The sequence below is a fragment of the Reinekea blandensis MED297 genome (assembly GCF_000153185.1).
Lineage (GTDB): Bacteria > Pseudomonadota > Gammaproteobacteria > Pseudomonadales > Natronospirillaceae > Reinekea > Reinekea blandensis.
Window position 1 is genome coordinate 160889 of record NZ_CH724155.1, and the last position, 53131, is coordinate 214019.

Annotated in this window: 68 protein-coding genes (2 of these 68 cut by a window edge); 30 read left to right on the top strand and 38 right to left on the bottom strand. The window is 53.9% G+C overall.

What is annotated here, in order from left to right; all coding sequences use genetic code 11:
- On the bottom strand, window positions 1–538 hold the 5' portion of the coding sequence (locus MED297_RS20145; RefSeq protein ID WP_008048330.1) for an alpha/beta fold hydrolase. Its footprint begins 371 nt before the window's first position; the window shows 538 of its 909 coding nt (coding positions 1–538); the start codon lies at window positions 536–538; the stop codon falls past the left edge of the window.
- Window positions 539–669: 131 nt separating this feature from the next.
- On the bottom strand, window positions 670–1290 hold the full coding sequence (gene ribA / locus MED297_RS20150) for a GTP cyclohydrolase II (protein WP_008048331.1): 621 nt from the start codon (window positions 1288–1290) through the stop codon (window positions 670–672).
- A 232-nt stretch (window positions 1291–1522) separates the two neighbouring features.
- Between ribA and MED297_RS20155 the strand changes: the two genes are divergently transcribed.
- Together MED297_RS20155 and MED297_RS20160 are read left to right on the top strand one after the other, a co-directional pair.
- Window positions 1523–2503, top strand: a complete 981-nt coding sequence (locus MED297_RS20155; protein WP_008048332.1) for an NAD(P)/FAD-dependent oxidoreductase — start codon at window positions 1523–1525, stop codon at window positions 2501–2503.
- A 27-nt stretch (window positions 2504–2530) separates the two neighbouring features.
- Window positions 2531–3103, top strand: coding sequence for a rhomboid family intramembrane serine protease (locus MED297_RS20160; RefSeq protein WP_008048333.1), 573 nt, complete (start codon window positions 2531–2533; stop codon window positions 3101–3103).
- Window positions 3104–3113: 10 nt separating this feature from the next.
- On the opposite strand, the gene MED297_RS22675 is transcribed toward MED297_RS20160, so the two are convergent.
- Window positions 3114–3236, bottom strand: coding sequence for a hypothetical protein (locus MED297_RS22675; RefSeq protein WP_272912045.1), 123 nt, complete (start codon window positions 3234–3236; stop codon window positions 3114–3116).
- A gap of 167 nt (window positions 3237–3403) precedes the next feature.
- Here MED297_RS22675 and MED297_RS20165 point away from each other — a divergent pair, with 167 nt between their 5' ends.
- The 5 genes from MED297_RS20165 to MED297_RS20185 are packed head-to-tail and all read left to right on the top strand — an operon-like array spanning window position 3404 to window position 6123.
- The gene (locus MED297_RS20165; protein WP_008048336.1) at window positions 3404–4057 is read left to right on the top strand and encodes a DsbA family oxidoreductase; all 654 of its coding nucleotides are present in this window, start codon (window positions 3404–3406) and stop codon (window positions 4055–4057) included.
- A 51-nt stretch (window positions 4058–4108) separates the two neighbouring features.
- Window positions 4109–4729, top strand: a complete 621-nt coding sequence (locus MED297_RS20170) for a BamJ family beta-barrel-assembly machinery protein (protein WP_008048337.1) — start codon at window positions 4109–4111, stop codon at window positions 4727–4729.
- A 39-nt stretch (window positions 4730–4768) separates the two neighbouring features.
- Window positions 4769–5158, top strand: a complete 390-nt coding sequence (locus tag MED297_RS20175; RefSeq protein WP_008048338.1) for a translation initiation factor Sui1 — start codon at window positions 4769–4771, stop codon at window positions 5156–5158.
- Between the two features lie 30 nt (window positions 5159–5188).
- Entirely contained in the window at window positions 5189–5491 is a 303-nt protein-coding gene (locus MED297_RS20180) for a DUF1244 domain-containing protein (protein ID WP_008048339.1), read from the top strand.
- On the top strand, window positions 5488–6123 hold the full coding sequence (locus MED297_RS20185) for a UPF0149 family protein (RefSeq protein WP_008048341.1): 636 nt from the start codon (window positions 5488–5490) through the stop codon (window positions 6121–6123). The genes MED297_RS20180 and MED297_RS20185 overlap by 4 nt, the downstream gene beginning before the upstream one ends.
- A 28-nt stretch (window positions 6124–6151) precedes the next feature.
- Here MED297_RS20185 and MED297_RS20190 read toward each other — a convergent pair whose 3' ends face one another.
- The gene (locus tag MED297_RS20190; protein WP_008048342.1) at window positions 6152–6766 is read right to left on the bottom strand and encodes a YHYH domain-containing protein; all 615 of its coding nucleotides are present in this window, start codon (window positions 6764–6766) and stop codon (window positions 6152–6154) included.
- The gene (locus tag MED297_RS20195) at window positions 6767–7420 is read right to left on the bottom strand and encodes a hypothetical protein (protein ID WP_008048345.1); all 654 of its coding nucleotides are present in this window, start codon (window positions 7418–7420) and stop codon (window positions 6767–6769) included.
- Here MED297_RS20195 and MED297_RS22230 point away from each other — a divergent pair.
- The 3 genes from MED297_RS22230 to MED297_RS20205 are packed head-to-tail and all read left to right on the top strand — an operon-like array spanning window position 7419 to window position 8754.
- Entirely contained in the window at window positions 7419–7595 is a 177-nt protein-coding gene (locus MED297_RS22230; RefSeq protein WP_154651025.1) for a hypothetical protein, read from the top strand. The genes MED297_RS20195 and MED297_RS22230 overlap by 2 nt on opposite strands.
- Window positions 7567–8232 carry a LysE family translocator gene (locus tag MED297_RS20200; RefSeq protein WP_008048347.1) on the top strand — a complete coding sequence of 222 codons (666 nt, stop codon included), beginning with the start codon at window positions 7567–7569 and terminating at the stop codon, window positions 8230–8232. Before MED297_RS22230 ends, MED297_RS20200 begins: the two co-directional genes overlap by 29 nt.
- A gap of 39 nt (window positions 8233–8271) precedes the next feature.
- The gene (locus MED297_RS20205) at window positions 8272–8754 is read left to right on the top strand and encodes a divergent PAP2 family protein (RefSeq protein ID WP_008048350.1); all 483 of its coding nucleotides are present in this window, start codon (window positions 8272–8274) and stop codon (window positions 8752–8754) included.
- Between the two features lie 19 nt (window positions 8755–8773).
- Here the strand turns inward: MED297_RS20205 and MED297_RS20210 are convergent, their stop codons facing one another.
- The 5 genes from MED297_RS20210 to MED297_RS20230 all read right to left on the bottom strand — a co-directional run bounded on the left by MED297_RS20210 (window position 8774) and on the right by MED297_RS20230 (window position 11846).
- On the bottom strand, window positions 8774–9121 hold the full coding sequence (locus MED297_RS20210) for a hypothetical protein (protein ID WP_040557730.1): 348 nt from the start codon (window positions 9119–9121) through the stop codon (window positions 8774–8776).
- 1 nt (window position 9122) lies between these two features.
- Complete coding sequence (locus MED297_RS20215; RefSeq protein WP_008048358.1) at window positions 9123–10031, bottom strand: DMT family transporter; 909 nt, start codon at window positions 10029–10031, stop codon at window positions 9123–9125.
- 95 nt (window positions 10032–10126) lie between these two features.
- A complete protein-coding gene (locus MED297_RS20220; RefSeq protein ID WP_008048367.1) occupies window positions 10127–10801 on the bottom strand; it encodes a YiaD family glycine zipper/OmpA-like lipoprotein in 675 nt (224 codons plus the stop codon).
- A 96-nt stretch (window positions 10802–10897) separates the two neighbouring features.
- Window positions 10898–11407, bottom strand: coding sequence for an AsnC family transcriptional regulator (locus MED297_RS20225; RefSeq protein WP_008048369.1), 510 nt, complete (start codon window positions 11405–11407; stop codon window positions 10898–10900).
- A gap of 109 nt (window positions 11408–11516) precedes the next feature.
- Window positions 11517–11846, bottom strand: coding sequence for an HU family DNA-binding protein (locus MED297_RS20230; RefSeq protein ID WP_008048371.1), 330 nt, complete (start codon window positions 11844–11846; stop codon window positions 11517–11519).
- A gap of 162 nt (window positions 11847–12008) precedes the next feature.
- Here MED297_RS20230 and MED297_RS21675 point away from each other — a divergent pair, with 162 nt between their 5' ends.
- Complete coding sequence (locus MED297_RS21675) at window positions 12009–13265, top strand: HD-GYP domain-containing protein (RefSeq protein ID WP_008048373.1); 1257 nt, start codon at window positions 12009–12011, stop codon at window positions 13263–13265.
- Window positions 13266–13269: 4 nt separating this feature from the next.
- Here the strand turns inward: MED297_RS21675 and MED297_RS20240 are convergent, their stop codons facing one another.
- The 3 genes from MED297_RS20240 to MED297_RS21680 form a co-directional block, all read right to left on the bottom strand.
- Window positions 13270–15597, bottom strand: a complete 2328-nt coding sequence (locus MED297_RS20240; protein WP_008048378.1) for a Tex family protein — start codon at window positions 15595–15597, stop codon at window positions 13270–13272.
- A gap of 183 nt (window positions 15598–15780) precedes the next feature.
- Complete coding sequence (locus MED297_RS22235; protein WP_008048379.1) at window positions 15781–15954, bottom strand: hypothetical protein; 174 nt, start codon at window positions 15952–15954, stop codon at window positions 15781–15783.
- Between the two features lie 55 nt (window positions 15955–16009).
- Window positions 16010–16606, bottom strand: a complete 597-nt coding sequence (locus MED297_RS21680; RefSeq protein WP_050762972.1) for a histidine phosphatase family protein — start codon at window positions 16604–16606, stop codon at window positions 16010–16012.
- Window positions 16607–16719: 113 nt separating this feature from the next.
- On the opposite strand from MED297_RS21680, the gene MED297_RS21685 reads away from it, so the two are divergent.
- From MED297_RS21685 to MED297_RS20260, 3 genes are all read left to right on the top strand, one after another.
- Complete coding sequence (locus MED297_RS21685) at window positions 16720–17373, top strand: DUF998 domain-containing protein (RefSeq protein ID WP_008048384.1); 654 nt, start codon at window positions 16720–16722, stop codon at window positions 17371–17373.
- Between the two features lie 165 nt (window positions 17374–17538).
- Window positions 17539–18399, top strand: a complete 861-nt coding sequence (locus MED297_RS20255; protein ID WP_008048386.1) for a hypothetical protein — start codon at window positions 17539–17541, stop codon at window positions 18397–18399.
- A gap of 70 nt (window positions 18400–18469) precedes the next feature.
- A complete protein-coding gene (locus MED297_RS20260) occupies window positions 18470–19453 on the top strand; it encodes a prenyltransferase (RefSeq protein ID WP_202594578.1) in 984 nt (327 codons plus the stop codon).
- Between the two features lie 3 nt (window positions 19454–19456).
- On the opposite strand, the gene glpX is transcribed toward MED297_RS20260, so the two are convergent.
- The gene (gene glpX, locus MED297_RS20265; protein ID WP_008048389.1) at window positions 19457–20467 is read right to left on the bottom strand and encodes a class II fructose-bisphosphatase; all 1011 of its coding nucleotides are present in this window, start codon (window positions 20465–20467) and stop codon (window positions 19457–19459) included.
- Window positions 20468–20609: 142 nt separating this feature from the next.
- Here glpX and MED297_RS20270 point away from each other — a divergent pair, with 142 nt between their 5' ends.
- Complete coding sequence (locus tag MED297_RS20270; RefSeq protein WP_008048390.1) at window positions 20610–21410, top strand: TatD family hydrolase; 801 nt, start codon at window positions 20610–20612, stop codon at window positions 21408–21410.
- 5 nt (window positions 21411–21415) lie between these two features.
- On the opposite strand, the gene MED297_RS20275 is transcribed toward MED297_RS20270, so the two are convergent.
- On the bottom strand, window positions 21416–21619 hold the full coding sequence (locus MED297_RS20275) for a YgaP family membrane protein (protein ID WP_008048391.1): 204 nt from the start codon (window positions 21617–21619) through the stop codon (window positions 21416–21418).
- 86 nt (window positions 21620–21705) lie between these two features.
- Between MED297_RS20275 and MED297_RS20280 the strand changes: the two genes are divergently transcribed.
- A complete protein-coding gene (locus tag MED297_RS20280; RefSeq protein WP_008048393.1) occupies window positions 21706–22278 on the top strand; it encodes a gamma-glutamylcyclotransferase in 573 nt (190 codons plus the stop codon).
- A 4-nt stretch (window positions 22279–22282) separates the two neighbouring features.
- Here MED297_RS20280 and pdxH read toward each other — a convergent pair whose 3' ends face one another.
- The 6 genes from pdxH to MED297_RS20310 form a co-directional block, all read right to left on the bottom strand.
- A complete protein-coding gene (pdxH, locus tag MED297_RS20285) occupies window positions 22283–22921 on the bottom strand; it encodes a pyridoxamine 5'-phosphate oxidase (RefSeq protein WP_008048394.1) in 639 nt (212 codons plus the stop codon).
- 137 nt (window positions 22922–23058) lie between these two features.
- Complete coding sequence (locus MED297_RS20290) at window positions 23059–23265, bottom strand: hypothetical protein (RefSeq protein ID WP_008048395.1); 207 nt, start codon at window positions 23263–23265, stop codon at window positions 23059–23061.
- A gap of 102 nt (window positions 23266–23367) precedes the next feature.
- Window positions 23368–24762: a hypothetical protein gene (locus MED297_RS20295; protein WP_008048399.1), complete on the bottom strand. Its 1395-nt coding sequence runs from the start codon at window positions 24760–24762 to the stop codon at window positions 23368–23370.
- A gap of 2 nt (window positions 24763–24764) precedes the next feature.
- Window positions 24765–25550 (bottom strand): outer membrane lipoprotein-sorting protein, encoded by a 786-nt coding sequence (locus MED297_RS20300; RefSeq protein ID WP_008048400.1) that lies wholly within the window; start codon window positions 25548–25550, stop codon window positions 24765–24767.
- A 14-nt stretch (window positions 25551–25564) separates the two neighbouring features.
- Window positions 25565–28024, bottom strand: a complete 2460-nt coding sequence (locus tag MED297_RS20305) for an efflux RND transporter permease subunit (protein WP_008048401.1) — start codon at window positions 28022–28024, stop codon at window positions 25565–25567.
- Between the two features lie 5 nt (window positions 28025–28029).
- On the bottom strand, window positions 28030–28635 hold the full coding sequence (locus MED297_RS20310) for a TetR/AcrR family transcriptional regulator (RefSeq protein WP_008048402.1): 606 nt from the start codon (window positions 28633–28635) through the stop codon (window positions 28030–28032).
- A 228-nt stretch (window positions 28636–28863) separates the two neighbouring features.
- Between MED297_RS20310 and MED297_RS20315 the strand changes: the two genes are divergently transcribed.
- Window positions 28864–29085: a hypothetical protein gene (locus MED297_RS20315; RefSeq protein WP_008048403.1), complete on the top strand. Its 222-nt coding sequence runs from the start codon at window positions 28864–28866 to the stop codon at window positions 29083–29085.
- Between the two features lie 26 nt (window positions 29086–29111).
- On the opposite strand, the gene MED297_RS20320 is transcribed toward MED297_RS20315, so the two are convergent.
- Window positions 29112–29954 carry a CvfB family protein gene (locus tag MED297_RS20320; RefSeq protein WP_008048410.1) on the bottom strand — a complete coding sequence of 281 codons (843 nt, stop codon included), beginning with the start codon at window positions 29952–29954 and terminating at the stop codon, window positions 29112–29114.
- A gap of 195 nt (window positions 29955–30149) precedes the next feature.
- Between MED297_RS20320 and MED297_RS20325 the strand changes: the two genes are divergently transcribed.
- Complete coding sequence (locus tag MED297_RS20325; RefSeq protein ID WP_008048411.1) at window positions 30150–30551, top strand: hypothetical protein; 402 nt, start codon at window positions 30150–30152, stop codon at window positions 30549–30551.
- A gap of 68 nt (window positions 30552–30619) precedes the next feature.
- Here MED297_RS20325 and MED297_RS20330 read toward each other — a convergent pair whose 3' ends face one another.
- From MED297_RS20330 to MED297_RS22240, 4 genes are all read right to left on the bottom strand, one after another.
- Window positions 30620–31111, bottom strand: a complete 492-nt coding sequence (locus MED297_RS20330; RefSeq protein WP_154651026.1) for a hypothetical protein — start codon at window positions 31109–31111, stop codon at window positions 30620–30622.
- Window positions 31112–31429: 318 nt separating this feature from the next.
- Window positions 31430–32152: an SDR family NAD(P)-dependent oxidoreductase gene (locus MED297_RS20335; protein WP_008048413.1), complete on the bottom strand. Its 723-nt coding sequence runs from the start codon at window positions 32150–32152 to the stop codon at window positions 31430–31432.
- On the bottom strand, window positions 32149–32547 hold the full coding sequence (locus tag MED297_RS20340) for a thiol-disulfide oxidoreductase DCC family protein (protein ID WP_083779502.1): 399 nt from the start codon (window positions 32545–32547) through the stop codon (window positions 32149–32151). Before MED297_RS20340 ends, MED297_RS20335 begins: the two co-directional genes overlap by 4 nt.
- Window positions 32522–32698, bottom strand: a complete 177-nt coding sequence (locus tag MED297_RS22240) for a DUF6435 family protein (RefSeq protein WP_154651028.1) — start codon at window positions 32696–32698, stop codon at window positions 32522–32524. The genes MED297_RS20340 and MED297_RS22240 overlap by 26 nt, the downstream gene beginning before the upstream one ends.
- A 196-nt stretch (window positions 32699–32894) precedes the next feature.
- Between MED297_RS22240 and MED297_RS20345 the strand changes: the two genes are divergently transcribed.
- From MED297_RS20345 to MED297_RS20355, 3 genes are all read left to right on the top strand, one after another.
- A complete protein-coding gene (locus MED297_RS20345) occupies window positions 32895–34451 on the top strand; it encodes a glycerol-3-phosphate dehydrogenase/oxidase (RefSeq protein WP_008048418.1) in 1557 nt (518 codons plus the stop codon).
- Between the two features lie 42 nt (window positions 34452–34493).
- Entirely contained in the window at window positions 34494–34817 is a 324-nt protein-coding gene (locus tag MED297_RS20350; RefSeq protein ID WP_008048420.1) for an HP1242/YdcH family protein, read from the top strand.
- 85 nt (window positions 34818–34902) lie between these two features.
- Window positions 34903–35760, top strand: coding sequence for a TraB/GumN family protein (locus MED297_RS20355; protein WP_008048422.1), 858 nt, complete (start codon window positions 34903–34905; stop codon window positions 35758–35760).
- A 9-nt stretch (window positions 35761–35769) separates the two neighbouring features.
- Here the strand turns inward: MED297_RS20355 and MED297_RS20360 are convergent, their stop codons facing one another.
- Window positions 35770–36468 carry a hypothetical protein gene (locus tag MED297_RS20360; protein WP_008048424.1) on the bottom strand — a complete coding sequence of 233 codons (699 nt, stop codon included), beginning with the start codon at window positions 36466–36468 and terminating at the stop codon, window positions 35770–35772.
- A 124-nt stretch (window positions 36469–36592) separates the two neighbouring features.
- Window positions 36593–38995 carry a phosphoenolpyruvate synthase gene (gene ppsA, locus MED297_RS20365; protein WP_008048427.1) on the bottom strand — a complete coding sequence of 801 codons (2403 nt, stop codon included), beginning with the start codon at window positions 38993–38995 and terminating at the stop codon, window positions 36593–36595.
- 378 nt (window positions 38996–39373) lie between these two features.
- Between ppsA and MED297_RS20370 the strand changes: the two genes are divergently transcribed.
- Both MED297_RS20370 and MED297_RS20375 read left to right on the top strand, forming a co-directional pair.
- On the top strand, window positions 39374–39952 hold the full coding sequence (locus MED297_RS20370; protein ID WP_008048429.1) for a transglycosylase SLT domain-containing protein: 579 nt from the start codon (window positions 39374–39376) through the stop codon (window positions 39950–39952).
- Window positions 39952–40176, top strand: a complete 225-nt coding sequence (locus MED297_RS20375; RefSeq protein ID WP_008048430.1) for a DUF350 domain-containing protein — start codon at window positions 39952–39954, stop codon at window positions 40174–40176. The genes MED297_RS20370 and MED297_RS20375 overlap by 1 nt, the downstream gene beginning before the upstream one ends.
- Window positions 40177–40237: 61 nt before the next feature.
- On the opposite strand, the gene MED297_RS20380 is transcribed toward MED297_RS20375, so the two are convergent.
- Entirely contained in the window at window positions 40238–41137 is a 900-nt protein-coding gene (locus tag MED297_RS20380; protein WP_008048431.1) for a LysR family transcriptional regulator, read from the bottom strand.
- A gap of 120 nt (window positions 41138–41257) precedes the next feature.
- Here MED297_RS20380 and MED297_RS20385 point away from each other — a divergent pair, with 120 nt between their 5' ends.
- Entirely contained in the window at window positions 41258–42256 is a 999-nt protein-coding gene (locus MED297_RS20385; protein WP_040557733.1) for an NADP-dependent oxidoreductase, read from the top strand.
- A gap of 43 nt (window positions 42257–42299) precedes the next feature.
- On the opposite strand, the gene MED297_RS20390 is transcribed toward MED297_RS20385, so the two are convergent.
- The 4 genes from MED297_RS20390 to MED297_RS21985 form a co-directional block, all read right to left on the bottom strand.
- Window positions 42300–42908 carry a LysE family translocator gene (locus MED297_RS20390; protein WP_008048433.1) on the bottom strand — a complete coding sequence of 203 codons (609 nt, stop codon included), beginning with the start codon at window positions 42906–42908 and terminating at the stop codon, window positions 42300–42302.
- Between the two features lie 65 nt (window positions 42909–42973).
- Complete coding sequence (locus tag MED297_RS20395) at window positions 42974–43363, bottom strand: nuclear transport factor 2 family protein (RefSeq protein WP_008048439.1); 390 nt, start codon at window positions 43361–43363, stop codon at window positions 42974–42976.
- On the bottom strand, window positions 43311–44003 hold the full coding sequence (locus MED297_RS21690; protein ID WP_008048441.1) for a class I SAM-dependent methyltransferase: 693 nt from the start codon (window positions 44001–44003) through the stop codon (window positions 43311–43313). The genes MED297_RS20395 and MED297_RS21690 overlap by 53 nt, the downstream gene beginning before the upstream one ends.
- Window positions 44004–44020: 17 nt before the next feature.
- Window positions 44021–44827 carry a GNAT family N-acetyltransferase gene (locus MED297_RS21985; protein ID WP_008048442.1) on the bottom strand — a complete coding sequence of 269 codons (807 nt, stop codon included), beginning with the start codon at window positions 44825–44827 and terminating at the stop codon, window positions 44021–44023.
- A 195-nt stretch (window positions 44828–45022) separates the two neighbouring features.
- On the opposite strand from MED297_RS21985, the gene MED297_RS22245 reads away from it, so the two are divergent.
- Window positions 45023–45217, top strand: coding sequence for a hypothetical protein (locus MED297_RS22245; protein WP_154651029.1), 195 nt, complete (start codon window positions 45023–45025; stop codon window positions 45215–45217).
- Here MED297_RS22245 and MED297_RS20410 read toward each other — a convergent pair whose 3' ends face one another.
- Both MED297_RS20410 and MED297_RS20415 read right to left on the bottom strand, forming a co-directional pair.
- Window positions 45218–45655, bottom strand: a complete 438-nt coding sequence (locus MED297_RS20410; RefSeq protein ID WP_008048446.1) for a GNAT family N-acetyltransferase — start codon at window positions 45653–45655, stop codon at window positions 45218–45220.
- Window positions 45656–45730: 75 nt separating this feature from the next.
- Window positions 45731–46660 (bottom strand): DHH family phosphoesterase, encoded by a 930-nt coding sequence (locus MED297_RS20415; protein WP_008048447.1) that lies wholly within the window; start codon window positions 46658–46660, stop codon window positions 45731–45733.
- Between the two features lie 137 nt (window positions 46661–46797).
- Here MED297_RS20415 and MED297_RS20420 point away from each other — a divergent pair, with 137 nt between their 5' ends.
- Genes MED297_RS20420 through MED297_RS21695 form a run of 3 tightly spaced genes read left to right on the top strand, consistent with a single transcriptional unit; the run spans window position 46798 to window position 49406 of the window.
- A complete protein-coding gene (locus MED297_RS20420) occupies window positions 46798–48003 on the top strand; it encodes an MDR family MFS transporter (protein ID WP_008048448.1) in 1206 nt (401 codons plus the stop codon).
- Window positions 48004–48024: 21 nt separating this feature from the next.
- A complete protein-coding gene (locus MED297_RS20425; RefSeq protein ID WP_008048454.1) occupies window positions 48025–48891 on the top strand; it encodes a DUF817 domain-containing protein in 867 nt (288 codons plus the stop codon).
- Entirely contained in the window at window positions 48888–49406 is a 519-nt protein-coding gene (locus MED297_RS21695) for an acyloxyacyl hydrolase (RefSeq protein ID WP_008048456.1), read from the top strand. The genes MED297_RS20425 and MED297_RS21695 overlap by 4 nt, the downstream gene beginning before the upstream one ends.
- A 10-nt stretch (window positions 49407–49416) precedes the next feature.
- Here the strand turns inward: MED297_RS21695 and MED297_RS20435 are convergent, their stop codons facing one another.
- Together MED297_RS20435 and MED297_RS20440 are read right to left on the bottom strand one after the other, a co-directional pair.
- Window positions 49417–50385 carry a sensor domain-containing protein gene (locus tag MED297_RS20435; protein WP_154651031.1) on the bottom strand — a complete coding sequence of 323 codons (969 nt, stop codon included), beginning with the start codon at window positions 50383–50385 and terminating at the stop codon, window positions 49417–49419.
- A gap of 91 nt (window positions 50386–50476) precedes the next feature.
- Window positions 50477–50698 (bottom strand): hypothetical protein, encoded by a 222-nt coding sequence (locus MED297_RS20440; RefSeq protein WP_008048459.1) that lies wholly within the window; start codon window positions 50696–50698, stop codon window positions 50477–50479.
- A gap of 70 nt (window positions 50699–50768) precedes the next feature.
- Between MED297_RS20440 and MED297_RS20445 the strand changes: the two genes are divergently transcribed.
- Window positions 50769–51377: a carboxymuconolactone decarboxylase family protein gene (locus tag MED297_RS20445; RefSeq protein ID WP_008048460.1), complete on the top strand. Its 609-nt coding sequence runs from the start codon at window positions 50769–50771 to the stop codon at window positions 51375–51377.
- A 48-nt stretch (window positions 51378–51425) separates the two neighbouring features.
- Here the strand turns inward: MED297_RS20445 and MED297_RS20450 are convergent, their stop codons facing one another.
- Window positions 51426–52718: an HD-GYP domain-containing protein gene (locus MED297_RS20450; RefSeq protein ID WP_008048461.1), complete on the bottom strand. Its 1293-nt coding sequence runs from the start codon at window positions 52716–52718 to the stop codon at window positions 51426–51428.
- Window positions 52719–52918: 200 nt separating this feature from the next.
- On the opposite strand from MED297_RS20450, the gene MED297_RS20455 reads away from it, so the two are divergent.
- On the top strand, window positions 52919–53131 hold the 5' end (the start) of the coding sequence (locus MED297_RS20455) for a tryptophan 2,3-dioxygenase (protein WP_008048462.1). 573 nt of this gene lie beyond the right edge of the window; 213 of the gene's 786 nt are visible here — the first part of the coding sequence; its start codon is at window positions 52919–52921; the stop codon falls past the right edge of the window.

The following is a 53131-nucleotide window of genomic DNA, read 5'->3' on the forward strand; positions in this document are numbered from 1 at the left end:
ATGCTTTGTTAAAGGACCCGAAACTCAGTGCTTCGATGGTTGGACTGGTGACTCGTGGGCCTCGAACCAACTTGATTCCATTGACCAGCCATTTGGCGGCATTCAGTAACGGACGGTTGATGCGATTGGTGGACATGAGAATCAGCTGTGAAACCGACGTTGGATGCGTTTGCAGATAAGACTGACTGATAAACGATCCCATGCTGTGTCCGAACAGGGTAAGAGGTGCGCCTGGAAGTTGTTGCTTCGCCCAGGTTATGGTCTGGTCCAGGTCACCGATGACTTTTTCCCAGCCACGGCGATCGGCGTAATGGCCCAGGTCCTGATCCGGGCAATCCATCCCGTGACCACGATGGTTTAACGCGACAACGGCAATGTTTGATTCCGCTAACCAATCGGCCAGAGGCGCATATCGTTCACAGTACTCAGCCATACCGTGGGCGATCACCAGAATGTTATCCACACGATTGGGCCGCCACATGCGGACGGGAATGTCGTGATTATCCGGAGCGGTCAGAAACTCTTCAATGTACTGCATCGCGGTATGCTAGTCCTCTTTTTATAATGTTATCCACAACTATGCACAGGTTATTCAGGGTTAATCCCGAGTAAACTCACAGCTTAAGAGGTCTGGTGGTCATTTGCACCTCCTGAATGGCGCCTTATCACCTAAGACTGTGAGTCTTTTAGTTTGATGCGGTGATTCTGTTGCTCAACCTTGGCTTTCAGATATTCAGCGTTGAACTGATTGACATAAACACCGGTTTCAATGCGTTCTGTCACGTCAATGCCAGCGGCCACCAGTTCGTCGGCTTTGTGCGGGTTGTTGGACAACAGCCGGACCCGGGTTAGATCCAGTGCTTTCAGCATATCGATGGCTGGAGTGAAATCCCTTGAGTCGTGGTCGAAGCCCAGCATTTCGTTAGCTTTGTAAGTGTCGATTCCCTGATCCTGTAACGCGTAGGCGTCGAGTTTGTTGTACAAACCGATACCCCGGCCTTCTTGTCGCAGATACAGTAAAACGCCGCCCTCGGCCGCCATGATTCTCTGAGCTTCGTGAAGTTGATCGCCACAATCGCAACGTTGAGAGCCGAATACATCGCCGGTCAGACATTCTGAATGAATTCTCACTAATGGCGCATCCTGATCATTCGGTTGACCGTAGATAATGGCGATGTGTTCTTTATCGTCGTTGAATCCCGAAAAGCTGACAAATCGTGTCTGAATCGCCGCCTCGGTGAGTGGGACCGGGACATTGGCGCGAACTTTGGTCTTGGGATGTGCAGGCATGTTAATTCCGGGCTAACAGATGTGTAAGCATTATAGGGGTGATTTTTACGCATTAAAGGCGCAGAAGCCTGCAATTTTCTGCTTTAATGATAGTCAGAGTAATCGGGTCTCGCATTCCCCAAGACAGTCGCCTCTTTAATCAGCAAACAGGTGTCGACCGTCAAATTGAGACGCGTAACAAAGCAGGGGCAGCGAAACTCAACTTTATATAAGCGCTCCAGGGTGAATCAGTATGGCAACCTTTGCAGTAATCGGCGCTGGCCTGGCCGGTGTCAGTCTCGCTCATCGTCTTCATGAATCAGGACACCATTGTTTTGTCTTTGAAAAAAGCCGGGGACGCGGTGGTCGCTTATCCACCCGGCGGCGAGACGACTGGCAGGTTGATCATGGCACTCAGTATTTCACTGCAAGATCGGAGCAGTTCAAAGCAGAAGTCGATCGTTGGCAACAAAAAGGCTGGATATCCGTTTGGCCGGTAACGCCCTGGAAGCTCGGTCGGGAAACCTTAGTACCCTCCCCGGACGAGCAGATCCGCTATGTTGGATCACCAACGATGAATGCAATGATTCATGGTCTCAGTGACGGTTTGGAGTTTTACACCCGTACCCGTATCGATCGGCTGGAACGGGTCGACGGAGGCTGGCGGCTTTGGGATGAGCATGGTGAACAGTATGGGCAGTTTGATGCGGTATTGATCACGGCGCCACTGGCACAGTCTCTGGCGTTGTTGCCGGAAAACTCGGCGGCCCTGCCGGCGATGAAGCATGCGCGGATGAGCCCGACCTGGGCAACCGCGATCGCTTTAGATCAACCTTCTGGTATTGAAGCGGATGCGTTGTTCGCCAACGATGGCATTGTTACCTGGGCTTGCCGGGATTCGTCCAAGCCAGGCCGACCGGACAGCTATGAGACCTGGATGATTCACTTTTCCCCGTCCTGGACGGCCAACCATCTCAATGCCGATGGCGAGTTGCTGATTCAACAGTCGCAATTTCTATTAGATCGGTTAGCCGGGCATCCACTGTCGATCCATGATTATTTCTCACACCGATGGTTACACGCCCGTGCCAGTCATGATGCGGTTGTCATCCCGCAATGGGATTCGGCTCAGGCTATTGGACTGGCGGGGGATTGGACGCTGGGCAGTCGTCTGGAAGATGCCTGGATCAGTGCGCAAACGCTCGCTGATCAGGTTTGTCAGTCGTTCTCATAGTCTAACGGGTTAACTGTCCAGGTCATTATGCTGATCCCGATTCGCCGTTACCCGGTTCCATTGACGCGCCAGATTCGTCATCTGGGCATGCTGCTGACCTTGATGGTGCTGATCGAGATAGTGAACAGCCTCACCGGTAGGGCGTTGAGTGGGCTGGGTATTTTACCTCGTCATCCGGATAGCCTCTGGCACATACCCTTTGCGCCTTTTCTGCATGCCAATCTATGGCATCTGTTGAGTAATCTGACCATGCTGACGTTGTTTGGGTTATTGTTGTTTCAGCATGGTCTGGCCCGGTTCTGGTTGGTTACCTGGACCGTGACAGTACTGGGCGGCCTGGGAGTCTGGTGGTTTGGGCGACCGGCCTATCACATGGGGTCCAGTTTGTTGATCTTTGGCTATTTCGGATACTTGCTACTGGCTGGGATGCTCAGTCGGGAGTTGAAACTGCTGCTGATTTCCATCGGTATCGGGATCGTATATGGCGGCCTGTTGTTGGGTGTACTGCCACAACAACACTGGGTGTCTTTTGAAGCCCACCTGTTTGGTTTTCTTGCCGGACTGTTCAGTGCCGTGATCATGGGTCGAGCGCGGTCATAAGCGCTGATGTTCAGAGCCCAAACAGCAGTAACAGAAAGATAACCACCGTCAGCATAAACCCCTGTACGAGACCAACAGCTATGTAGGGCAATGCATGAGGTTTGGATTCGGGTCGACCTTCGGGCATGGGCATGAGCGGGTTCCCTATACGACTTTCGTATATAAGACTAAAGTCGATATCGAAACATTTGTCGATTACAGAAAATCACAGTACCGCCCTTGAACCTGCTAAACCTGCCGCCATTGCACCATGAAATGGCTGTTTCAGCTCTCCCCTTTAATTTGTGAAGAAGTGTGTCTATGTCCCGAATATCGATCGAAATTGTCTCTGATGTCATGTGTCCCTGGTGTGTCATCGGCTACAAGAATCTGGAAAAAGCGTTACAGGAACTGCCTGACATTGAAGCCGATGTTGAGTGGCATGCCTTTGAGTTAAATCCGCAGATGCCGCGTGAAGGCCAGAACATGCGCGAACACCTGATGGAGAAATATGGCATTACTGAAGCCCAGAGCGATGAAAACCGTGATCGCATTCGTCAGATGGGCGAAGCCGCCGGTTTTACCTTTCAGTTTGCGGACGATGGCATGATGATCAATTCTTTCGATTGTCACCGGTTACTGACCTGGGCTAAGTCCGAAGGAAAACAGACCGAGCTGAAGCTGGCATTGTTCAAAGCCCACTTTACCGACAATCAACGTCTGAACGATCCGGAGATCTTGCTGGCGGTTGTTGAGTCTGTTGGTTTGGATCGTACGCGCGCACAGGCCATTCTCGACAGCGATGAATACAGTGAAACCGTTCGTGAAGAACAGCAGCGCATGCATCAGATGGGTATTCAATCAGTCCCCACCTTTATTGTGAACCAAAAATACGCCATCACTGGTGGCCAGCCGCCACAAACCTTTGTTCAGGCACTGCGCCAAATCGACAGTGAGTCCTCACAAACACCTTGAGCGCTGTGATAAACTGCGCCGCAATTTTTACCCTTCACTACTGGAATAATTATGTCGAAATACGATACCCCGGAACTTCGCGTCAGCTATGGCATTGGTCGTCAGATGGGCGGGCAACTGCTGGAACAGCCTTTTGAAGGACTGGACATTGATGCCGTTACCGAAGGTGTGCTGGATGCTTTTAATCAGGTAGCCGACCCTATCGCGCCGATCGATATGCAGAGAGCCTATGATGTGATCCGTGAGCAGATGGCCAAAGCTCAGGCCGAAAAGGAAAAAGAACTGGCCGCCGAAGGCCAGGCTTTTCTCGATGAAAACGCGAAGCGCGACAATGTCACCGTCACTGCTTCGGGTCTGCAATACGAAGTTTTATCTTCCGGTGATGCCTCTGGCCAAAAGCCTGCGGTTAACTCAAAAGTGAAGGTTCACTATCACGGGACCCTGGTCAGTGGCGATGTGTTTGACAGCTCCGTTCAGCGTGGCGAACCGATTGAGTTTGCTGTGAACGGTGTCATTCCCGGTTGGACCGAAGCATTGCAGCTGATGGTTCCGGGCGACAAATGGAAGCTGTATGTTCCGCATAACCTGGCTTATGGAGCGCAAGGCGCAGGCAATGTTATCGGCCCTTATCAGGCACTGATTTTCGACGTTGAACTGCTCGATATCGTCTGAGTGTGAACAAACGACCGGACTCGCTATTCAGGAACATTCATGGCTAAAAAGAAAGCGCAATCGCTGTCAGACCTGGACAGTCTGTTCGGGTCGTCACGGGTTTACTCCACCGAAGACGGTCGCATTTGTCCTGATTGCGACCATCCGGTGGACGACTGCCAATGCCAGCGTGATATCGTGCCCGACGGTGATGGCATCGTCCGATTGCGTCGGGAAACCAAAGGACGCAAAGGCAAAGGTGTCACGCTGGTCGATGGTGTTCTGTTAGCACCATCGGACTTGAAAAAGCTGGCCAAAGAACTGAAAGCCCGCTGTGGTACCGGAGGCACGGTGAAAGACGGTGTCATCGAAATTCAGGGTGAACATCGCGATCTGCTGCTGAGCGTACTGACCGATAAGGGCTATCAGGTCAAAAAAGCCGGCGGCTGAGGCCGTTCCACTCATTACGGATAAACCGACATGAACAAGCAAACACAGACTGAAATCGAAGCTGCCGTGTTCCGCCGATTGCTGGAGCATCTGGATACTCGTAAAGATGTGCAGAACATCGACTTGATGAACCTCGCCGGCTTCTGCCGAAATTGCCTGTCAAAGTGGTATAGCGAAGCGGCGGATGAACGCGGTGAAACCATCGATAAAGAGGCTGCCCGCGAACGTGTGTATGGCATGCCTTACGAAACCTGGAAGGCCCGTTACCAGACTGAGGCAACCGCTGAGCAACAGGCACAGTTTAACAAAACGCAGAGCGGAGACCCTTCATGAGCGGGCAATGGGCAAAAAGCGTCAGCTACCGTGATGCCCTGAATGGGCTGCAGGAACGCTTTGACCGGCTCTCTACCCAGGACCGGGTGGCCAGCCATGAGCTTTTTCCGAATCTGTCGTCCATCGACGGTTACCTGTTTGCCATTAATGCGGCACCGGCGTCTTTATCACCGACGGAATGGTTGGGAGATCTGTTGCCACTGATTCAACAACCGGATGAGGCACCGGCGGATGCCGTCAATCTGTTGATCTCGTATGCCACGCACAGTAAATCGCGTCAGGTGCAACAGAAGTATGCTCTGCCCGAAGTTGGATCTGATCCGGTGAAAGCGATGCAACCCGGCAGTCCGATGAACAGCTTCAGTCACGGTTTTGAAGTGGGCTATCGCCGGGTTGAATCGATCTGGTCTGCCTTGTTGGCAGAATCGCTGCGTCAGGAACTGGAATCGCAACGGTTTGCGTTAACGTTCTTTGCCAGTGCTGAAAACGCGCGCACCTATCTGCGCAATCGCAACTCCGATATGCGTCCGGATCAGTTGGCCGAACAGGTACTGAAAACCCTGCCGAAGGCAGCCGACTTACACGTTCGCTTAGGAATGGCCACGGAAGCGGATCGAGGCGCAACGCACTAAGGGTCGTTGAGCCTCGCTTGTTTAAACATTAAAAGCGGAAATGGTAACCCACCTGGGCGTTTAATGTGGCGGTTACACCGGAGTAACCAAGTAACTGCCAGTTCGCTTCAACGTCAGCCGGATCTCTGTATACCAGCTTCAGCTCCATGGCACTTGAGGGATGGTTCCAAATCAGTCCGGCGCCATATTGCAGGCCGGAGTATGGTAATAACTGACCCGGCACTTCAAAGGTGAAGTTGTAGTAGCCCGCTAACACAAACGGGTGCAAGCCTAACTTGGCGATGTCAGGTCCGGCTTTTAACCCGATATCCCATCCGCGCACGCTGAAATCGCTTGAACCGGTCAGGTGCCATTCATAGTGATAGGCGCCGTAGCCGGCAATATGCTCCCGGCCGACCTCGAGTTGAGCGCCGATGCCGCTGAAGACATTGGCTGGCCCATCGTCATAGAACCAGGCATCGGTGGTGCTGATGACGCCCATCAAAACATGCGTTCGCTTGGCTTCTTCCGGTGATCCGTGACAGTGACGATCGCCGGTGGAAGGGTCTCGGTGGCAGCCATAACGATCCACAGCACCGGGGCTTGCCCAAGCTGAGACCGTGCTTAACAGCAGGCAGCCAAAAAATAAGGCTGGCTTTTTCACTTAGAATCGCCACCCCACCGATACGCGGGTATCAAACACCAGAACATCGCCGGTGGTACCCTGACCTTCTAGGAAGTCCGTCACTGAGGCCGGATCCCGATAAGTGGCGACAGCATCGACGGCCAGTGTTGCCGTGTTGGCACCGAAACCGACGCCGGCATAGTAACCTGACAGGGTGGCATCGTTCGCTGAGTTGCCTTTGTCGGTTAGGTCTGAATTAGACCAGCCGGCCGTCAGATAAACCTTCGAGCCTTTTCGACCGACACCCGGACCGACTTTGGCGCCGATTTCCCAGCCTTGTTGCATAACGGAGTCATCGAAAGTCACATCGTCGGCATCGACACCGGTCACCATCGGCATTATGAAGTAGCTGCCAGTGACAGCGACCCAGCGATAGTTGTATTCGGCGTTGGCGGCAATACCTGCGAACAGGTAAGTTTCACCACCGTCCACAGACCAGGCCTGCACCCGGCCATCGACACCCGCGACAAAGCCGCCCAGTTTGGCCAGATCGGCCGGACCATGGCAATGGTATTGACCGGTCTGTTGATGGTTGTGACATTGATATCGGTCGAGAACACCGACGTCGGCTGAAACGACCGTGCTGGTCAAAGCCAGTGCGGCCGTGGCTGCGGTGATAAAGAGCGATCGCATGATCCAATCCTTATTTGAAAGACACATTACAGAAAAGTGTATCACAGCTGTGCTGAAAGAAAGCTTGAACCGCATTCCGGAACCGAACTTTAGCACCCTGCGCACCTGGCGTGTAAAAAGCACTGGTATTCATACAATGAATCATTATGGTGAGCAGTTCCGTGTCATTAATTGAGGGCAGTGCGTTGTTGAACTGGGCGTTACTGGCGGCTTTCGTGCCGACTTTTCTGTTTGTCTCTTTTACCCCGGGCATGTGTATGACGTTATCCATGACCCTGGGGATTACTCAGGGAGTACGTCGGACGCTCTGGATGATGGCCGGTGAACTGATCGGAGTCGGTCTGGTGGCGATTGCTGCGGTGATCGGTGTTGCGGCCATCATGCTCAGTGCACCGTGGGCTTTTACCCTGTTTAAATGGTGTGGCGGCCTGTACCTGGCCTGGCTCGGTTTTCAGATGTGGCGCTCGCGCGGTAAAATGGCCATTCCCGAGTCTGTGGACGCTCAGAATGATCGGGTGACCCGGTTTGCGCTGTGCTCACAAGGGTTTTTAACTGCGGTTGCGAATCCTAAAGGGTGGGCGTTTTTCATGGTCCTGCTGCCGCCCTTTATCGATGAATCATTACCATTGCCCGGTCAGTTATCCGTCTTGGTGCTAATGATACTGCTGATCGAATTTCTAGCGTTGCTGACTTATGCTTCCGGTGGGCAGACACTTAATCTGTTGTTGCAAAAGTCTTCAAATGTGCGGGTACTCAATCGCATTTCAGGATCATTGATGCTGTTCGTGGGTGGCTGGTTGGCTCTGGGCTGAGTTGTCGAAGCCAATACTGAACTGATAAGAAAGGATATTATGGAACTGTTCTCTTTTCCTCTGATGGCTGCGGTAATCGGAAACCTGTCTGCGCAAACCGCGAAAGCCGTCATTCAGGCGTTGACTCACCGAAGTTTGAGTCCCGGTGTGGTGTTCGCGTCCGGTGGTATGCCCAGTAGCCATTCGTCGACGGTCGCCGCATTGACCATGGCGATCGGTTTATACGAGGGGTTTGGTTCCAGCTTGTTTGCCTTGTCTTTTATTTTCACGTCGGTGGTGGCTTATGACGCGATGGGGGTTCGCTTGGCAGCTGGCCGGCACGCGGCGGCCTTGAACATATTGACCGAAGAGTTCATGAAGTTGCGGGATCTGGCGAAAAGTGATGATCCGAATCGTGGCAAGCTGGTGATTCAGCGCTTCCGGGAACGCATTGGTCACAGTGTCGGCGAGGTCGCAGCCGGGCTGACCTTTGGTGCAGTCATTGCCTATGGCGTTTTTCACTGGTGGCAACCTCTCGCCTGAACAAGCCGTTTGACTGTACTCAGGGTTGTCCGCTCAGATACAAAACCAGCTTGATGACCAGATAAATAATGCTCACCAGTAACACCGCCCAGCTGATGACCAGCAGGTTTTCCCAAAGATTATTCACCCAGGCTAACAAGCCTTTGCGATCGGCTTGATAGTGATGGGCCATTCGCAACAGGGCATAGTTTGATAACCAAAACGCCAACAGTGCCAAGCTTAACATCCAGAGTGCTGTTTCGATGTCTGGCATGATCAGCGGTAACAGGACCGTACCAATGGCTTGAGCGAGCGACAGCCATTTGAATAATGCATAGTGGCGGGCAAAGGGTTGCAGTCGTTGAAACAGTTGATGTTTGAACGTCATGTCAGCCTCCATTAGTGAAAATCAGAGCGGCCCCCATGACCACCAGGATGGCCGCATACAGTGATCGATTGTGCGGGCGTTCGGCGGTAATCAACCAGGCAATGGGTAACAGGATGACCGGTGTGGTGGCACTGAGAATGGTCACGATGCCCATCGGTGCCAGTGACACTGAGGTCAGGTACAGACTCATCCCTAACGCCATGCCCATAAAGCCACTGAGAAACAGACGGCCAGTCAGGCGCGGCGTTAACGATCGGTAAGGACGAAATCCGCCGGTAAAACGCGGGAACAGCAGCAGGGTCAGGAACAGACAGATTACGGCTACCCAAACCCGCAACATGGTAGCAAAGACCGGATCCTGTCCGTCAGTCAGCAGGTTGGCAATCAACACGACCCCTAACGACTGACAGGTCGCCGCGCCAAAACCCGCTAATAAACCCAGACCAACATGACCGACCGACTGTTCCCAGTGATGTTTGCCGGCATTCGCTCGCGATGAAATGGCGATGAAGACGCCACCGATGACGCCCAGTACGCCAAGCAGATTCAACAGCGTATAGGTTTCCTTAAAAATCAGGATACCGATGATGAAGGTTAACGGTGCATTGGTGGCGAACAAAAGTCCGGCCATGCGCGGGCCGAGAATCTTAACCGCGGTAAATAACAGAGTGTCGCCGAGAAATATGCCGACGAACCCGGATAGCATTAAGATGCCGAAGGAATCCCGTGACGGCCAGGACCAATGATCGGTAAAGGTCAGCCAGAGAGTCAGCAGGCTTGCCACCATCAACATGCGTAAAGCGTTGAATGGTATGGGTCCCAGTTGTCTTACCGGACCGACTGATAACAGGCCGGCACAGGCCCAGCTGGCCGCGGCACCGAGTGCAGCAAGATACCCTAAGTATTCCACGTTTATGTCCGAGTCCAATGAACTAAAAACGGCAGAGCGCGCTCTGCCGTATGGGATGGTGATCTGAACAGACGTCGGCTCAGCACCGATCGGGATTATTCCGCAACAATGGCATCCAGGGTGATTTCGACCCGACGGTTTTCGGCCCGGCCTTCCGGCGTATCGTTGCTGGCGATCGGCTGCAGTTCACCATAGCCGGCTGCTGCCACCCGTTCTACGACAATGCCTTCCTGCAAAATGATGTTCGCAACGGACGTGGCACGTTGTTCTGACAACAACTGGTTGTAGTCTTCGGAACCACTGCTGTCGGTATGGCCACTGATGGTCACCAGGGTATTTTCATACTCTTTCAACACTTTAGCGACAGAACGCAGCGTTGGAATAAAACCATCGGCAACGGTTGAGCTGTTGACATCGAAGGTGATGTTGCCTGGCATAATCAGATCAATCTGACCTTCTTCGGTGCGTTTAACCTGAACACCGGTACCGACCAGTTCATCACGCAGTTCTTTTTCCTGCTGATCCATGTAGTAGCCAACCCCACCGCCGGCAACGCCGCCGATACCGGCACCAATGATGGCGCGTTTTGCACGTTCTTCTTTAGGTGCGGTGGCTGCACCGATAACCGCACCTATCAGGCCACCGGCAATGGCGCCTTTGGATGCACCACTGATTTGAGTCTCACCGGTGTAGGCTTCGAGCGTGGTACAACCGGACAGAACTGCGCCGGTCAAGGCCAATGGCAGGCCGATTTTTGCCCAATTTTGCATTTCAGTCTCTCCTTTACTTAAGGGGGTTGTTAAAAACCTTAGCGAAAAAGCGGCACTAAGGGAAAACCTTTCAGCGTCTGTCTCGGGTTTGGTCGATTAGTTACGAAAGCGATGACTGACCAGATCCAGCGGTAACGCCTCGTTTGCTTCGCATCTTCCATGACGATGTGACTCTTTGATTCGCGAACGTGTGGTAAGGGCCAGCAACAGTTCGCCAAGGTGTTTGCGATAACTTTTCAAGTCGGTCAATCGAACTTTTAACAGATAATCCGATTGTCCGGAGATCAGATGACACTCCTGAACAAACGCCAGTTTTTCTGTCGCTTTGCGAAACTCTGCAAACGCTTCGGGGGATTGACTGGCCAGTGTGATTTCCAGGAAGACGAGTAACTCCAGCCCCAACGCATCAGAGTTGAGCTTGGCATGATAACCCTGAATCACACGTGAATTTTCCAGTCGTTTGACCCGCTCCATGCAAGGCGTCGTTGAGAGTCCAACAATTTGGGCTAACTCAACATAGGACAGTCGGGCATTGTCCTGAAGTGCACGCAGTATTTTCAGATCGATTCGATCAAGTGGGCGGGATCGGGTGGCTTCCTGAGTCACGGCATCGGACTTGTCAGTCAGAAACAGCGTGGATGACGCTGACGGTTAGTGTGGGTTGGGAATGAACACGGTCCGGGAATTTGCCCGGACCGGAGCTCGACAGCGTAAGTTAGCTGGCCATGTCTTTCAGTTTTTTCAACGGACGGACTTTAACGGTGGTGCTGGCAGGTTTAGCAGCGATCATGATTTCTTCGCCGGTGAATGGGTTAACGCCGGGACGGGCTTTGCGAGCAGGCTTTTTCACCGTCTGAATTTTCATCAGACCCGGCAGTACAAACTCGCCACAGGCACGTTTTTTAATGTGACGCTCGATCACATCCGACAGCTCGTCAAGAACAGATTGAACCTGCTTTTTGCTGAGTTCGGTGTTTTCGGCGATCTCAGTCAGAATCTGAGTTTTAGTGAAACGTTCTTTAACAGCGGTCGTTTTTTTAGCCATCGGAATGTCCTTTGATGTTTGGTGAATAACCTTGTTATTAATGGGCAGGAGTATTACAAAGTTAGGCAAAAAGACAATAGACTATCGGTCGAAAACCCAAACATTTATGCAGGAAAACCAAGTGCAAGCTATGATGTAGATTGTAATAGTTGGAATCAGTCAGTGACACACGATCAGAATCCAGATTCAGAAATTTGGGAAAATCAGCAGAAAATCGACAGTCAACAGATCCGTATTGGTCATTATGTTGCCCGCCTGTCGTTGCACTGGGAAAAAACCCCTTTTCTGCTGCAGGGTTTTTTGATTGCGGATGAATCTGAGGTGAACTGGATTCGCCGGCACTGCGATTGGGCTGTTATTGATCTGCAAAAAAGTCGGGCGAACGCGCGCCCGGGTGCCACCCCTCGTCAAGTCACCTCACCAAACCTGTTAGCCAAACCGGCCGTGTTAAGTCGCTCCCCATTGACGGCAGCGTCTATGCGCACATCGCTGACCAATTATCTGAACCTGTCCGCTGAAGCCGAACGACTGATTCAGCATTTTGACCGACTTGAATCCATCAACGTCCGTAAAACCATTCATGTGGTGAAGGACATTGCACTGACGTTAACGGCCAATCTGCCTGCCTTGGTCTGGCTGACGCGAATCAAGCATGAGGATCGTTACACCGCAGAGCACTGCATTAATGTCAGTCTGTTAGCGATGGGCTTGGCGAATGCCCTTGGCCGTTCACCGAAAGAAGTCGCGCAGGTTGGTATTGCCGGTTTACTGCACGACCTTGGTAAGATCGATATCGACGCATCAATTCTGAATAAAACCGGTCGATTGACGCCAGAAGAATACGAACATATGAAGCAGCATTCCCAGTTCGGTTACGATCGTCTCCGACAAGAACCGGATATGTCGCCGCGTATTCTGGAGGCCATTCTCGGCCATCACGAACGACCGGATGGGCATGGATATCCGCGTGGGCTGGTGGGTGATCAGATTGATGAAATGGCCAGTATCGTTGGCCTGGTGGATGCTTATGATGCCATTACCTCGAACCGGGTTTATCAGCAGGCTCGCTCCCACCATGAGGCGATGAGTATCTTGTGGCGTATGCGGGGTACTCAGTTCGACAAAACGCTGGTGGAAGCGTTTATTCAGTTCATGGGCTGGGTGACGCCCGGAACGCTGGTTTCTCTGTCAACGGGCGATCTGGCCGTCGTTGTTCAGGCCGTCGAAGGTCAGCGACTGTACCCGAAAGTTCGTATCCTGATGCCGACTTCGGAGGGTTATCATCTGGGCGCTACCTGGGACCTGTCGACAATGGCTCAGATCGAAGGTCAGGAGCCGGTGACCATCCGGGATGTCAAACCGGATGGCTACCTGGGTATTCGACTGGAAGACTACGCAGCGTCCTTGCTGCAATCCTAATCGATCAGAGTCGGCCTTTTTTTCCGGACAAGGCGGCATCGAACAACGAATCGAGTGTGTTGGCCGGTGCTTTCTGTGACGACGACTTGGCTTTACCCGCACCGTTACGGCGCGGACCACCCCGGCTTTTTTCTTTGAGCGATCCGGCTTCGGCATGTTCATTGGCGTCGTCATCCAGACGCATCGACAACGCAATCCGTTTACGGGCAACGTCCACTTCCATGACTTTCACTTTCACAATGTCGCCGGCTTTGACCACGCTGGACGGATCATCGACGAAACTGTGGCTCATGGCCGAGATGTGGACCAGGCCGTCCTGATGAACGCCAACGTCCACAAAGGCACCGAAGTGTGTGACGTTCGTGACCACGCCTTCGAGTGTCATGTTCGGACGCAGGTCTTTGAGTGTTTCTACACCCTCTTGGAACGTCGCTGTTTTAAACTCCGGCCGGGGATCGCGTCCGGGTTTGTCGAGTTCTTTAATAATGTCGGTAACCGTCGGCACACCAAAGGTGTCGTCGGTGTAGTCGGCTGCGTTCAGGGCTTTCAGGAAGCGGGTGTCACCGATGACCTCTTCAACCGATTTCTGGCTCGATTCGACAATGCGTTGCACCACCGAATAGGCTTCCGGGTGCACACCGGAGCGGTCCAATGGGTCGTCTCCGTTCATGATTCGCAAAAAGCCGGCGGCCTGCTCAAACGCTTTGGGTCCCAGACGCGGTACGTCTTTCAACTGTTTGCGGGAACGGAACGCGCCGTTGGCATCCCGGAACGCCACGATGTTATTGGCAATGGTGCTGTTCAAACCGGACACCCGTGACAACAGCGGAGCCGATGCGGTGTTCAGATCGACCCCGACGCCATTCACACAGTCTTCCACAACGGCGTCGAGCTGGCGCGCCAGCGCAACCTGGGACACGTCGTGCTGGTACTGACCCACCCCAATGGATTTCGGATCGATTTTGACCAGCTCGGCCAATGGATCCTGTAACCGGTGCGCGATGGAAATGGCGCCACGGATGGTGACGTCGAGGTCCGGGTATTCACGCGCGGCGTATTCAGACGCTGAGTAGATCGAGGCTCCGGATTCATTGACCACCACCGCCTGCGCTTTGATCTGTGGATAGTTTTTCAGCATGTCTTTGACAAATCGTTCGGTCTCGCGTGACGCCGTGCCGTTGCCGATTGCAATCAGCTCGACATTGTACTTGGCACACATGGCGACCAGCACCTGCTCGGCTTCTTTAATCCGGTTTTGTGGCGGTGTCGGGAAGATGGCACCGTGATCGAGCACCTTGCCGGTGGCGTCGACACAAGCCACTTTTACCCCGGTACGCAAACCGGGGTCGAGACCGATGGTGGCCTTTGGACCGGCCGGTGCCGCCAGCAGTAGGTCTTTGAGGTTTTTCGCAAAGACATCAATCGCGCCCTGTTCGGCGGTTTCTCGAATCCGGCTGAACAGATCGGTTTCGATGTGGGTCAGCAGTTTGATGCGCCAGGTCCAGCGGCAGACGTCCAGCAGCCATTTATCGGCGGGACGACTCTGGTCTTCGATGCCAAATTGTTCGGCCACCATCTGAGCCCCGCTGCCGCCGGTTCGAGGGTCTTCGTCCGGAACCACCAGGCTCAGTGACAGAATGCCTTCATTGCGCCCGCGGAACATGGCCAGTGCGCGGTGACCGGGAACTTTGTGCAGGGCTTCGTTGTGTTCGAAATAGTCCTGAAACTTTTCGCCATCGCGTTCTTTGCCTTCAATGACCCGCGCCTGCACTTCGCCGTTATGCCACATGAATTCGCGCAGACGACCCAGCAAGGTGGCGTCTTCGGCGAAACGCTCCATCAGAATGTAGCGAGCGCCATCGAGTGCGGCTTTGGTATCTTCAATACCGGCTTCCGGGTTCAGGAACTCGGCCGATTGTGCCTCAGGGTCCAGCGTTGGATCATTGAGCAGGGCGTCCGCCAGCGGTTCCAGTCCGGCTTCGATCGCGATCTGACCTTTGGTGCGGCGTTTTTTCTTATAAGGCAGGTACAGATCTTCCAGTTCGGTCTTGGTTTCCGAGGTCTGGATGGCCTTTTTCAGCTCATCGGTCAGTTTGCCCTGTTCGTCGATGCTGGCCAGAATGCTGGCACGGCGATCGTCAAGTTCGCGCAGATACCGCAGCCGATCTTCCAGTGAACGCAGCTGACCATCGTCGAGCCCGCCGGTGACCTCTTTTCGGTACCGTGAAATAAACGGGACCGTCGCCCCTTCGTCTAAAAGTGCCACCGCCGCGGCGACCTGACGGTCCTGAACATTCAGTTCCTGAGCAATTTTCTGTTCAATAGATGACATGATGATCCTGGTGAAATGAACCTAACTTTGGGATGGGAGTAATGCCGACAAGGCCAAGGGTGAATCATTGAATCTTTTCCGATCCAATGCAAGCCCCGTAACAAATGCTAACTGTTTGATTATTAGGGATTTTCGGGGGCCTTTGCAAAGGCCGTGATCACAGATTTCAACAATCGTCGTTGATCAGGTCGATGGTGCACATCGGGTTTCCGAATGAGTCGTACCGGACATAACAGCCGCCGGGATTCGTGCCTGACGGCCGACCTCCCAATAGCGGGGAATCAATAGAGCCGACCGTACGCCGACGATCGGCAGTTCGATCAGGGTAAAGCCGGAAGGTGAGCGTCGATACAGCATTGACGGGCCTGGAACAGCGATAAACTTGATTGACAACTTTACTGCAACTGCCTCCTTACAAACAATGTTCATGGTCATTCAACTGCCAGGCGGTGAGCTCGCCGTCCTCGTTGAAGCGAAAGCGATGAAGGCAGGTGTTGGCCTGAGGGAGATGAAACCATTCGGAAAAAGAAAGATTCAGTATGCGCCCGATCAGCGGTCGGAATAACCCCGCATGACCCACCAGGACCAGATGATGGTGAGACGCGTGTTGGCAGGCTTGCCAGAGTCGATCAACCCGTTGCAGCAAATCGGTCATCGACTCACCACCGGGAATGGTCAGGGTTTGTGGATCGCCAGAATGGGCCGCCTCAGCATCAAACAACGTCTGTACCGGTCGCCCTTCAAACTTGCCGAAATGACGCTCGATCAGGTCGGGTTGTTCCGTCAGGTCGCAGTTATGAAAACGCTGAATCTGCTCGGCAGTATGACGGGCGCGCTGTAAAGGGCTGGTCCAGAGGGCATTAATGGGTTCACCGCGAAGCACCTCGGCAACCCGTCGCGCCTGTTGCACTCCTGTATCTGACAGTGGGGTGTCTCGCTGCCCCTGAATGCGGCGCTTAAGATTTTCCTCGGTTTGTGCGTGCCGAACCAAAAGCAGTTGTTGCAACATGGTTTGCTCTAAGGGTCTGTCAAAAGTCATGATCAGTTTGAGGACTTTTGGCAGTGGTGTCGACCACTGTTATCCGTTGAGATAGCGTTTTTTACCAACACAATCTGGAAATCATGACCTCTTCTTCTGTGAATGCGGATGTTTCAAAACAACGTTCAATCTCGCTGCTGACCCTGTTGCCGGTGGTCAGCTTGGGCTGGCTGGTGATTGCAATACTGCTGGCGGGTGCTGCATACCCCGGATACAGTCACCTGACACAGTTCATGAGTGAACTCGGGGCTACCGGCGCGCCACACGGCATTTATGTCAACATGGCCGGCTTTCTGGTGGCTGAACTGTTGGTGCTGGGCTTCGTAGTGTTGGCATTCGGCCGGTTGCAGGGTGCTGTGCTGTTGAGAGCGTCGGTGCTGATGATCGCCGTTTACGCTCTGTTAATTATCGTGGCGTCATTTTTTACCTGTGACTTTCAATGCCGGCCTGAATCGCCAACGCTATCCCATTCAACCCACATGGCATCGGCAGCGTTAGCTTATCTCAGTGCTCTGTTTGCGGTGTTGCTGGCGGCATTGTCCCCGAGTCAACACAGCTCGCGTGCGTTTCGACTCTACAGTCTGCTGACCTGGTTGGCGTGCTCGGTTGTTATGGGGTATCTGATCTCAGAGCCGCAGTGGATCGGCTTTTGGCAACGGGTGTATGAGTTGCTGATTTATACCTGGATGATCGTCTTTGCATTCCAGGTTCAACGCAAGACCGATGCTCAATTGTGATTCGGCGGCTGTCGTTCAAGGAATGAACGAGATATTGCTGATCGTTGGTTGGGGCTGACATGCTTATAAAATAATACCAATATTAAATAAGGTATCTTAATGGCTAGATAATAGTCACTTTAGGTATTATATTGGTATTAACTTTTAGGCGACAGAGGCTACCCCATGAGACTGATCACAACGCTCAGCAGACTATTTTTATTGTGGCCGTTGTTGTTGTGTGCTGAAACCGTCGACGTCTACATTCCGCCCGATGTGCTTGCCGATTATCAGGTGTTTTTGGATGGTCGCGACGTCACCAAGATCGAAAACTACAGTGGCGAGGGTGCCCGGCGCGATGTCATTGAAGTGGTGCTGTTTCAGCAGGCGCTGGCCCGAACCGGTGATCGATGGGACATCCGCTTTGTTGAGCAACCCGACTATGGGGCGATGCTCGATGGACTGGCTCGTGGCGATGTGGTGGCATCGGTGACCAGTCTTTGGCGAAAAGACCTGACCCCGCGTTGGGACAGTCTTTACATGACCACGGCCGTCATTGAACGGGGTCAGTTTGAAGCCGGATTTTACACGCCGACGGTCAATAACGATGCGCTGAACAGCCGAACAAACCCGGAACTGCGTGCCCTGCGAGGAGTCTCCAGCCAGAACTGGGTCATTGATTGGCGCACGCTGCAGAGTTTTGGTGCGAACGTCAGTCACGCCGATACCTGGGGTGACATGGTCACGCAGGTGTTCGCCGGCGACCAGGATTATCTGCTGGCGCCCTTTCAGCCTACGCCCGACCTTCGCTTGTCGTTGGACCAGGGCGATCTGATACCGATCCCCAACGTTAAAATCGCGCTTTTGGGTACCCGCCACTACGCCATTTCCCGTACCCATCCGAACGGCTGGGATTTCAATATGTCACTGCACCGTGGCCTGATGTCGTTGAAAAAGGACGGCGTTGTCGAACAAGCGTTTCGTGATTGCGGTTTTCTGAATCCGATTGCGGCCGACTGGCGGGAAGTGACCTACTCAGACAGTTGATCCGGGATGTCGAGCCGCTCAGTTTCTGGTTAAATGAGCGGCTTATCGGACATTGGTCGGAGCAACCGTTTTGAATCCCAGCTGGAAAGAGATCCTCACCCGTATCCCCCGTATCGAACAGACGGACTGGCAGGCAATGAGTCTGCTGAAGCGCTGGTTCATTGCCAGCCGCTCAGCGGTGTTTATCATGACGCTGTTTTCTGCTCTGATCGGTTTGCTATTAGCCGTGCCGGCGGCCACCTTCGATTGGCTGAATGCAGTGTTGGTCACCATCGGTCTCGTGCTGGCGCATGCCACCAATAACCTGATTAACGATTGGACCGATTATCGTAAGGGTGTTGATCGGGACAATTACTTCCGTACTCAGTACGGTCCACAACCGCTGGAAGCCGGCTTGCTCAGCGAACCCGCGCTGATGCGATACATCGCGCTGACCGGTGGGCTGGCGATTTTAATCGGTCTGGTGCTGGTCTGGCGGACGGACGCCAATACCCTGTTTCTGATGCTGATCGGTGCCTTTTTCGTTGTTTTCTATACATGGCCGTTGAAGTACATCGGGCTGGGCGAGCCGGCGGTTTGGCTGGTGTGGGGACCGTTGATGGTCTGTGGCACGGCCTATGTCGTCTCTTCCGAGTGGTCTGCATCGATTTTCTGGATCTCGGTCATTTACGGATTAGGCCCCGTTACCGTGCTTTTTGGTAAACATACCGACAAGTTAGAAGAAGATCGCAGCAAAAGTATTCGCACATTGCCCGTCATTCTAGGTGAAGCCATGGCGCGCTTTTCCGTACTGATGATCTGGCAGGTGCAGTACCTGGGGCTGTCCATCCTGGTACTGCTCGGTCTGGCACCGTGGCCGTTATTGCTGGTGTGGCTGGCCTTACCCAAGGCGTTGCGCTGCAGCCGACCGTTTCTGCAACCGAGACCGTCGCAGGCACCGGATGACTTACCCGAGGGTATCTGGCCGCTGTACCTGGTGACCTATGCGTTTGATCACAATCGATTGTTCAGCGGCCTGTTGTTTCTGGGTGTCATTATCAGCCTGTGGGTCTGATCGTCAGAGAATGATTTCTTTGATGTCGTCGTCCTTGCGATCAAGATAATGCGTCGAATGAATCTTTCGCACGGTGCGGCTTTTACCCCGGATGAGCAAAGTTTCGGTGGTGGCCAGATTGCCCTTGCGGCGAATGCCTTCGAGCAGATCGCCTTTGGTAATGCCGGTGGCGGAAAAGACGACGTTGTCCGAGCGGGCCATGTCGGCCAGTTGATAGATCGTATTCGGCTCGACCCCCATCTCGGCACAGCGACGGGCTTCATCTTCTGCCATTCGTACAGATTCCGGGTCGTTACCCTTGGCATCGGTCCGTAACAGCAGGCGGCCCTGCATATCACCGCCCAGTGCCCGAATGACTGCGGCGGACACCACACCTTCCGGTGCGCCACCGACGCAGTACATCATATCGACTTCACTTTCGGGCATGCAGGTTAAAATAGACGCCGCGACATCCCCATCCGGTAAGGCAAAGACGCGGACACCGAGGCTCTGCATCAGGGCAATGGCCTTATCATGTCGGGGCTTGGCCAGAGTGACCACGACCAGATCGTCGAGCCGTTTGTTGAGCGCTTTGGCCACCAGTTTCAGGTTTTGTTCCAGCGGCAGACTCAGATCGATAAAGCCTTTGGCCTCCGGGCCGACAACGAGTTTTTCCATGTACATGTCCGGTGCCTTCAGAAACGCCCCTTTCTCGCCAACCGCCATGACCGCAATAGCATTGGCCTGGCCCATGGCCGTCATTCGGGTGCCTTCGATCGGATCGACCGCGATATCGCAGGCATCACCCTGCCCGGTACCGACCTTTTCACCAATATAAAGCATGGGCGCATCGTCAATCTCACCCTCGCCGATGACAATTTCGCCATCAAACTCAATCTTATTGAGCATTGAACGCATGACTTCGACGGCCGCACCGTCGGCTTTGTTCTTGTCTCCCCGGCCCAGCCAGTTGTAGCCGGCCAAGGCGGCCGCTTCGGTGACCCGGGAGAAATTGAAGGCGAGATCGCGTCTCATGGCGAGGCTCCGAGAAAAAAATTTCGCGCATTCTACTTGGTTGTGAGTCGCCGTACCACGCCAGTACCCTCCGGGCGGAGGCTTTTTCATGCGGCTGGGAATCGTTACACTTGCGCACTCCCACACCAGCAGAAGTAAACGGATGAGTAAGAAGAAGCGTGACATACCGGTTTTTGAACAACCGATCATCGAAACCCACTGTCATCTGGATTATCTGGAAGGGGACGATCTGGACGCGGCTCTTGCCGAGGCGCTGGCCGTTAATGTGGAAAAAATTGTCACCATTTCGGTTTCGCCGGACAACCTGGCCAAGGTCCGTCAGCTGACCGGGCATGAACGGATCTGGGGTACGCAAGGCATACATCCGCACGAAGCGGAGTTGTTCACTGACGAAACCGAAACTGAAATCCGCGCGCATGGCGGCGATGACAAAATAGTGGCCATTGGCGAAATCGGTCTGGATTACTATTATGACCACGCCGATCGGAAGGTGCAGCAACAGGTGTTTGAACGACAGTTGCAGATCGCCGTCGATCTCGATAAGCCCATTGTTGTGCACACCCGTGAAGCCGATGACGATTGTCGGGCGATACTCAGCAATTATTCACAGCATCTGAAAAAGAAAGGGGTTATCCACAGCTTTACGTCCAGCCTGGCTCTGGCGGAGTACTGTCTTGGCGAAGGGTTTATGCTGGGCTTTAACGGCATCATTACCTTTAACCGGGCGGAGAATGTCCGGGAAGTGCTCGATGCCACGCCGCTCGATCAGATGGTCACGGAAACGGATGCGCCTTACCTGACCCCGGCCCCCTACCGTGGTAAACCAAATGCGCCGAAGTACCTGCCGTTCATCGTCGAAAAAATCGCTGAAGTGAAAGGTCTGGACTGCGCAGCGGTGCTGACCCAGACCTATGACAACGCACAGCGGTTGTTCTGGCGTTAATCCGCTCAGGATTTACGGTTGGTTCTCAGCCCAAAGGGTAAGTACAGCGGGCAGACGCGAACCAGGGAGGTGACGATAAAGATGGCGGCGAGCGCCCCGGCCACCAGAGCGACGACCCCGGATACCCAGCCGAGTATAATGGCGGCAATGAATACCAAAGCCAGAATGATCCGGACGGTGCGATCGAACGTTCCCATATTTGCGGTCATTGTGAAGCTCCTCAGCGTTAGGTTATGACCAGCAGTATAGGCCTTTTATTAGGATTATCTAATATTTTTAAACAAGAGAGCTACCGATGATCAATACCGTCGAACAGAACCGTCAGCAATCGCTGGATCATCTTGAGGATGTCTGGTTGTTTGGTTATGGGTCGCTGATTTTTAAGGTCGATTTTCCGGTACTCGAGCGACGGGTGGCGAGCATTGATGGTTGGGCGCGTCGTTTTTGGCAGGGCTCGCACGATCATCGGGGCACCCCAGAGCACCCTGGTCGGGTGGTTACACTGATTCAGGCACCCGGCGAGCGCTGCTTAGGTGTGGCGTATCGGGTCTCGCCGGAAACCTTTTCTCACCTGGATCATCGTGAGAAAAACGGCTATCTGCGCTTTTTTGAGCCACTGACTTTTCAGGACCCTGAGCACGAGCCGGCCGATGCTCTGGTGTACGTTGCGTCTGAGGACAATCCGGCCTTCCTCGGCGAGGCGCCGCTGGCAGAGATGGTAGAGCAGATTGCCCGCAGTCACGGTCCCAGTGGTCACAACGCCGACTATCTGCTGAATCTCGATTCGGCGCTGCGCGAACTGGGGGCCGAGGATGCGCATGTCGCGACGCTGAGTGATGCGGTTCGGCGGCTAGGGCCTAGTCCCTAGCCGCTCAGGGCTGAAGCCGATCCAGCGACCATTGATCATTGTCGCGGCTGTACATGAACCGATCGTGCAAGCGCGACCCGCGTCCTTGCCAGAATTCCATCTTGAACGGCACCACCCGATAACCGCCCCAAAACGACGGCAGTGGAATGTCGCCGTCGCGAAACTTATGTTTCATCTGTTCAAAAGCCTGCTCCAGCAGTTTGCGCGAACCGATGCTGCGGCTTTGATGACTGGTCCAGGCGGCAATTTGACTGTTGCGTGGTCGGGAAATAAAGTATCGGGTGGCTTCGGCTACTGAAAGTTTTTCAGCGCGACCGTAGATAACGACCTGTCGTTCCAGCGGCGTCCAGGGGAAATGCAGACACACCCGGTCATTACCTGCTATGTCGCGGGCTTTGCGGCTTTCCAGATTGGTGTAAAACACAAAGCCCTGCTCATCGGCGTGCTTTAACAGCACCACACGCTGAGAGGGTTGTCCGTCTGCATCGACGGTTGCCAACGACATGGCGGTCGGGTCTGCCGTCATGTTTGCGTCGATGGCCTGCTGTAACCAGAGATCAAACTGCCGGAACGGGTTGGCATCGAGCTGGTCTCGATCCAGTCCCTGCTGTGTGTATTCGCGACGGATGTCTTCAAGTTTCATGTCAGGTCGGGTCCTCAGTGCGGTCTTGGGAGGGCGTTATCATACGGTATTCTGGTGTCACAGGTCAGGCAAGATCTATGGCGCTGACCGACTTTCTGGTCAATAACCTACGAGGCTTGTCGGTGGCCAGATGATGTTCAGGGTTCTTGATTGAGACGCCGTCGCATCCGGCGCGGTGACAGGTACCAGGACAGAGCAGAAAATAACAGCAACTGCAGCGTGGGCCGCAGGAATCCCCACGGTAGCAGTTGGTTCTGTAACCACAGCAGGACCAGTTCAAAAAAAGAAAACACCGCAAGGATGGTGGTCAGACCGCCGATAAACATCAGCAGGATGGGTAACATGATGACGCCCGGGTTTTGTTTAGATCAGTGATCAGTGTAGCGAACCCCGGCACCAACTTCGACGACGGGGTTCGCAAAGTGCTCAGGCCCCAGGCTTGATGATCAGAACCGATAGTGAACTGAGGCCATCAGGCGGTCGCGGTCGTCTGCGCCGCTCAGTATTGAGGCGTCGCCACCGACATAATCGATCACCCGGGCGCGGACCTGCCAATGATCGTTGATGTCATAGTCCAGACCGAGTGCCTGTAAACGTCCGCCGGAGGCGTCGAGGTCAAACGCCAACAGCTGCGCATTCAGTGTCAGTGTTTCCCGCCAGAAACTGCGCGACAACATCAGCGCCCATTGGGCTTCTGATTCCTCTGAGTTCAGTAAGTCCAGTGCGTCATAATCGAGGATTCGGCTGATCTGCAGTTCGGCCACCAAACGTCCGAGAGTCGGTTGGTCGAAATCAAAGCCAAGGGTACCGGATAGACGCTGAAAGCTGACCAGGTCGGAAGGCATGCCGCTATCGGTGCTTTGTGCCTGCTGTCCGGTTGTCAGTGCGGCCTCGGTTTTCCACAAAACGGGACCGGTAACCAGACTGGCCGCGCCGGCCACTGTGTTTTCGCGGGGGTAATGAACTGCGACCGGTACCACGCTGGCGGAAGGCCCCGGGTTAATGATGCCCATTTCAATGACCGGGCTGTGGCTGAGCTGGCTGATGGCGTTGAATTGCCAGTCGAGCGGCCCGACCACACCAGACAGCGACGCAAAGACGCCCATGTTGTCTAACGCCAAGGGTTCGTTGGTCAACGACAGGCCGGCGTTGTCCAGCATCGAATCGATGCCGGTATCGAAGTCCGTCCCTTCAATCGGAAGCGTGTTCAGTTGATGACGGTGAACGGACCCGGCTTTCAGCCGAACGTTGCCGAGTGTGCCGCTGATGACGGTCGTCCAGGCCGGCGTCTGCGTTTCGTCGATGTCGACCGTACCCGGCAGGCTCAGGTCACGGCCATATAGATTATTGGAAACCGACAGTGCATCGGCCAAACCCAGCGTGACCGTCTGAATACCGCTGCTGAACTGCCATTGATCGCGTCGCGCCTGGAGGGTCAGTTCCTGCGTCTCAAACTGCCACTGTCTTTGGTCGACGTCGGCGTCGCTCCAGGCCTCATCCGGACGCAGCCAGAAGATCGCATCGGTTGCCAGCTTACCCTTGGCTCGAGTGCTCAGCCAGTCATTCATGTCCCAGTCCAGCGCTGGCTGCCAAGCGGCTTCCACGCTGCTGACACCCGCGTAAGCCTGTTCAATATCGGTGCTGCGCTCACTGTTGAGGTTAATCAGCGTCTGTAATTGCAGTTCATGGCTGAGGTGCCAGGATCGCGTGGATGCTGTTGCGGTGTCGACTTCGACCTCGACGTCGGCAAAGGGGTCATCTGCAAACACATCGTCAAACTCATCGGCGCTGATGCTGACTAACGGCAGCATTAACGCGAGGCTCATACAGATTCGTTTCATACTCAGAGCCCCTGTTCCAATCGATTCAAGGTGAAGTCATCGGGGTCGAACTCAAAATCAACGGCCTGGACGTCGAGTTTCATCAGCGTGCGGTGAACGGTTTTACCATTTTTCTGGGTGACCATCTGGGTTTCGGTGGCCAGTGAGTAACCGTCAATTTCGGTAAACTCGGAAACATTCATCAGTTTTACTTCACCCGACTTTTCCAGATAACTGATACCGCGGGTGACCTGATAGGTGTCTTGACGCACGTACACGATGGAACGCACATAACCGGTTTTCTCGATGACGTCCTGATTGACCGGAATGGATTCGATCACCCAGACATCGACACCATTAACGGAGTCCTCTTTCAGCAACGTGTAGGTCCATTCCGACAGGTTGCGCTGGCTCATGTCGGCATAAGAAAAATCACTGCCCATAAACGAACCGGTTTTGTCGCTGCTGGCAATGCGCTTGGCCTTGCCAAGGCTGGGCAGCAACATCCACTGGTCGTCGTCTCGGCCGGCGTCTTCATAATCGAACATCAGAAATCCGGTGCCACGGACATCGGCCGGCTCAATAAAAAACATCAGCGATCGTTCAACTCCGTCGACCTCGGCGCGTTGACTCTGGATGGATCGCACGCGCTGATTGCCGCGGCTGTCGAGCAGGATCATGGTCATGTCCGCGCGCTGGCTGGTGGGGGTTTCGTTCTGATCCACCCGGGTCATGATGTCATCGGCGGTCATGGCCAGGGTTGGACCAATCAGTAACAGCGTGCAGAGGGTTCGCAGTCGTAAGGTCATAGTGGTTTCCTCAATCAATGAGCTGGGGTCGATGACGCGGTTGGTGCCGGATGGTTTCGATAAAACCAGCGCAACAGAAACGGAGTCAGGGTGAAATTGGAGATCATGGCGAGAATAAAGGCGGTACCGCACAGAAAGCCGAGATTGAAAATGCTGTGTACATCACTGAACAAAAATACGTAGAAACCGGCCGTGAGCACAATACAGGTGGTAAAGAGCGCTTGCCCGGCACCGGCAAAGGCATCTTGCATGGCCGCTTGAACAGAATGACCAAGATCGAGTCCGTGTCGGAAGTGGTGCGTGAAATGCACGGTGTTGTCGACAGCGATGCCAATGGCAATAGTTGCCACCAGAATGGTCAGCATATCAAGTTCAATGCCCAGCGGTTTCATGGCACCCATGACTACAACGATTGGCGCGATGTTTGGAATCATCGCCAGTAACCCCAAACGGACCGATCCGAGCAAGAGCATCATCATGATTGAGATTATGCCTGCCGCGAGCAAGTAACTGCCGGCGGTGTCGTATACCAGTTTGATCATGGTGCCACCCATCAGTGCCATCATCCCGGTCACACTGACGTCAGCTTGCTGGGCGAACCGTGTCTGGCCCTGCTCGGCGATGTCATCAATAAAATCGGAATACACCAGCAGGTCTTTCCATGGCAGTACCAGGGTCATGCGGGTCTGACTGTAGTCGGCGTCGACGAGTTGGTTCAGCGTGTCGGCAGCGGACGTTTCAAACAGGAACAGTTCTTCGTTGACCGCCTGCTGAGTGTCAGGCAAACGGTACTGCGCTTGCGTTCCGCCGTTGAGCGCGCGATTGGATTCGCGAAGGATATCAATCAGTGAACTGCTGCCGCGAATCTGTATGTCGTTGTCGGAACGGCTGTCGAGTTCGTCTTGCCAGGTGGCAAGGGTTTGCAGGAACGTCAGATCTTTTACGCCGTTTTCCTGCCCGGTTTCAAAAATCACATCCAGTGTCATGGTGCCGCTTAACTCCCGGTCGATGACTTGCGTCGCATCAACAATGGGCAGATCGTCGGGCATCCAGTTCAGAGGGTCATGAGAAAACCGCAGCTGAACAATTTGCGACAATGACAACAAACCGGCCAGTAGCCAAAGCAAAGCAACTTTGCCGCCGTGTTGCCATGAAACAGTGCCCAGCTTTTCCATAATTCCGGCGAGCTTTGACGTGTGGCGAGTGCCGGATTGACGACGCATGGGTAACAGCATGATTAACGCGGGAATCAGTGTCATCGTCAGCACAAACGCCAGCATGACCCCAACGGCCGCAAACAGACCGAGATTGCGAATCGGCACCACGTCGGCGATCACCAGTGACAGCAACCCACCCGCGGTGGTCAACGACGTCAGCAGCATGGGAACGGCGGTGCGTTGTATGGCGTGTTGCATAGCCAGGAGCCGATCGTCGCCGTCACGGATGCGCCGATAAAAATGCGTCAACAGGTGCACGGCGTCGCCGATGGTGATTGCCAGCAAAAAAGACGGCAGTAAGACCAGCGGAATCTGAATTTTATGGCCGCTGATGACCAGCAAAGACATGGTCAGTAACAGGGCCGACAATACGGCCACCATGGGGGCGATGACGGCACCGACCTGTCGGAAAAAGGCCAGCAACGTGAGCACAATCAGCGCCACCGTTAAGCGCAGAAAGAACAGCATTTCGCTTTTCATGGTGCCTTCCAGTTCGACATTCATCACCGGCATACCAGCCTGCAATGGGCTCAGGTCGGGGTATTCGGACAACAGGGTATCGAGCTCGGCCAGCATCTCCATGGTTTGAAACTGGGACAAAAACGGCAAATCATCATCGATGGCTATATCAGCGCTTGCATCAGTGTCGGCCGCAAAGGGGTCGTCAGCGAAGACATCGTCGAAGGCGTCGTTACTGAACGGATCCGTTTCGGACTCGCCGTAGTCATAGGTGGCAGGCTCAATCATCACCAGTGTCATGCTGCGTTCGTCGTTAGTCAGAACCTCGCTGGCGAGACTGCTTTCTTGCAGGCGCCGATCAATCTGCTGCAGGTCGGCGTCGGTTTGTGGCAGAGATTCGACCAGATCCAGCACTTCCAGGGTGTCATCGGTACCACGCTGGTAAGGCGCATTGAGGATGGAAGTGACTTCGTTAATGTAGGGCAGTTCCGTATCTATTCTGGATTGCAGTTCAGACATCCGATCCAGAAAGTCGATGGACAGAACGTCACCGCGCAGCGCCAGCATGACCATGTCATTGCGGCCGAAGACTTCTTTGGCGTGAGTATATTCTTGCCGCAACTGCGTTGACGGATCGATGAAGTTTTCCAACTCCGGATCGATTTCGACGAACCGCAGAAACTGCCCAAACCCGATGAGTATGGTGACGAAACACAGCAGGGTCAGCTTCGGGTGAAGCATGATGCGACCGCTTAACGTTGCAAAAAACTGTTCCAGTTGATGTTTCCATTGCGTCACGGTGATTACTCCAGATCAAACGTTTGGGCGACCAGCAGTGCATTCAGTTCGGCAAGCTGATCGAAAAAGGTGTCATCTATCTCATCCGGGTGGAGTTCCATCAGAATGGGTTGCAGCAATTTGGGTGCGACCAGCAGACTTTGCAGCGCCGTGCGTAACACCAGAGGGTTAATTGGTTGACCACTGTGATCAACGATGTCTTTTGCGATTTCGGTGGCGGTGTTGAAGGCGGGTTTCATCAGATTTTCGAGCAGCCAGTCGCGCAGCTCACCGCGTTCAAACAGCATCGTCCGGATGACCAGATGTGTCAGTTCCGTTGGCACCGTGCGATAGAAGTTACGCATGAACTCCTGCAGCGTCATCTGGTCGACCTGACCAATGGAAGCATTGGCGCGCTTGATGTTGCTTTCCAGGTAAGAGCGGATCATCTCCCGGAACAGGCCGCTTTTCGATCCGAAGTAGTAGGCGATCATGGCCGAGTTCACCTTGGCATGATCAGCAATGCGCCGGATTGAAATGTTGGCGTAGGTGTTTTTCAGAAACAGGTCCCGAGCGGCATTCAGTATGGCTCGACGGGTTTGCCCGTCGGGTGTGTCGTCATCAGTCGCCATGCGTCATCCAATAGTTAATCAGTTGATTAACAGCGTAGCGCTGAATGTGCAAACGACCAATGGCATTCGTTCATCAAAACTAATCAAATGATTAACGGCCGGTAATGGTGGCGCGAGGCTTTACGTTTGCTGACAAAATCCTACGTTCCCTTACAGCAAACGAGTGGGTTTGGGCTATGTTGGGGAGGAGGTTCACCCTCGTGGCCATGCTGACAAAAGGAGATCGTTATGCTGCCGAAACCCCTCTACGAAATATTGCCGGGCCTCTACACGGTTGCCGGTGTGGTGACGTTGTTAATGAATGACTCGGCGCTACGCTTCTTTCCCGCCATCTTGCTATTCAGTGCCACCGCGTTGGTAGTTTACATGCGTTACGAGTTTCGTAACCTGCCCCCGAAAGAACGCGCCCGGCGAATGGCACAGAAGTATCAGGAAAAACGAGCGCACTAGAGCCTGTAATCAGGCCCTGAGCTTACTCAGTCGTCAGTTGTTTTGAGCCGGATGGATTCCGGCTCAATGACGATGCGCTGTTGTTTGAGCAGACGCCCCAGTGTCTTCTTGAAATTGCCCTTGCTGACCTGAAAGCGCTGATAAATCTCATCCGGTGAGGACTTATCCGACAGCGGCAGTGTGCCCCCGTTCTGTTCCAGTGCCGTCAGAATCTGTTCGGCAAGATCAGCGCGAACTTCATTGCCCTGCAGCTGAACCGCCAGATCCAGTTTGTTATCCGCACGCACCTGTTTGATGTATCCGGTCAGGCGTTGACCGGGTTTTAACGGGCGCAGGACATCTTCGTTAAAGATCACCCCGAGATACAGTTGGTCGACAATCGCCTGATAACCGATGTTGGTTCGCTTTACGATCATCAGATCAACGCGATCGTTCTTCTGGTAGTTCGTCGTTTCCTCACGCAGGAAGTTACTCAGTTTGGCCGAACCGGTGATGCGGTCGGTAAATTCATCGAGGTAGGCATAGACCACATGGCGTTCACCTTCCGCCATGGGTTTACGCTGTTGGTTAAAGGGTACCAGCAGATCTTTCGGTAAACCCCAATCGAGAAAAGCACCGACATCGTTGACGGCCTTGACGGTCAGGGCGGCACATTCGCCAACCTGGATTCGCGGGCGCTGTCGGGTGGCAATCAACCGGTCTTCAGAGTCGAAGTAAATAAAGGCATTAACGAAGTCACCGATCTGGACATTCTCAGGGCATTGTTTGGTCGGCAGGAGAATGGAGTCGAGGTTTTCGCCATCGAGATAGACCCCGAACTCTTTTTTGGAAATCACTTCGAGTGTGTTGAACTTGCCGATCTGAGCCATGGTATAAAAATCCGAACATTTGAGGGCGTATTCTACACAGAAATCCGTGATATTGGGTGGTCTTCGCCTAGGCCGGACGCTTTGCTTTTATCCACTTTGCAGACTTTCTTCGGTACCGAATCTGTTCAGCAGAAATGAGGCAAAGCACGAAACCCGGATCTATACTGAAAGCACCCACTGACGGAGGTGCTTCAGATGGAATTTGTTGTCATCCAGAGTCGTGATCCGCACAAAGCTGACGTCCTTGCCAACCAACTGCGCGCCCATGGCTATCATCATTTCAGCCCCGAATTGTTTTTCATGGACGATTTCGGTGATCTTAAACCGCATGCTGACCAACTGGCCGACGCCGAAGCCTGGTGTCGAAAACATGTGTCGAGTGAAATGGCGCATCATCAGGATGTGGTGGTGCAAGGGGTACTGTTAAACCCAGACCTTGTTCGTGACGCCCAAACGCATGGCTATCATCTGGCGGTATTGAAACCGGATGAGGAGTCCGAAGATGCGATTCAACAACAGATCGACGCGCTGATTCGTGCGCATGAAGGTCATGATCGTTCGCTGTTCCAGCGCATTTTTGAACATCGACATGGATGAGAAACAGTGCGAGAAGAGTTAAAGGGTAGCGCAATCGTGCTACCCTTACTGGAAAGAGTCGACTAGGGTTATTTGGATTTTTCGTAGGCTTTTTGTTCTGAATCGGCTCTAGTAATGGTGCTTCGACTGGCATCGCAGTCAGCTGCAACTAAGTCGGAATGATTGAGATTCGTTTTTTGACCTATGTCCTCGGAATTAATACTTGCATCATCAAACTCAAGGGTCATACCGTCTTCGGTTTTTATCAACGTGAAGTTGCCAGCAACCTCACTGGTAAATCGATTTCCTGAAAGATGAGTAAATCTGTCCCAGTTTAGGTTTATGACGTAACAGTTATCTTCTTGGTCAACCGCATCACCCCGATAATCATAGTCAGAGACATAACCGTCTTTATCGATGCCAATATACCATTCGTCAATCATCCCGTTACCATAGTCATCCGACCAATCGTATATTCCTGCCAAGCTATTGATTGTTTTATCGCCAGATGAGTCCCCTTCTGAGTTACAAGCAACGAGCGCAATTGTCGAAAGTAAAACCACAGGTAATGTCTTTGACATCGTATTTCCTTAATGTTTTTGTCCGAAGCTATTCATTTTGCTACATATGACTCGCTTCTTCTACGCATTCAGATCAATAAATCATCTGGGAGCACCCATCTCATTTCATCAATCTGTACAACTATTGGGCAATGAGTCTGAAGTTTGGTTACTTACGTAAAAATGGTTGTTATTCATTGCTTGGAGGGAAAGTTATGATGGCAGGTTTAGTAGCAATCATTGTCCTATCAGCTCTGTTTCAATGGCACCGAACGTCCCTGCAACCGGTTCGTATCGAGCGCTCGCGTCATCACCCCGATCGGTAAACCTGCCCTGCAATTACCAGGGAATGGGTTCGCCGGCCCAGTCCCGGAACTGCAAGTCACCGGGAGTGGCGTATTGCTCAATCAGAGTGAGTAGTCGCTCGGCTACGAAGTCGGGGCTGAACAGCTTGCCGTCGGGGACATTGGCCTGAAATGGCTTTGACAGAGGCGTGTCGGTGGTGCCGGGATGAAACAGCATCAGTCCGACGCGGCGGTGAGTGCGAAAACATTCAATGGCGGCAGATCGGACCATCATGTTCAACGCCGCTTTTGAGGCGCGATAACTGTACCAGCCGCCAAGACGATTGTCGGCGATACTGCCAACCCGGGCACTGAAGATCACGATCTTGGCCGAATGGCTCCGGGGCAGGAGAGTCATCAGTGCCTGTAGCCAGAGGACGGGGACGAGCGCATTGGCCTGCATGACCTCTGCCCAGGCGGTCGCCTCCAATGACGCGATCTGTTTCTCCGGACCAAAGCCTGTGCCATGCAGTACGCCATTGCAGATAAACACCCGATCCGGTACCCAACCCGAAGCTTTCAAAGTATTCATAACCTCCGCGATACCGGAGGGCGAATAGTCACAGCGATGGAACCTAACCCCAGTGTGTTCATGGGACGGAATGTCCCGCTGGACCGCAATGATGTCGGTGATGTCAGTTTGCAGCAATTGGGCCATTACAGCCTGGGCGATACCGCTGCCGGCCCCGATGATTAAGACTCGCGAATAAGGGGTCATGAACAAGACCTTTGAACACGCCGTTGACGTTGCCAGTGATAAAACCGCAGCCAGAGCCGATACCCGGTTTCAGCAAACGGTCGGATGGGCTTACTTAACAGCAGTTGCGCCAGGCTGGCAAAACGAGTGTGCTGCCAAGCTCGAACATTTGCCTCAAGACCGGTCAGCCAGGTGCCATCAGCGGTCTGCATGTGCAGCTGGGAACTCAGCCGTTCGCGTTGTTGGGCATCCATGGGTTGAGAATGAATATCGACCAGGTTCAGTTGTGCACCGGCACCGCGTTGCAGTCGGTGCATTTCGTGTCTGCAAATCGGACAGGACCCATCATAAAAGAGTGTGTCCTTTGCGGTTTTGTTCTCTGCGGATGCGTCAATCTTGGGTTTGTTTGAGCTCATCGATTTTTACCTTGACCGACTCAGCTTCTGCCGTCAGCACAGAATACTTTCGTATGTCACCGTTGCGTTGGGCCTGAAACGCCTCGGTGGTGAGTTTTTCATAGGTTTTCTGCAGTGCCCGGGTCGGGTCAGATTTTAAAAAACGGAACATGTCAGCAACCTGTGGTTGGGGTGTGTATCGGATACGAGCGGTTGGTCGGGAAAGATTGCTTTTGTGAGTGCAAAGCGATGGCGGTTTTCGTTTTTTATCAAAACGAACATTAATCGAATATTTATTGCTATATCCGAACATGCGACGCACACTTTTTATACACCCAAAGCCCATCCAGACGAAAGAGGATCGCCTCATGAGCGCACTGAAACCGACGCAACACTGGTCTCGCCAGGAACAGCTACAAGGCATCTCAGAACAGACATTTGACGTGCTCGTGATTGGCGGTGGGGCGACCGGCGCCGGGGTGTTTCTCGATGCCATCAGCCGGGGTCTAAAGGTGGCGCTGGTGGATCAACAGGACTTTACCGAGGGGACCTCTAGCCGTTCGACGAAGTTGGTTCACGGCGGCGTCCGGTATCTGGAGCAAGCCGTCAAACAGCTGGACATCGGTAAGTATCAGCTGGTCAGAGAGGCCCTGGCCGAGCGTCGCCGCATGTTGGAAATGGCGCCGCATCTGGCCTGGAAACTGAACCTGGTGACGCCGGTAAAAGGGTGGTTTGGCCTGCCCTATTTTCGAATCGGTTTGGGCGTTTACGATCTGCTGTCCGGCAGCCAGAAGATTGGTCCGTCGCGTATTGAAAGCAAAGCCACTTTAAAAGCGATTTGCCCCGACCTGGACATCGACCCACTGACCGGTGGCGTCAGTTATTTTGATGGTCAGTTCGATGATGCCCGCTATGGTGTAGCGATGATTCGGACGGGTCTTGAAATGGGGGGCCTGGCGCTGAACCACACCGAAGTGTCTGGTTTACTGAAAACCGACGGCCAGGTCACCGGTGCGGAATGTCATGATCGCTTGTCCGGAGCATCGTTTACTGTTCACGCCAAGGCGGTGGTGAACTGCACCGGCCCCTGGACCGACAAAGTGCGTGCAATGGCTGATGCCAACCATACCCCGATGATGACCGTGAGCAGTGGTGTGCACCTGCTGGTGGATCGAGACTTGTTGCCTCAGGGCCGGGGGATTCTGATTCCTGAGACAGACGATGGTCGGGTGCTGTTCATGCTGCCCTGGCTGGGTAAAACGCTGGTGGGTACCACGGATGACCCGGCGCAGTTGAGCGATGACCCTGGGGTATCGGAGTCCGAGATCGACTACATTCTTGAAACCTGCAACCGCTGGCTGTCGGTGCCCATTTCGCGCGATGAGGTGACGGCGTCCTGGTCTGGACTGAGACCGTTGGTGGCCGATCCGGACGCGCAATCGACCGCGGCACTGACCCGTGATCACGTGGTTCTGGACGATGCCGGGCTGATCAGTCTGACCGGCGGCAAATGGACCACCTGGCGAAAAATGGCGGAAGACTGCGTCGACCATGTGCTGAAAGTGAAAGGCATCACGGCCAAACCCTGTGCCACCTACGACATTCGGTTAGTGGGCGCCCGCGGCGATACCAAAGCGGCTCAGCATGCCATTGCGCATTTACCGGAAGACATTCGTGACCATCTCTGGCAAGCCTATGGCGATCGTGCCGGCCAGGTGTTGGCGATGGGGTCAGAGGATCGGCTGGTTGAGAATGAACCCTACATTCAGGCGGAAATCGATTGGATTCTGACCCAAGAAGGCGCCTGTACTGCTGATGACGTCTTGCATCGGCGGCTGCGGGTTGCGATGCTGGACGAGTCCGTCGCAGAACAGATCCGACAACGGGTCAATGAGCGACTGGAAAAACTCGCACAGGCTGCCTGATTCGAGTGATGCAGATCATTCGCTGGGTTTGACAGGGGGTCTATGCTGAACCACAGAGCTTATCGAAACGGCCGTCAGGACGTGATGGCCGTACCCGTTCAATCCAATGACCCGGGAGGGGCTATGTTAGGCGAAGAACACTCACTGACGCATGATTTCCCAGAGCATATTGATGCCATCAACAAACTCACCGAAAGCGATCCGGATTTTGTCGCGCAGGTGAAAACCTACAACGCGTTGGATAAAGAAATCCGCACGTTGGAGTTGAATGGCAACCCGATCGACGATGATGAAATGCACAAGCTCAAAAATCGGCGAGCCGCTATGAAAGACGATCTTTATGATCGATTGGTGGCGGTGACCTGATCCGCCCCGCCCAAGGTTAAGACGTGAATTGCAAAGAAACAGGACGTACACTGCGTTTTCCGATTTGATAACGAAGGATTGTCCCGTGCGTTCTGTTTTAATTGCGTTTTTTGCCGGTCTATTACTCACCTCACAACTCCAGGCCTCAGCGATCTGGCACGTCGAAGGCGAACGTGAGTTTTATCTGTTCGGCACCGTTCATCTGATGCGCCCTGACGCGTTTCCCCTGCCCTCGGTTTACGACACCACACTGGATCAATGCGACGCACTCTGGCTCGAAGTGGATAGCGCTGAGTTGGAAGACATGAATCTGTTGACGCAAATCCAGCAGATGATGCTCCTGCCGGCCGGGCAACAGTTGAAAAATCAGGTTTCAGAATCGGCCTACAAGGAACTGGAGCGTCTGGCCGAGCGTGCGGGCGTATCCCTGCAGATGCTGCAAGGGCTGAAACCCTGGGCGGCGGTGAATCAACTGACGTTGATGATCTTTCAACAGAAAGGCTTTACCGGCGAAGGGCTGGACCCTTACCTGCACCGCCAGGCCATGCAGAAAAACATTCCTATCCGGGCGTTTGAAACCTTGCTTTGGCAGCTGAATATGTTCGACAAGTTGTCGCAACAGTACGGCGATGAGTTTGTCACCTTTTCTACAGAAGACCTCGATAACGTCGATCAGCTGGTGGAAGATCTGTATCGTAATTGGGCGCGGGGCGATTATCAGACGCTCTACAAGCAGGCGAAGTTCGAAGCCTATCCCGATGTAGAACGCGTTATGTTGCAGGCGCGAAATGACGATTGGATGGCCACGTTGTTAGGACAAGAGGCCGATGAAGGCACCCAATGTGTGGCGGTGGGTTTGTTGCACATGGCCGGTGAACATGGACTGGTTCGTCAGTTTGAGCAAGCCGGATATCGGGTGACGCAAATGGGAACCGATAACTGAGCCAACTCTCTAACGGTTGTACAATACCGTCAGTGCGCCGAGCGTCCGGAAGCCGAACGGCTTTAACAGAGTCAGCTCGGCCTGATCGCCATAACCTGCGAGGGTCTGACCGGGAAAGTTCAGCTGAATGATGCGGATCAGTCGCTGCAGATCGGCGGGATCGCCAAACAGGTTGGTCAGCCCCATCACATCGTGAGAACCGAACAGGACGGCTCCACATTGCGCCTGTTCGGCACCACCCAGCCAGACAAATCGAATGCGTCCATCGTCGAGCAAATCGGCCGGAAAGTCCGTGTCATTGCCCGTCATTTCTTGCCAGGCCGCTACCCACAGCTCAAGTTCTTTAACCGACTGGGCCTGATACAGTGATTCGTAAGCCGCCGTTTCTCGCACTTCAAACCTGGACTCGCAAACATACCAATGCGCCTTGAACAACTGCTGATAGTTATGATGGTGTCGGGTCTGCTCAGCGAAACTGTCTTTGATGTACCAGGCAGCACCGTTGTCGGGTCGAAGGTCATTGATCAACGCGGAGTTGAACACGCCGGGCGTTAAGGTGATCAGGTTCGGATAGGTGCTTGGCATTGGGTCCGGGCAAAACCACACGCCACCGAGAGTCTGCGGTCGAAGACCATGGGCGCGGGCCACGGCATCGCACCAATCGGCGTTGTTCTGTACGGCCTTCAATAAAAGAGTTGACGCAATCATTGCGGGTCCTTGTGGTCAATGTACCGGACATGGGTTCCTTTATCCGGAGCCGTTGCTGCAGGCTCCGGTTACTTTGCCGAGTTTTTCGATCACCTGTCAACAGGTAATCCGGACCCGCCAGGACTTACTCGGTCAGTCTTTTTTCCTCTTCCGTGACCAGTGTTCGCATCGGCAACAGCGAATCGGCATTCAGGGAGATCGATTCAATGCCTTCGCTGACCAGCCAGCGAGTGATTTCCGGCCAATCACTGGGCGCCTGACCGCAGATGCCGATGTATTTACCTCGGCGTTTGCAGGCATCAATCGCCAGTTTCATCAGCGCTTTGACCGCGTCGTCCCGTTCATCATGACCGGTGACCAGCTGGCTGTCCCGATCGACGCCCAGTGTCAGTTGCGTCAGGTCGTTGGAGCCGATGGAGAACCCATCGCAATGATCGAGGAACTGATCGGCCAGCAACGCATTGGTGGGAATTTCACACATGACATACAACAGCAATCCATCTTTGCCGCGTTCCAAACCCTGTGCTTTCAACTCTTTCTGGACGGCTTTTAACTCATCGACACTGCGCACAAACGGCACCATGATGGCGACGTTATCCAAGCCCAGGTCATTGCGTACCCGGCGCAAAGCCTGGCACTCAAGGGCAAAAGCCTTGCGGAACCGATCGTCGATGTAACGTGACGCGCCGCGGAAGCCGATCATGGGGTTCTCTTCTTTTTCTTCGAAGCGATCACCGCCGATGAGCTGTGCATACTCGTTCGATTTGAAATCACTGAGCCGGACAATAACCGGCTTCGGATAAAAGGCGGCCGCCAGGGTGCCGATGCCCTCGGTCAGTTTTTCCACATAAAACTCGGCCGGGGTGTCGTAACCGGCGGTGCGTTTGTCGATGATGGCCGCCGTGGCCTCATCCATGTCGTTCACATTCAGCAAGGCATTCGGGTGAATGCCGATGGTGCTGTTGATGATGAACTCCAGTCGCGCCAGACCAATACCGTCATTGGGCAGGAACTGTACTTCGAAGGCCTTTTGCGGATTGCCCAGGATGACCATGATTTTGGTGCGCAGGTCGTTATCCAGGCTGATTTCATGACGCTGCACTTCAAACGGCAGCTCTCCGGCATAAACATAACCGGTGTCGCCTTCGGCACAGCTGATGGTCAGCGGCTCGTCATCGACCAATACCTCCGTCGCATGCGAGGTGCCCACGATGGCGGGGATGCCCAGCTCACGGGCAATGATGGCCGCGTGACAGGTACGACCGCCCCGGTTGGTCACAATGGCGCTGGCCAGTTTCATGATCGGTTCCCAATCGGGATCGGTAATGTCTGTTACCAGCACTTCCCCGGGTTTCAACTCGTTCATGTGCGAGGCATCCATGATGACCCGGGCACGACCGCTGGCAATTTTGCTGCCCACACTCTTACCGGTGATGCGGATGTCGCCGCTGCCTTTCATACGATAGGTTTCGATGACCGCGTGTTCTCGCTGGGAGTGAACCGTTTCCGGGCGGGCCTGAACAATAAACAGCTCGCCGGTCAGGCCGTCCTTTGCCCATTCGATGTCCATCGGACGGTGCATGCCTGCCAGCCGGCTGTAGTGGTCTTCAATGGCGAGCGCATAGCGACCCAACTGCTCGGCTTCATCATCGGTCAGTGCAAACGTCTCCCGATCGGCACGACCGACATTGATGTTTTTGACGGGTGAGCGGTGAGGTTTGCGCTCTGCGTACACCATCTTGATGGCCTTTTCACCGAGGTGCTTGTGAATGATCGCATGTTTGCCTTTGCGCAGGCTGGGTTTGAACAGCTGAAACTCATCCGGGTTGACCGCACCCTGCACGACGTTTTCACCCAGGCCGAACGCGGCGGTCACCAGAATGGTGTTGTCGAAGCCGGTTTCGGTATCGAGCGTAAACATGACGCCGGACGCGCCCTTGTCCGAACGAACCATCCGCTGCACGCCAATGCTCAGTGCGACCTTCATGTGGTCAAAGCCCTGATCTTCCCGGTAGGAAATGGCGCGGTTGGTAAACAGGCTGGCGAAACAGGCTTTGCAGGTTTCCAATAACGCTTCGTCGCCCTGCACGTTAAGGTAGGTTTCCTGTTGTCCGGCGAAGGAGGCGTTGGGCAGATCTTCGGCGGTGGCGGACGAACGCACGGCGACATCCGAACCGCCTTCTTTGCACAGGTCGTGATAAGCGCTGAGCAGTTCCGATTCCAGTCGATCCGGAAAATCAGCGTTGCGAATCCAGCCGCGAATGGTATCGCCGGTCCGTTTCAGTGCCTCGACGTCCCGTTTATCCAGATCGCTGAGCAGCGCGGCGATTCGGTCGCGCAGTCCGTTGCTGTCTAATAACGCCCAGTAGGCATCGGCGGTGGTGGCAAAACCATTGGGGACACGCACGCCGGCATCGTGCAGTTCCCGATACATTTCAGCCAGAGAGGCATTTTTGCCGCCAACGAGTGGCACATCGGTCAGACGAAGTTCAGCAAAGCGTTTTACATAAGTGAAGGGCGTGTTCATGGTGGGCCTCCGTTTCCAGGGGTCACAACCATGGTCACTTGATCCGGTGGCCTGGCCGCGACCAGACGATAGTGGGATTAAGATAGCTTGATCTTGCGCCTCGCGACCCGGGCAAACCCTGATGCAAGTCAAGGTTGATCACAACTTGTCCAATCCTAGTCTCCTGAGTCAGAAGTTCGTCTGCTTTCAGCGTGCCATTCAAGTGCTCTGGCAAAGCGTGTCTCGAAGGTAATGGTTGCTCCATTAGGAAGTGACAAAACACACCCGCCGCACATTTCAGGTCTTGCTGAGAAAGCAAAGACTTATTCGACAGGCTGCTAGCCTGGCTTGCCCCAGTCGCCGACTTTCGCTTTAATGCGCGCTGATAAGGAGCATTGCATGAAACGACTCATTCTCGTCGCCATGATCGGTCTGCTCGCAGGGATGGTCAGTGCCGGCGATTTCTCTAAATACAAACATCATGACGATTACGACGGCTATTTCCGCAAGTATTCGAAACGGTTTTTCGGCCCGGCCTTTGACTGGCATTACTTCAAAGCGCAAGCCGTGGCTGAGAGTAACCTGAACCCGGATGCCGAAAGCTGGGTGGGCGCACAGGGCATAATGCAAATCATGCCGCGCACCTTTGAAGAGATCCGCCACAAGAACTCATACATCCAGGGCAGTCCGCAAGAGCCGCGTTGGAACATCGCTGCGGGTATCTGGTACAACAAGCAGCAGTTTGATTTCTGGCAACGCGGGCGCGCGCTTGATGAACGCCTGAAGTTTATGTACGGCTCGTACAATGCTGGTCGCGGTAACTTGTTGAAGGCGCAACGCGAAGCCATCGATGCCGGACTCAACCCGCGCATCTGGGATTCGATGTATCAGGCACTGCCACGGGTCACCGGCGATCATTCCAGAGAAACACTGGGTTATGTCGAGAAAATTTTTACCATCAAAGAGGATATTCAATAATGGATTGGTCGATCGTTTTTATTAATTTTGTTTACGCCATTTTGGGCTGTACAGTGACCCTGGTGTTTATGGCGGCCGGCTTCAAGCTGTTCGACAAAATTACGCCATTCAACACGCACGATGAGTTGCAAAAAGGCAATCAGGCGGTTGGCACCGTCGTGGCTGCGATGATCATTGGTGTGGGCATCGCGGTGGGCCTGGTCATTGGTATGGGCCTGAACTGACGTATCGCCTCTCACGCACTGAGGGTGGCGGGTTGTGTTACGTCATCTCGCGACCGGCCGTTCACTCAGTCAGCCGTTCAAGCAGATAATCCACCGCGACTTTGATTTTTGGAATGCTGTAGCGGTGCGTTTGATACAACAGATAAACTGCAAACTGGTTGTCCGGCGTGATCCGCGTCGGGGCATCCAGCGTCAGTTCAATCAGTTGCCCGCGCTCGATTTCCTCCTCACAGACCCATTTCGGCATGAAGATAATGCCACCCCCATTCACCGCTTGCTCCCGTAACCAGGGGCCATCGTTGGTGGTCATGACCGCCGGCCCAGACACGTTTTGCCATTGCTCATCAATCTTGGCCAACCACGGCGTGGGACCGGCGGGCGTCCGGAAGTACAGTCCCCGATGCTGACGTAACTCTAATGCGGTGGTTGGCGTGCCATGGCGTTGCAGATAGCTCGGCGCGGCCAGCGGCACGAAGTCATTGCCCATCAGTCGCTTGGCGACGATGCGTTCGTTTGGCACATAGCCACCGCGAATGGCCAGGTCGATGTGGTCTTTGTCGAGAGTCGTCACCGTATCGGTCAGGTGCACATCCAGCACAATTTTCGGATAGCGAGCGGAGAAATCTTTCAGCACCGGACGCAATTTGTGCTCGCCAAAACTGACCATCGAACTGATGCGCAACGTGCCCATCGGTTCTTTGCTGTAACTGCGAACGGCATCGTCAGCTTCGGCCAGGTTCTGCAGCAAGGGTTGAATCTGTTTGGCGTATTGGCGCCCGACTTCGGTCAGGCTGACCGAGCGGGTGGTCCGGTTGAGCAACGTCGCACCGAGGTGGGCTTCCAGGTCGGCAATGCGACGTGACAACGAAGACGGCGGGACCCGAAACCGTTCCGCCGAACGGGAAAAGCTGCTGGTGTCGGCGACGGAAGCAAAGTACCTAAGTGCTCTGAGTTGGTCCATGTTGCCCTTTTCGTTTAATTATTGTCGGAATGACAAAGAATTTTCGCATTTTCGCCCCTATAAGGCACGTTTTTGCACCCTATTATGCGGGTATGGTTCATTTTTCCAGGAGAAAACCTCATGACTCAATACACCGCCATCCATCTGAAAGCTCGTCCCGGCGAAGCCCCTTTAGGCCCCGCGCTGTTTGACGTGAAACGCCACGGCAAGCCGGAGGTGTCCGACGGGACCTTTCTGATTAAGCAAACGTACATGTCACTCGACCCGGCCATGCTCGGCTGGATGAGTCCGGATCGTGACAGCTATGTGCCCCCGGTTGAGCTCGGTGAGGTGATGCGATCCTCCGGCATCGGGGAAGTCATTGAATCGCAGCATCCGGACTATGCCGTGGGCGATGTGGTCATGGGCATGTTCGGCTGGACCGAGCTGGCGTTGAGTAACGGTCAGGGCGTTAACAAGCTGGACCCGACCATCAACCCGGAAATGGCGTTGTCAGTCTTTGCCTTGCCGGGCCTGACAGCAACACAGGGCCTGTATGACATTGGTCAGCCAAAAGCCGGTGAAACCTTGGTGGTCAGTGGCGCCGCTGGCTCGGTTGGCGCCATTGTCGGGCAATTAGCCAAAGCCGATGGACTGACCGTGATCGGCGTGGCCGGTGGCGCAGAAAAGTGCCAATGGTTGGTTGATGAACTGGGCTTCGACGGCGCCATTGATTACAAGAGCGACGATCTGGGTGCGAAACTCGACGAACTGGCACCGAACGGCGTCGATGTTTACTTTGAGAACACCGGTGGTCCGATTCAGCACGAGGTTTTTAATCGGATGAATGCCCACGGTCGGATCGCCGTCTGCGGCATGATCGCCGATTACACGGCGCGTGAACCGTCACCGGGCCCGAACTGGATGAACATCATTAAGAAACGCTTGCTGATTCAGGGCTTCACCATGCCGGATCATCTGCACAAAGCGCCGCAACTGTTGGAGAAACTCACGCCATACGTCATGAACGGTCAGATCAAATACCGGGCACACGTTCTGGACGGTCTGGAATCGGCTATGGATGGGTTAAACCTGTTCTTTACCGGAGAAAACCGCGGCAAGCTGATGGTTAAACTCTGATATTAATTTCCCAGGGTTGCTTGGCGGCCCTGGGTATTTATCTTTAAACCAGTTCGACGGCCAACTTACCCGCCAACCCCATTAACACCACACCAAAGATCCGATCCAGCCAGACGGCTTGCTGCTGTAGCACCGCCAGCCAACGTGGGTTGGAAAATAACCATGCGACGACCACGTACCACAGTCCATCGATGATCATAGCGGTACTGGCGTAGGCGAACTTGCCGACCAGGGTGGTGTCGGTTCCGACCACCTGAGAGAACAGCGCAATGAAGAACACGGCGATTTTCGGGTTCAGGAACACAATCATGAAGCCGTCGCGCGCGGCCTCCTTGGCTTCAACATCCGGCAGTTGCTGATTGGGATTGCTGCGACTCAATAAGCCCTTAATGCCCATCCAAAGCAAGTAACCCGCGCCGCCCCACTGCAGGATGGTAAAAAGAGTCTCTGAAGTCAGGATGACCACCGCCAAACCGGAAACACAAACAAAGGCGTACAAGCCGACACCAAGCCCATGAGTGATGGCGGCGGTCATGCCCTGTCGACGACCGCCGGCCAGCGTGTGTTTCAGGACCACCGCTAAGGACGGTCCGGGAGACATCGCGCCGAGGGCGCAAATGCCAACGATAGTGAGCCAAGCGGTCAGGGTCATAGCAGAATCTCGAGTTCGTTAAAGCAGCGATAGTAAGGGTGGATGGTGAATCGATTCAACGGGTTTTAACTCACCCGGACTCCGGTGACCGGAAAAGGAGCGACCTGAGTACCTTGATGAAACACCACCTGCCAACCGATTGCGTTTTTCTGCCACAGGCTGCTGCGCAGGGAGTACACCCCGTCATCATCTTTATCATGCGTAATGAAAGCACGGAAAATCAGCTGACACAGGCCGGGCGTCAGTTCTCTGAACTCAAAGTCCTGAACGGTGGCATGCCAATCCTGCTCCGTCGGCAGCCGTTCAAGAATCTCGTCTCGCCCAAAGTAGGCACCGGAGGCACCAATCTCTTGAAAGTCTGGTGCAATCAGTTCACACAATCGCTCTTTTGAATGGCGCACCTCAAACGTCAGCAGTGAGGTTTCCAGTTCGATCAGTTGGTTTTTCACCGTCATCTGTGTTTCCTTTCAAAGGGTTTCGTTTTCTGAAGGCACATTCCCAGGTTTTAAATTGCCGTTCTCCGGTTCGACCGTAGTGTCCCGTCCGAACCTCCAGTATTTCAAAAGCCGGTTCGACCAGGCTGACAATCTCGGTCAACGTCAATCTCGGATAGGTCTCAACCCAAGGGTCGTTCGGATCATCGGGGTGCTCAGCCGAGCCAATGGACGATACCCAGACGCCACCGTCGGCCAGTAGCTGGTGGATGCATTGAACAAAGGCCGTGCGTGATTGCTGACTAAAGAAAGAGTGGAAACAGCCCTTATCCACAACGCCTGCAAAGGCGTGTTCTAGATGAGGCGCCTTGGTCACGTCAATGACCTTTGCTGGTAAAGTAAGTCCTCTGTCATGGGCGAGCGATTGAATGTGTTGAACCGCGCTGGGTGCAATATCCGAGGCCGTTAACGACAACCCCTGCTGTGCCAGATAGACGGCGTTGTGCCCGAGGCCACTGCCAACTTCCAGCGAGGGTAACGATGGGTCAAGGTGTCGAAGCACAAACTGACAAAACTCAATGTGCGGTTCGAGATCTTCCCAAGGCGGTGGCGAATCGTGTTGATAGCGATCGTCCCAATCGTGTATCTGTTGTCCTTCCATTCAGCCGTTCCTTGACGTTAAGACCCGGCCTCCGGACCGAGGTGTTCGGTAATGATTCGCCATTCATCGTCTTTGACGAGCACCGTGGTGCCGCGACCGGAGCCCGAAGCCGGTTGCCCGTCGATGAGTCCCGTCCACTGAAAACGGTACAGGCAGATCGCGTCAGTATCCGTTTGTCGTACCCAATGCACATCACAAATGGCGTAAGTTTCATCTTCAATGATGACAAAGTTGCGTTGAAAAACCTTTCTGACTTCATCAATACCGCGAAAGGTGCCATTGCTAAAGGTGACACAAACATCGGCATGCATCAGCGGTTCAACGGCCGACCATTGTTGAGTGGCCAGCGCGGCTTCGTACTGCTTCATCAGCGCTTGCGGGGTTGCGTTCGATGGGGACTCTGGCCGGGCATTCGTTGCTGGCAGTTCCAGTGCGCGAAACGTTTCGATTGCGCCCTGTTTTTTATAAAAGGCTTGCGCGCTGTGGTTGTGTGCGCCGACAAACATCGAAACGGGCAAACCACGACGTTGAAGCCTGTTGAGAAAGTCGGTTGCGATACCGCGATTTCTGAACGCGGGGTCGGTATAAAGTCGTTTCACGAACACCCGCTCGGCCTGCTCCCGGTACAGACAAAACGCCACGATGCGAGCCTGCTGTTCATGAATCAACGCCTGATATCCGTCTGCAAATAATTGATTCAGTTCCTGCTCGACGTCAGTTTTGGTCATCGACTGAGCCGCTTCTTCCTGAATAAAGTCGCAGGACAGTTCCGTCAGTTGAAGAAGAACGGAAGGCTCGAGTGGGGGTTGCAGAAGTTGTGTCATTATTCCGGTTGGCATTCATGTAAAAGCGACCAGTATACAGATATGCAATCGTTGCATAAGGGTAAGGTTTGTTGGCTGAATGACGATATTGGTTTGGATGAACTTGATCGGTATCAAACCGGGCAAAAGATTGGCTTTATAGAATGATTCGCGCCAGTTCACACCAACCTTTCTTCAGATGCGAGAGCCCCACAGATGTCCTGCAGTCACTGTACCGCGAACGCCGACCCAATGTACCCCGACATGAACAACAGCGCTCACCAGTTTCGTTGCCCAGGCTGCGGTGCCCTGCTTGATCGGTTCTGGCATGTTGGACGAACCTGGCGGGATTTTTATCTGGTGATTTGCCTGGTGTTTTTAGTGACCATAATCGTCGTGGCACTGCTGTAATTAAGCGTCTGCCGTTTCTGCCCAGCGCATGACGTATTCTTCATGCGGTAGCTCATCATTCATCTGCTCGCGGATGATTTCAAAGTCCTGCGCATGGTAAAACCGTTGCGCCGAATAGTTGTCCACAAAGCAACATAACTCCAGCGTCTGGTGGCGGTCTTTGGCGTGTTCGATCAGCGCGGTGCCAATGCCTTCGCGCTGATGCTCAACCTTCACAAACAACCCGTTAATGTGATGATCGGTCAGTGAAATAAACCCCATAATCTTACCGTTGTGTTCAAACACAAACGATTTATTCAGCGGCAGCAGATCGTCGCGTACGCGTCGTTTATCGCGGGCAATGAAGGCCGGATCGATAAAAGGGTGCGCGATCAGGCTGGCATCGTGATAGATGTCCGCCAGCTCTGGAAAGTCAGTGTTCGTTGCTTTACGGATCATGCTGCTGCTCCTTTGAGGTGCCCTGCGCAATTCGGTCAGTGTGTCCGAGTCTTTTCACGCATGAGTTGACGCCGGTCAGCCATCGGCAGTGATTCGCTCAATCAGTTCCTGCAGTACCGTGTCGGCCGCGTCGTTTTCGACCTGACAAGTGCCGGCTGCAGTGTGACCACCCCCACCGTACTCCAGACAGAGCTCGCCAACGTTGGTCTTCGAGGATCGATCCAGAATGGATTTACCGATGGCAAAGACGGTGTTCTGCTGTTTCAGTCCCCACATCCGGTGTATCGAAATGTTGCAATCCGGGAACAGCGCGTAAATCAAAAACCGGTTGGTCGCCCAGATGGTGTCTTCATTTTGCAGGTCCAGTACGACGAGGTTTTTATGCACGCTTGCGCAGCGCCGAATCTGTTCATTGGCTTTGGGTTGATGATCCAGATACAACTCGACGCGTTCCTGAACGTCGGGCAGTTTCAGAATGTCATCGATGGGCATTTCGCGACACTTGTCGATCAACTCCATCATGAGCTGATAGTTGGAAATGCGGAACTCACGGAATCGTCCCAGTCCGGTTCGGGCGTCCATCAGAAAGTTCATCAGATCCCAGCCGCGCGGATCCAGAATGTCCTGTTTGCTGAACTGCGCTGAGTCGCCTTTGTCGACGGCGGCCATTAACTCATCGGAGATATTGGGAAACTTCTGTGCACCACCGTAGTAGTCGTAGACCACCCGAGCCGCAGACGGGGCGTTTGGGTCGATGATGTGATTGTCGGCTTTTTCATTACGCAGGGTTTCAGACAGGTGGTGATCAAAGGCCAGGTAAGCCTGAGCCACGTAAGGCAGGTTGGTGGTGATGTCGCGTTCGGTGATGTCGATCTTGCCATCCTGCATGTCCTTAGGGTGAACAAACAAAATATCGTCGATCAGATTCATTTCTTTCAACAGGGCGGCGCACACCAGGCCGTCAAAATCACTGCGGGTCACCAGTCGGTATTGAGCGTCAGACATGACTCGGGGTTCTCTTGGCAATGGACGTGCGCTTCAGTATAGGCACATTTCCGCGCGGCGCTGAAAATCCGTTGGCGCGCCCTTGCCTAAGGCATTATGATCCAGCGCCCTGCCTGACAAACGACACCGGAGATTCGATGCGACGCTTTCCCCTGCCTATTTGGATCATCCTGTCGGGTACGCTGCTGTTCGGCTTAAGCTACTTCATGACCTGGCCGTTTCTGGCCATTGTCCTGAAACGCGACTTTGCCATGAATCCAACGGAAATCGGTGCGGTGCTGTCGCTGGCCGCCTTTGTCGGTGCCGGGGCATCGCTCATTTCCGGCAATCTGTCGGATCGGTTTGGGCGCAAGGCGATCATACTGATTGCCAACACGGTGCTGGCGCTGGCCTTTGTCATGATGGCGACCGCCGATACCGCATTCTGGATCATCACCGGGGCTGTGCTGGTGATTTCGATGCGGCATATTGCCGATCCTCCGCGTCGAGCCCTGATCACGGATCTGATCTCCGATAAGGACACCCGGGATCTGGCCTTTCATCTGAACTATTTTATGGTCAATGTCGGCGCGACGACCGGCCCATTCATCGCCCTGTTTTTCGGCATCTCAGCGCGGCAATCGACCTTCTGGGTTTCCGCGGTAGTAATTGGGGCTTACACCCTGGCGCTGCTGGCGGCGCTGTGGCGCATTCCGAACCGACACGTAGGTGGCGAGCAGACGCATTGGCGGGAAGTCGCCCGGGTGCTGGCGGCCGATCGGGTGTTCCGCTGGATGATGATTGGCAGCATTCTGGTCGCCTATACCTATGCCCAACAAGACAGCTCGGTGGTGCAGTACCTGTCAAACTCATTGGATTATGAACAGGCGGCATTTTTCTTCAGCTTTGTGGTCGCCGGTAACTCGGCCACGGTGGTGTTGGCGCAGTTCCCATTACTGGCGGTGATGAAGCACTGGTCTTACGATGCGCGTATCCGCTTCGGGGTAACCGGATTTATGGCGGGCTTTATCGTCTACGCACTGATCCCGGTGGACTGGCTGCCGGGCTGGGTCATTGGCACAGTGCTGCTCAGTGTCGGTGAAGCCGTTTTGTTTCCGACCTTAAATCTGAAAACCGATCAGATCGCGCCGGCCCATTTAAAGGGGACCTATTTCGGCGCCAGTAACCTCTATGCCCTGGGTTATGGACTGGGGCCGTTGTTCGGCGGCATGATGATCGGCGCCGGAACCGGCCCATTACTGTGGGTTGTCGCGGCGGCGATTTGTGTGTTGTCGATTCTGGCGCATGGCCGCAGCGCGGTGATGCAGAAACGACGCGATCTGCTGGGTGTGGAACCCACTTAGCCCTGAGAGGAACGAGACGCGATGCTGTCATCACTGGATCAATGGCTGATGGACCCGGCCCGCGGACAAGGTCTGTCCGGGCTTCGTTTGGCGCTGTTTGAGTTTTGGATGTTTGGCTTAAAGCAGGCCCGGGCGTGCCTGTTTGCCGGAATGTTCTTCGTCTCGGTGTTTTTAATGCCGGCCGAAGGGGTTCTGAGTTTGTCGAAATACGACGCCCTGTTGTTGATTGCGCTGATTCTCCAGGCCGGTATGATTCTGTTGAAACTGGAGACCATGGATGAGCTAAAGGCCGTTTGTCTGTTTCATCTGGTTGGGTTTGTGTTGGAAGTATTTAAAACGCATCCGGCGATCGGCAGTTGGACCTATCCCGGCAATGGCGCCTTCAAACTCTTTGGTGTGCCTCTGTTTTCCGGATTTATGTACGCCGCCGTTGGCAGTTATATGATTCAGGCTTGGCGTCTTTTTGATTTGCAGATTCACCATCATCCGCTCTACTGGATGGCCACCTTGACTGCAATATTGATCTACCTGAACTTTTTTACCCACCATTTTATCGGCGATTATCGCTGGTATCTGGCGGTGTTCGCGTTGGGGCTCTATGCGCGAACCGGCGTGACCTTCCGGCCGGTGCGTCGAGATCATCGGATGCCGCTGTTACTGGCGTTTGTGCTGATCGGATTTTTCATCTGGCTGGCGGAGAATCTCAGCACGCTGTTGGGGATCTGGAAATACCCCGATCAACTCGGCGCCTGGAGTGTGGTGCATCTGTCGAAATGGAGTTCGTGGTCGATGCTGGTGATCATGACCTTTACTATTATTACTCATTTAAAGCATATCAAGGCCACGGTGCACATACCGTCGCCTGCAATACGGAGATTAACGGAATGACCCTTGGCAGTTGGAAGTCTTACTTTGCGAGCCTCAGCCTGTGCGCCTTGTTGTTGCCTATCGGGCCGGCGCTGGCCGAAGACTCTGCTTACGGCAAAGTGTTCATCGGCACGGTCGACAGCTTTCGTGACAATCAGGACAGTCAGTACGGCTTTGAAGTGCAGTTTGAGCAGGGCCTGACCCGTTACGATTTTAAGCCGGTGGCCGGTTTGTTGCGGACCCGCGATGCGTCGCATTATCTGTACACCGGTGTGAGCCGCACGTCGGCTTTTACCAACAGCGGAACCGGTTTGTCACTGACCTTCAGTTTTGGTCCGGGCATTTATCTGCATGGTGACGGCGAAGATACCGACCTGGGCTATTGGCTGGAGTTTCGGACCAGTGCCGGGCTGTTGTGGACCTTTGCTGATGACACCCGCATCGGGGTGCACTTCGCACACCTGTCCAACGCTTCCCTGGCGCAGACCAACCCGGGAACTGAGTTGTTGACGGTTACTTATGAGCTGCCCTTTTGACGAAGAGGTACTAGCAGACGGCGGGGTTAAAGACGGCCAGTTTATTGCGGCCGAGTTCTTTGGCCCGGTACATCGCCTTGTCGGCATGGTCGAGCAGCGTATTGATGGCGTGGCCATGATCGGGGTACAGCGCGATACCGATGGTCCCGCTGATCTGTAAACGATGTCCGTCAATGCCAAACGGTTCCGCCAGGGTGTGAATGATCTTTTCGCCGATCAGCATGGCGTCGTCAGCGTATGAAATCCGTTCGACTAAAATCAGAAACTCATCGCCGCCCAGGCGTCCCATGGTGTCATCGTCGCGCAGTATCGATTGCACGCGGAGCCCGACGGCTTTGAGCAAACGGTCTCCCACCAGGTGGCCGAAATGGTCGTTAACCTGCTTAAAATAATCCAGATCAAGAAACAGAAAAGCCATTTTCCCTTGCAGACGCTTGGCTCGGTAAATGGCCTGGCGCGCACGATCCTCTAATAAGTTGCGGTTAATCAGCCCGGTAATGCTGTCAAAATGCGCCAGCCGGGTAATGCGTTCTTCAAAGGTTAACCGTTGGGTGTCGTCGCGCATGGTCACGAGGGTCTGAGCAGGTTGACCGTTGACGGTCAGTCCCTCCGGCAGTGGAGAAAAGGCAACATCGACAGGAAACTGGGAGTTGTTCTGGCGCTGCGCTGTCCAGCTGAGATGTTGAACGGCACGGCCGGATTTAATGATTTGCAGAATCTGTTGCCGGCTGTTGGCCGGACGGTCTGAACTCGTAATCAGATGGCTCAGATGGTTGTTCAGCAGTTCGGATTTGTCGCACTGAAAATGCTGAACACTGTTTTTGTTGCAATGTACTGGGAATCCGTCCGGATTGAGTACCAGAAGCATATCGGGGGAGGCGTCGAACACGGCGGCCATTAGCCTGGCGGCTTCATCCGCTTGTTCGATTGTTGAGGATCGCACCCGCTTTTGTTGTGTTATGGGCGACATCTTGACCATGGAATGTCCGCTGGCCGGTTGATTTTTGATCAATGTAGCGCGATCCGGTAAGCGGCGGAAGGCGCCATTTCAAGTTTAATGTAGCGTTGTGTTACTGCCCCAGTACGAACTGACGGGTCGCCTTTATCGCAATCAGGGCCAAAGGGGCGCTGTGCATCAGCAGATCAAAAATATCCAGCGGCTTTACCAGCGTTCCTTCACTCAGCATTCTCAGTTTTTCCACCAGATGCGGCTCGGGCTGCATGGGCGCGACGGCAAGAAAGAATCCGGCGATTAACAAAATCGGCCAGTCCAGCTGATCTATCCACATCATACATCGACCTATATCAAGAAATGATTTGTTTATTAGTTTATTCTAATATAAAAATCCTGTCGAGGTGATCATGCGTGTTTCTGAAAAATCCCTGAATGAGTATCCGTTGTTTATCCGTCCGTTTTTCTGGCGTCAGCGCCGTAAATACGGTCAGGTACTCAAGCCGGGTCTGCTGTGGGGGCGAAGCCCCTGGTTGTTTGCCACGGTCGCCTTGCTTTATGGCGCGTTGGATCGGCGTCGATCTCCGTTGACGCCGGTATTGCGCTCATTGGTGACGGTGCGCGTCTCGCAGATCAACTGGTGTGCTTTCTGTGTTGATATTAACTCCAACACGCTGCTGCAACGGGCCAATGCACAGGACAAGGTCGATGCGCTGTCGCATTGGGCCGAAGCCACCTGTTACTCGCAGGAAGAACGCCTGGCGCTGGAATACACCGAAGCGGTCACCCGTTCGGATGTTCAGGTGACGGATGAGTTAATGAAACGACTGAAGGACGTGTTCAGCGAGGACGACATTGTGGAACTGACCGGCCTGATTGCCTTTCAGAATCTGTCGAGTAAGTTTAATGCCGCGTTGGATGTGCCGGCTCAGGGGTTTTGTCAGCTTCCCGATCCAAGCTTAGGGCCTGTTAACACTAATTTCGTGGATTCTGCCGAGATCAAAGATTTACACAGCTAAGCAGAGCGCGCGTGATGTCGTGATTCGACCTGAACAAACGATAAGGCCCTAGAGAAACGGGGTAATGTCGAGCTTCAGGGCTCTGGCATCGAGGGTGTTGATGATGTCGACCTTGGCTTTGGCATCGGCCAGATTCACCACCTGAGGCTCAATCTGATGCTGATGCTGGGTGTTGTAAAACACCCGGACCCGAGGCTGCTTGGGTTGTCGGCGGTTGGCTTCAATGACGACACCGGCGCGATGATTCGATAACTCGACCAGAGTCCCGACCGGATAGACGGACAGGCAGCGGATGAAGTCATAAACCAGTTCTTTATCGAGGTGAAAGATGCTCCACTCGATCAGTTTTTTCAGGGCGTCGTTTGGTGACATGCCTGCGTGATAGACACGGTCAGCCGTGATCGCATCGTAAACATCGCAAATGGCGGACATTCGGCCGTAAATGTTGATGTCTTTATCTTTCAGCATCCTCGGATAGCCGGTGCCGTCGAGGCGCTCGTGGTGCAGACGGCAGATGGATCGGGTGAGATCGGACAAACCCGCGGTTTTATCAAGAATTTCTTCGCCATAGTCGACGTGGCGTTTCATTTCCTCCCATTCTTCCGCTTCGAGTCGCCCGGGCTTATGCAGAATCTGATCGGGTACCAGGATTTTGCCGATATCGTGCAGTAAGCCGCCGGCGACCAACTGATGCAGGGTCGATTCATCGAGGCGTCGGGCGCGACCGAAGGTGCCAAGCAGAATGCCAACATTGACGGAATGCTCAAGCAGGTACTGATCTTTACTGCGGATGTGTGACAGACACGCCAGGGCGTTTTCATTGGCGTTCAGGGAGGTGATGAGTTCGGCGGCGGTCTCGTCAACGGCTTCGGCATCAACGGAGTTGCCTTTTTTGGCGTCTTCAAGAATGTCGGAGATCAGGGACTTTGCCTGTTGATAACTTCGATTGGCCCGCTCATGTTCCTGTTCGACCGATGGCCGTGCACTGGCTTGTGCGCCGCTTTGAATCACGATGCTGTCGAACTGTTCTGCCTGTAATTGCTTGATGGCGTCAACCGGTTCGCCTTCCGGACTGTCGAGGCCTTTCGAGGTGTCGATGTACAACTCTTTAACACCCAGTGCGCGAACCTTATCGATGGTGGCCTGGTATTTAATTAACCCACTGCGGGAGGCATTGTTCTTCGGGACCCACTGATTGTTCAGGTCTGCGACGTACATGCCGGGCTTCAGATGGTCTATGGATATTTTTTTTATCAAACCGCAATTCTCGATGCTACTCAGCCGACTGGTGATTGGAAACTCAGGTTCCATGCCCCGATTTGATGCCACAAAATGGCGCATCCTTAACTTTAGCAGGCCGTCTTCTTATTGTGAGGATTTATTTTCGTGCAGGCCGGGTTATGTGCTCTTTTATTGACAACAGTTCCGGTACGTTGCCAACCGAAGGGTGACGAAAATCATTGGACAGCTCGGCACCCTGCTAAAAATTCGGTAACCTCCGGTGGTTTGAATGCCTAATTATAAAAAGAGACCCCGGAACCATGTCTGAACTGACCTACGCGTCCTATCTGAAAGTAGACGAGCTGCTGGAGTTGCAGCAATTGCGATCTGAACCGGCTGAGCATGATGAGATGCTGTTCATCATTATTCATCAGACTTACGAACTTTGGTTCAAGCAGTTACTGCATGAGACCCGCTTTCTGATGGATCGTATGGACAACAACGATGTGGCGCGCAGCTTCCATGTGCTGAAG

Bases quoted from the DNA above. Each gene is read 5' to 3' on its own strand.
- MED297_RS20445 (WP_008048460.1), top strand. From the start codon at position 50,769: ATGCGTGTTTCTGAAAAATCCCTGAATGAGTATCCGTTGTTTATCCGT.
- MED297_RS20175 (WP_008048338.1), top strand. From the start codon at position 4,769: ATGGCTAAAAAGAAAGCGCAATCGCTGTCAGACCTGGACAGTCTGTTC.
- MED297_RS20310 (WP_008048402.1), bottom strand. From the start codon at position 28,635: ATGGCGACTGATGACGACACACCCGACGGGCAAACCCGTCGAGCCATA.
- MED297_RS20290 (WP_008048395.1), bottom strand. From the start codon at position 23,265: ATGTTACCCATCCTGCTGATGTTTATCGGCGGTCTGACCACCATCCTT.
- MED297_RS20320 (WP_008048410.1), bottom strand. From the start codon at position 29,954: ATGGCTCAGATCGGCAAGTTCAACACACTCGAAGTGATTTCCAAAAAA.
- MED297_RS20195 (WP_008048345.1), bottom strand. From the start codon at position 7,420: ATGCGATCGCTCTTTATCACCGCAGCCACGGCCGCACTGGCTTTGACC.
- MED297_RS20185 (WP_008048341.1), top strand. From the start codon at position 5,488: ATGAGCGGGCAATGGGCAAAAAGCGTCAGCTACCGTGATGCCCTGAAT.
- MED297_RS20440 (WP_008048459.1), bottom strand. From the start codon at position 50,698: ATGATGTGGATAGATCAGCTGGACTGGCCGATTTTGTTAATCGCCGGA.
- MED297_RS20360 (WP_008048424.1), bottom strand. From the start codon at position 36,468: ATGATTGCGTCAACTCTTTTATTGAAGGCCGTACAGAACAACGCCGAT.
- MED297_RS20415 (WP_008048447.1), bottom strand. From the start codon at position 46,660: ATGTCTGACGCTCAATACCGACTGGTGACCCGCAGTGATTTTGACGGC.
- MED297_RS20375 (WP_008048430.1), top strand. From the start codon at position 39,952: ATGGATTGGTCGATCGTTTTTATTAATTTTGTTTACGCCATTTTGGGC.
- MED297_RS20275 (WP_008048391.1), bottom strand. From the start codon at position 21,619: ATGACCGCAAATATGGGAACGTTCGATCGCACCGTCCGGATCATTCTG.
- MED297_RS20295 (WP_008048399.1), bottom strand. From the start codon at position 24,762: ATGAAACGAATCTGTATGAGCCTCGCGTTAATGCTGCCGTTAGTCAGC.
- MED297_RS20410 (WP_008048446.1), bottom strand. From the start codon at position 45,655: ATGATCCGTAAAGCAACGAACACTGACTTTCCAGAGCTGGCGGACATC.
- MED297_RS22240 (WP_154651028.1), bottom strand. From the start codon at position 32,698: ATGTTCCGTTTTTTAAAATCTGACCCGACCCGGGCACTGCAGAAAACC.
- MED297_RS21985 (WP_008048442.1), bottom strand. From the start codon at position 44,827: ATGACACAACTTCTGCAACCCCCACTCGAGCCTTCCGTTCTTCTTCAA.
- MED297_RS20420 (WP_008048448.1), top strand. From the start codon at position 46,798: ATGCGACGCTTTCCCCTGCCTATTTGGATCATCCTGTCGGGTACGCTG.
- MED297_RS20330 (WP_154651026.1), bottom strand. From the start codon at position 31,111: ATGTCAAAGACATTACCTGTGGTTTTACTTTCGACAATTGCGCTCGTT.
- MED297_RS20370 (WP_008048429.1), top strand. From the start codon at position 39,374: ATGAAACGACTCATTCTCGTCGCCATGATCGGTCTGCTCGCAGGGATG.
- MED297_RS20325 (WP_008048411.1), top strand. From the start codon at position 30,150: ATGGAATTTGTTGTCATCCAGAGTCGTGATCCGCACAAAGCTGACGTC.
- MED297_RS20385 (WP_040557733.1), top strand. From the start codon at position 41,258: ATGACTCAATACACCGCCATCCATCTGAAAGCTCGTCCCGGCGAAGCC.
- MED297_RS21690 (WP_008048441.1), bottom strand. From the start codon at position 44,003: ATGGAAGGACAACAGATACACGATTGGGACGATCGCTATCAACACGAT.
- MED297_RS20255 (WP_008048386.1), top strand. From the start codon at position 17,539: ATGAGACTGATCACAACGCTCAGCAGACTATTTTTATTGTGGCCGTTG.
- MED297_RS22230 (WP_154651025.1), top strand. From the start codon at position 7,419: ATGATCCAATCCTTATTTGAAAGACACATTACAGAAAAGTGTATCACA.
- MED297_RS21685 (WP_008048384.1), top strand. From the start codon at position 16,720: ATGACCTCTTCTTCTGTGAATGCGGATGTTTCAAAACAACGTTCAATC.
- MED297_RS20335 (WP_008048413.1), bottom strand. From the start codon at position 32,152: ATGACCCCTTATTCGCGAGTCTTAATCATCGGGGCCGGCAGCGGTATC.
- MED297_RS20425 (WP_008048454.1), top strand. From the start codon at position 48,025: ATGCTGTCATCACTGGATCAATGGCTGATGGACCCGGCCCGCGGACAA.
- MED297_RS22245 (WP_154651029.1), top strand. From the start codon at position 45,023: ATGTCCTGCAGTCACTGTACCGCGAACGCCGACCCAATGTACCCCGAC.
- pdxH (WP_008048394.1), bottom strand. From the start codon at position 22,921: ATGAAACTTGAAGACATCCGTCGCGAATACACACAGCAGGGACTGGAT.
- MED297_RS20180 (WP_008048339.1), top strand. From the start codon at position 5,189: ATGAACAAGCAAACACAGACTGAAATCGAAGCTGCCGTGTTCCGCCGA.
- MED297_RS20390 (WP_008048433.1), bottom strand. From the start codon at position 42,908: ATGACCCTGACCGCTTGGCTCACTATCGTTGGCATTTGCGCCCTCGGC.
- MED297_RS20170 (WP_008048337.1), top strand. From the start codon at position 4,109: ATGTCGAAATACGATACCCCGGAACTTCGCGTCAGCTATGGCATTGGT.
- MED297_RS20315 (WP_008048403.1), top strand. From the start codon at position 28,864: ATGCTGCCGAAACCCCTCTACGAAATATTGCCGGGCCTCTACACGGTT.
- MED297_RS22675 (WP_272912045.1), bottom strand. From the start codon at position 3,236: ATGCCCATGCCCGAAGGTCGACCCGAATCCAAACCTCATGCATTGCCC.
- MED297_RS20155 (WP_008048332.1), top strand. From the start codon at position 1,523: ATGGCAACCTTTGCAGTAATCGGCGCTGGCCTGGCCGGTGTCAGTCTC.
- ppsA (WP_008048427.1), bottom strand. From the start codon at position 38,995: ATGAACACGCCCTTCACTTATGTAAAACGCTTTGCTGAACTTCGTCTG.
- MED297_RS20240 (WP_008048378.1), bottom strand. From the start codon at position 15,597: ATGTCATCTATTGAACAGAAAATTGCTCAGGAACTGAATGTTCAGGAC.
- MED297_RS20205 (WP_008048350.1), top strand. From the start codon at position 8,272: ATGGAACTGTTCTCTTTTCCTCTGATGGCTGCGGTAATCGGAAACCTG.
- MED297_RS20380 (WP_008048431.1), bottom strand. From the start codon at position 41,137: ATGGACCAACTCAGAGCACTTAGGTACTTTGCTTCCGTCGCCGACACC.
- MED297_RS20345 (WP_008048418.1), top strand. From the start codon at position 32,895: ATGAGCGCACTGAAACCGACGCAACACTGGTCTCGCCAGGAACAGCTA.
- MED297_RS22235 (WP_008048379.1), bottom strand. From the start codon at position 15,954: ATGCTGTATCGACGCTCACCTTCCGGCTTTACCCTGATCGAACTGCCG.
- MED297_RS20165 (WP_008048336.1), top strand. From the start codon at position 3,404: ATGTCCCGAATATCGATCGAAATTGTCTCTGATGTCATGTGTCCCTGG.
- ribA (WP_008048331.1), bottom strand. From the start codon at position 1,290: ATGCCTGCACATCCCAAGACCAAAGTTCGCGCCAATGTCCCGGTCCCA.
- MED297_RS20160 (WP_008048333.1), top strand. From the start codon at position 2,531: ATGCTGATCCCGATTCGCCGTTACCCGGTTCCATTGACGCGCCAGATT.
- MED297_RS20200 (WP_008048347.1), top strand. From the start codon at position 7,567: ATGGTGAGCAGTTCCGTGTCATTAATTGAGGGCAGTGCGTTGTTGAAC.
- MED297_RS20210 (WP_040557730.1), bottom strand. From the start codon at position 9,121: ATGACGTTCAAACATCAACTGTTTCAACGACTGCAACCCTTTGCCCGC.
- MED297_RS20300 (WP_008048400.1), bottom strand. From the start codon at position 25,550: ATGACCTTACGACTGCGAACCCTCTGCACGCTGTTACTGATTGGTCCA.
- MED297_RS20395 (WP_008048439.1), bottom strand. From the start codon at position 43,363: ATGACGGTGAAAAACCAACTGATCGAACTGGAAACCTCACTGCTGACG.
- MED297_RS20435 (WP_154651031.1), bottom strand. From the start codon at position 50,385: ATGGTCAAGATGTCGCCCATAACACAACAAAAGCGGGTGCGATCCTCA.
- MED297_RS20230 (WP_008048371.1), bottom strand. From the start codon at position 11,846: ATGGCTAAAAAAACGACCGCTGTTAAAGAACGTTTCACTAAAACTCAG.
- MED297_RS21695 (WP_008048456.1), top strand. From the start codon at position 48,888: ATGACCCTTGGCAGTTGGAAGTCTTACTTTGCGAGCCTCAGCCTGTGC.
- MED297_RS20280 (WP_008048393.1), top strand. From the start codon at position 21,706: ATGATCAATACCGTCGAACAGAACCGTCAGCAATCGCTGGATCATCTT.
- MED297_RS20450 (WP_008048461.1), bottom strand. From the start codon at position 52,718: ATGCGCCATTTTGTGGCATCAAATCGGGGCATGGAACCTGAGTTTCCA.
- MED297_RS20340 (WP_083779502.1), bottom strand. From the start codon at position 32,547: ATGAGCTCAAACAAACCCAAGATTGACGCATCCGCAGAGAACAAAACC.
- glpX (WP_008048389.1), bottom strand. From the start codon at position 20,467: ATGAGACGCGATCTCGCCTTCAATTTCTCCCGGGTCACCGAAGCGGCC.
- MED297_RS21680 (WP_050762972.1), bottom strand. From the start codon at position 16,606: ATGTTGCAACAACTGCTTTTGGTTCGGCACGCACAAACCGAGGAAAAT.
- MED297_RS20220 (WP_008048367.1), bottom strand. From the start codon at position 10,801: ATGCAAAATTGGGCAAAAATCGGCCTGCCATTGGCCTTGACCGGCGCA.
- MED297_RS20270 (WP_008048390.1), top strand. From the start codon at position 20,610: ATGAGTAAGAAGAAGCGTGACATACCGGTTTTTGAACAACCGATCATC.
- MED297_RS20350 (WP_008048420.1), top strand. From the start codon at position 34,494: ATGCTGAACCACAGAGCTTATCGAAACGGCCGTCAGGACGTGATGGCC.